General features: G+C 75.3%; 56 protein-coding genes and 1 riboswitch (1 of these 57 only partly in view). Of the genes, 23 read left to right on the top strand and 33 right to left on the bottom strand.

Annotated features, from left to right (window positions below; translation table 11 throughout):
* From argG to ACFVN3_RS12700, 9 genes are all read right to left on the bottom strand, one after another.
* A protein-coding gene (argG, locus tag ACFVN3_RS12740; protein ID WP_378233215.1) for an argininosuccinate synthase crosses the window boundary here: on the bottom strand, positions 1-821 show its 5' portion. Its footprint begins 628 nt before the window's first position; only the first 821 of its 1449 coding nucleotides appear in the window; it begins with the start codon at positions 819-821; the stop codon falls past the left edge of the window.
* Positions 822-1557: 736 nt separating this feature from the next.
* Positions 1558-2046, bottom strand: coding sequence for a VOC family protein (locus ACFVN3_RS12735; protein WP_378233214.1), 489 nt, complete (start codon positions 2044-2046; stop codon positions 1558-1560).
* 178 nt (positions 2047-2224) lie between these two features.
* Positions 2225-2803, bottom strand: coding sequence for a Dps family protein (locus tag ACFVN3_RS12730; protein ID WP_378233213.1), 579 nt, complete (start codon positions 2801-2803; stop codon positions 2225-2227).
* Between the two features lie 103 nt (positions 2804-2906).
* A complete protein-coding gene (locus ACFVN3_RS12725; protein WP_378233212.1) occupies positions 2907-3461 on the bottom strand; it encodes a hypothetical protein in 555 nt (184 codons plus the stop codon).
* Entirely contained in the window at positions 3458-4810 is a 1353-nt protein-coding gene (locus ACFVN3_RS12720; RefSeq protein WP_378233211.1) for a DUF58 domain-containing protein, read from the bottom strand. Before ACFVN3_RS12720 ends, ACFVN3_RS12725 begins: the two co-directional genes overlap by 4 nt.
* Positions 4807-5814 (bottom strand): AAA family ATPase, encoded by a 1008-nt coding sequence (locus ACFVN3_RS12715; protein ID WP_378233210.1) that lies wholly within the window; start codon positions 5812-5814, stop codon positions 4807-4809. The genes ACFVN3_RS12720 and ACFVN3_RS12715 overlap by 4 nt, the downstream gene beginning before the upstream one ends.
* Positions 5811-6365 (bottom strand): hypothetical protein, encoded by a 555-nt coding sequence (locus tag ACFVN3_RS12710; protein ID WP_378233209.1) that lies wholly within the window; start codon positions 6363-6365, stop codon positions 5811-5813. The genes ACFVN3_RS12715 and ACFVN3_RS12710 overlap by 4 nt, the downstream gene beginning before the upstream one ends.
* A complete protein-coding gene (locus ACFVN3_RS12705; RefSeq protein WP_378233207.1) occupies positions 6362-7177 on the bottom strand; it encodes a DUF4129 domain-containing protein in 816 nt (271 codons plus the stop codon). The genes ACFVN3_RS12710 and ACFVN3_RS12705 overlap by 4 nt, the downstream gene beginning before the upstream one ends.
* Entirely contained in the window at positions 7174-8343 is a 1170-nt protein-coding gene (locus ACFVN3_RS12700; RefSeq protein WP_378233206.1) for a DUF3866 family protein, read from the bottom strand. The genes ACFVN3_RS12705 and ACFVN3_RS12700 overlap by 4 nt, the downstream gene beginning before the upstream one ends.
* 35 nt (positions 8344-8378) lie before the next feature.
* Between ACFVN3_RS12700 and ACFVN3_RS12695 the strand changes: the two genes are divergently transcribed.
* The 10 genes from ACFVN3_RS12695 to ACFVN3_RS12650 all read left to right on the top strand — a co-directional run bounded on the left by ACFVN3_RS12695 (position 8379) and on the right by ACFVN3_RS12650 (position 20821).
* Positions 8379-9473: a helix-turn-helix transcriptional regulator gene (locus ACFVN3_RS12695; protein WP_378233205.1), complete on the top strand. Its 1095-nt coding sequence runs from the start codon at positions 8379-8381 to the stop codon at positions 9471-9473.
* Positions 9466-10479 (top strand): helix-turn-helix transcriptional regulator, encoded by a 1014-nt coding sequence (locus tag ACFVN3_RS12690; protein ID WP_378233204.1) that lies wholly within the window; start codon positions 9466-9468, stop codon positions 10477-10479. The genes ACFVN3_RS12695 and ACFVN3_RS12690 overlap by 8 nt, the downstream gene beginning before the upstream one ends.
* Positions 10480-10489: 10 nt before the next feature.
* Positions 10490-10816: a hypothetical protein gene (locus ACFVN3_RS12685; protein WP_253049458.1), complete on the top strand. Its 327-nt coding sequence runs from the start codon at positions 10490-10492 to the stop codon at positions 10814-10816.
* Between the two features lie 57 nt (positions 10817-10873).
* Complete coding sequence (tatA, locus tag ACFVN3_RS12680; RefSeq protein ID WP_378233202.1) at positions 10874-11140, top strand: Sec-independent protein translocase subunit TatA; 267 nt, start codon at positions 10874-10876, stop codon at positions 11138-11140.
* Positions 11141-11176: 36 nt separating this feature from the next.
* A complete protein-coding gene (tatC, locus tag ACFVN3_RS12675; protein ID WP_053370848.1) occupies positions 11177-11920 on the top strand; it encodes a twin-arginine translocase subunit TatC in 744 nt (247 codons plus the stop codon).
* A gap of 43 nt (positions 11921-11963) precedes the next feature.
* Positions 11964-13076 (top strand): diacylglycerol/lipid kinase family protein, encoded by a 1113-nt coding sequence (locus ACFVN3_RS12670; protein ID WP_378233201.1) that lies wholly within the window; start codon positions 11964-11966, stop codon positions 13074-13076.
* A gap of 110 nt (positions 13077-13186) precedes the next feature.
* Positions 13187-16189, top strand: a complete 3003-nt coding sequence (locus tag ACFVN3_RS12665; protein ID WP_378233200.1) for a DEAD/DEAH box helicase — start codon at positions 13187-13189, stop codon at positions 16187-16189.
* 129 nt (positions 16190-16318) lie between these two features.
* Positions 16319-17959: an amidohydrolase gene (locus ACFVN3_RS12660; RefSeq protein ID WP_378233199.1), complete on the top strand. Its 1641-nt coding sequence runs from the start codon at positions 16319-16321 to the stop codon at positions 17957-17959.
* Positions 17960-18266: 307 nt separating this feature from the next.
* On the top strand, positions 18267-20018 hold the full coding sequence (gene lnt / locus ACFVN3_RS12655; RefSeq protein WP_378233198.1) for an apolipoprotein N-acyltransferase: 1752 nt from the start codon (positions 18267-18269) through the stop codon (positions 20016-20018).
* On the top strand, positions 20015-20821 hold the full coding sequence (locus tag ACFVN3_RS12650; protein WP_378233197.1) for a polyprenol monophosphomannose synthase: 807 nt from the start codon (positions 20015-20017) through the stop codon (positions 20819-20821). The genes lnt and ACFVN3_RS12650 overlap by 4 nt, the downstream gene beginning before the upstream one ends.
* A gap of 40 nt (positions 20822-20861) precedes the next feature.
* Here ACFVN3_RS12650 and ACFVN3_RS12645 read toward each other — a convergent pair whose 3' ends face one another.
* The gene (locus tag ACFVN3_RS12645) at positions 20862-21665 is read right to left on the bottom strand and encodes an inositol monophosphatase family protein (protein ID WP_378233196.1); all 804 of its coding nucleotides are present in this window, start codon (positions 21663-21665) and stop codon (positions 20862-20864) included.
* A gap of 112 nt (positions 21666-21777) precedes the next feature.
* Complete coding sequence (locus ACFVN3_RS12640; RefSeq protein WP_021483180.1) at positions 21778-22122, bottom strand: RNA polymerase-binding protein RbpA; 345 nt, start codon at positions 22120-22122, stop codon at positions 21778-21780.
* A gap of 365 nt (positions 22123-22487) precedes the next feature.
* Between ACFVN3_RS12640 and ACFVN3_RS12635 the strand changes: the two genes are divergently transcribed.
* The 3 genes from ACFVN3_RS12635 (at position 22488) to ACFVN3_RS12625 (ending at position 25386) form a co-directional block, all read left to right on the top strand.
* The gene (locus ACFVN3_RS12635) at positions 22488-23675 is read left to right on the top strand and encodes an LLM class flavin-dependent oxidoreductase (protein ID WP_087472056.1); all 1188 of its coding nucleotides are present in this window, start codon (positions 22488-22490) and stop codon (positions 23673-23675) included.
* A 171-nt stretch (positions 23676-23846) separates the two neighbouring features.
* On the top strand, positions 23847-24485 hold the full coding sequence (locus ACFVN3_RS12630) for a CE1759 family FMN reductase (RefSeq protein ID WP_378233195.1): 639 nt from the start codon (positions 23847-23849) through the stop codon (positions 24483-24485).
* Between the two features lie 151 nt (positions 24486-24636).
* Complete coding sequence (locus tag ACFVN3_RS12625) at positions 24637-25386, top strand: hypothetical protein (RefSeq protein ID WP_378233194.1); 750 nt, start codon at positions 24637-24639, stop codon at positions 25384-25386.
* Positions 25387-25413: 27 nt separating this feature from the next.
* Here ACFVN3_RS12625 and ACFVN3_RS12620 read toward each other — a convergent pair whose 3' ends face one another.
* Positions 25414-25854, bottom strand: coding sequence for a pyridoxamine 5'-phosphate oxidase family protein (locus ACFVN3_RS12620; protein ID WP_378233192.1), 441 nt, complete (start codon positions 25852-25854; stop codon positions 25414-25416).
* 99 nt (positions 25855-25953) lie between these two features.
* Between ACFVN3_RS12620 and ACFVN3_RS12615 the strand changes: the two genes are divergently transcribed.
* Both ACFVN3_RS12615 and ACFVN3_RS12610 read left to right on the top strand, forming a co-directional pair.
* Positions 25954-26736: a class I SAM-dependent DNA methyltransferase gene (locus ACFVN3_RS12615; RefSeq protein ID WP_378233190.1), complete on the top strand. Its 783-nt coding sequence runs from the start codon at positions 25954-25956 to the stop codon at positions 26734-26736.
* Between the two features lie 12 nt (positions 26737-26748).
* Positions 26749-27225 (top strand): hypothetical protein, encoded by a 477-nt coding sequence (locus ACFVN3_RS12610; RefSeq protein ID WP_378233189.1) that lies wholly within the window; start codon positions 26749-26751, stop codon positions 27223-27225.
* 24 nt (positions 27226-27249) lie between these two features.
* Here ACFVN3_RS12610 and ACFVN3_RS12605 read toward each other — a convergent pair whose 3' ends face one another.
* Positions 27250-28008, bottom strand: coding sequence for a DinB family protein (locus tag ACFVN3_RS12605; RefSeq protein ID WP_378233188.1), 759 nt, complete (start codon positions 28006-28008; stop codon positions 27250-27252).
* A gap of 266 nt (positions 28009-28274) precedes the next feature.
* On the opposite strand from ACFVN3_RS12605, the gene ACFVN3_RS12600 reads away from it, so the two are divergent.
* Positions 28275-28799 (top strand): putative immunity protein, encoded by a 525-nt coding sequence (locus ACFVN3_RS12600; RefSeq protein WP_378233187.1) that lies wholly within the window; start codon positions 28275-28277, stop codon positions 28797-28799.
* Positions 28800-28849: 50 nt separating this feature from the next.
* Here the strand turns inward: ACFVN3_RS12600 and ACFVN3_RS12595 are convergent, their stop codons facing one another.
* The gene (locus ACFVN3_RS12595; protein ID WP_378233185.1) at positions 28850-29272 is read right to left on the bottom strand and encodes a hypothetical protein; all 423 of its coding nucleotides are present in this window, start codon (positions 29270-29272) and stop codon (positions 28850-28852) included.
* 175 nt (positions 29273-29447) lie between these two features.
* Here ACFVN3_RS12595 and ACFVN3_RS12590 point away from each other — a divergent pair, with 175 nt between their 5' ends.
* From ACFVN3_RS12590 to ACFVN3_RS12565, 6 genes are all read left to right on the top strand, one after another.
* Positions 29448-29921: a hypothetical protein gene (locus ACFVN3_RS12590; protein ID WP_378233184.1), complete on the top strand. Its 474-nt coding sequence runs from the start codon at positions 29448-29450 to the stop codon at positions 29919-29921.
* A 308-nt stretch (positions 29922-30229) separates the two neighbouring features.
* Positions 30230-30847 (top strand): histidine phosphatase family protein, encoded by a 618-nt coding sequence (locus ACFVN3_RS12585; RefSeq protein WP_378233183.1) that lies wholly within the window; start codon positions 30230-30232, stop codon positions 30845-30847.
* Positions 30848-30959: 112 nt separating this feature from the next.
* On the top strand, positions 30960-32021 hold the full coding sequence (locus tag ACFVN3_RS12580; RefSeq protein WP_378233181.1) for a tyrosine-type recombinase/integrase: 1062 nt from the start codon (positions 30960-30962) through the stop codon (positions 32019-32021).
* 33 nt (positions 32022-32054) lie between these two features.
* Positions 32055-33524, top strand: a complete 1470-nt coding sequence (locus ACFVN3_RS12575) for a PQQ-binding-like beta-propeller repeat protein (protein ID WP_378233180.1) — start codon at positions 32055-32057, stop codon at positions 33522-33524.
* Positions 33525-33664: 140 nt separating this feature from the next.
* A complete protein-coding gene (locus tag ACFVN3_RS12570) occupies positions 33665-33934 on the top strand; it encodes a Rho termination factor N-terminal domain-containing protein (RefSeq protein ID WP_378233179.1) in 270 nt (89 codons plus the stop codon).
* A 102-nt stretch (positions 33935-34036) separates the two neighbouring features.
* Positions 34037-35290 (top strand): phosphatidylserine/phosphatidylglycerophosphate/cardiolipin synthase family protein, encoded by a 1254-nt coding sequence (locus tag ACFVN3_RS12565; protein WP_378233178.1) that lies wholly within the window; start codon positions 34037-34039, stop codon positions 35288-35290.
* A gap of 61 nt (positions 35291-35351) precedes the next feature.
* Here ACFVN3_RS12565 and ACFVN3_RS12560 read toward each other — a convergent pair whose 3' ends face one another.
* From ACFVN3_RS12560 to ACFVN3_RS12510, 11 genes are all read right to left on the bottom strand, one after another.
* Positions 35352-35615, bottom strand: a complete 264-nt coding sequence (locus tag ACFVN3_RS12560; protein ID WP_378233177.1) for a DUF2510 domain-containing protein — start codon at positions 35613-35615, stop codon at positions 35352-35354.
* Positions 35612-36454: an MBL fold metallo-hydrolase gene (locus ACFVN3_RS12555; RefSeq protein ID WP_378233176.1), complete on the bottom strand. Its 843-nt coding sequence runs from the start codon at positions 36452-36454 to the stop codon at positions 35612-35614. The genes ACFVN3_RS12560 and ACFVN3_RS12555 overlap by 4 nt, the downstream gene beginning before the upstream one ends.
* 78 nt (positions 36455-36532) lie before the next feature.
* Entirely contained in the window at positions 36533-39931 is a 3399-nt protein-coding gene (locus tag ACFVN3_RS12550) for a pyruvate carboxylase (protein ID WP_378233175.1), read from the bottom strand.
* 201 nt (positions 39932-40132) lie between these two features.
* The gene (locus tag ACFVN3_RS12545) at positions 40133-40723 is read right to left on the bottom strand and encodes a MerR family transcriptional regulator (RefSeq protein ID WP_378233174.1); all 591 of its coding nucleotides are present in this window, start codon (positions 40721-40723) and stop codon (positions 40133-40135) included.
* 217 nt (positions 40724-40940) lie between these two features.
* Positions 40941-41414, bottom strand: coding sequence for a bifunctional nuclease family protein (locus ACFVN3_RS12540; protein ID WP_024839673.1), 474 nt, complete (start codon positions 41412-41414; stop codon positions 40941-40943).
* A gap of 105 nt (positions 41415-41519) precedes the next feature.
* A complete protein-coding gene (locus ACFVN3_RS12535) occupies positions 41520-42281 on the bottom strand; it encodes a MerR family transcriptional regulator (protein ID WP_378233173.1) in 762 nt (253 codons plus the stop codon).
* Positions 42278-42760, bottom strand: a complete 483-nt coding sequence (locus ACFVN3_RS12530) for an FHA domain-containing protein (RefSeq protein WP_047234767.1) — start codon at positions 42758-42760, stop codon at positions 42278-42280. Before ACFVN3_RS12530 ends, ACFVN3_RS12535 begins: the two co-directional genes overlap by 4 nt.
* A gap of 176 nt (positions 42761-42936) precedes the next feature.
* Entirely contained in the window at positions 42937-44289 is a 1353-nt protein-coding gene (locus ACFVN3_RS12525; RefSeq protein WP_378233172.1) for a DUF881 domain-containing protein, read from the bottom strand.
* The gene (locus ACFVN3_RS12520) at positions 44286-44618 is read right to left on the bottom strand and encodes a small basic family protein (RefSeq protein ID WP_021483549.1); all 333 of its coding nucleotides are present in this window, start codon (positions 44616-44618) and stop codon (positions 44286-44288) included. The genes ACFVN3_RS12525 and ACFVN3_RS12520 overlap by 4 nt, the downstream gene beginning before the upstream one ends.
* Complete coding sequence (locus ACFVN3_RS12515; RefSeq protein WP_378233171.1) at positions 44615-45586, bottom strand: DUF881 domain-containing protein; 972 nt, start codon at positions 45584-45586, stop codon at positions 44615-44617. The genes ACFVN3_RS12520 and ACFVN3_RS12515 overlap by 4 nt, the downstream gene beginning before the upstream one ends.
* The gene (locus ACFVN3_RS12510) at positions 45583-46200 is read right to left on the bottom strand and encodes a CDP-alcohol phosphatidyltransferase family protein (RefSeq protein WP_378233331.1); all 618 of its coding nucleotides are present in this window, start codon (positions 46198-46200) and stop codon (positions 45583-45585) included. Before ACFVN3_RS12510 ends, ACFVN3_RS12515 begins: the two co-directional genes overlap by 4 nt.
* A gap of 400 nt (positions 46201-46600) precedes the next feature.
* Here ACFVN3_RS12510 and ACFVN3_RS12505 point away from each other — a divergent pair, with 400 nt between their 5' ends.
* On the top strand, positions 46601-48514 hold the full coding sequence (locus tag ACFVN3_RS12505) for a DEAD/DEAH box helicase (protein WP_378233170.1): 1914 nt from the start codon (positions 46601-46603) through the stop codon (positions 48512-48514).
* A 126-nt stretch (positions 48515-48640) separates the two neighbouring features.
* Here the strand turns inward: ACFVN3_RS12505 and ACFVN3_RS12500 are convergent, their stop codons facing one another.
* The 8 genes from ACFVN3_RS12500 to rpe form a co-directional block, all read right to left on the bottom strand.
* Positions 48641-49135 carry a PH domain-containing protein gene (locus tag ACFVN3_RS12500; protein ID WP_378233169.1) on the bottom strand — a complete coding sequence of 165 codons (495 nt, stop codon included), beginning with the start codon at positions 49133-49135 and terminating at the stop codon, positions 48641-48643.
* Between the two features lie 56 nt (positions 49136-49191).
* Positions 49192-50046 carry an ATP phosphoribosyltransferase gene (gene hisG / locus ACFVN3_RS12495; RefSeq protein WP_378233167.1) on the bottom strand — a complete coding sequence of 285 codons (855 nt, stop codon included), beginning with the start codon at positions 50044-50046 and terminating at the stop codon, positions 49192-49194.
* 107 nt (positions 50047-50153) lie between these two features.
* On the bottom strand, positions 50154-50417 hold the full coding sequence (locus tag ACFVN3_RS12490) for a phosphoribosyl-ATP diphosphatase (RefSeq protein ID WP_024839663.1): 264 nt from the start codon (positions 50415-50417) through the stop codon (positions 50154-50156).
* A gap of 74 nt (positions 50418-50491) precedes the next feature.
* A complete protein-coding gene (ribH, locus tag ACFVN3_RS12485; protein WP_154798725.1) occupies positions 50492-50959 on the bottom strand; it encodes a 6,7-dimethyl-8-ribityllumazine synthase in 468 nt (155 codons plus the stop codon).
* Positions 50956-52383 carry a 3,4-dihydroxy-2-butanone-4-phosphate synthase gene (ribB, locus tag ACFVN3_RS12480; RefSeq protein ID WP_378233166.1) on the bottom strand — a complete coding sequence of 476 codons (1428 nt, stop codon included), beginning with the start codon at positions 52381-52383 and terminating at the stop codon, positions 50956-50958. The genes ribH and ribB overlap by 4 nt, the downstream gene beginning before the upstream one ends.
* Positions 52380-53003 (bottom strand): riboflavin synthase, encoded by a 624-nt coding sequence (locus ACFVN3_RS12475; RefSeq protein WP_378233165.1) that lies wholly within the window; start codon positions 53001-53003, stop codon positions 52380-52382. Before ACFVN3_RS12475 ends, ribB begins: the two co-directional genes overlap by 4 nt.
* A complete protein-coding gene (ribD, locus tag ACFVN3_RS12470; RefSeq protein ID WP_378233164.1) occupies positions 53003-54127 on the bottom strand; it encodes a bifunctional diaminohydroxyphosphoribosylaminopyrimidine deaminase/5-amino-6-(5-phosphoribosylamino)uracil reductase RibD in 1125 nt (374 codons plus the stop codon). The genes ACFVN3_RS12475 and ribD overlap by 1 nt, the downstream gene beginning before the upstream one ends.
* 159 nt (positions 54128-54286) lie before the next feature.
* A riboswitch (FMN riboswitch) is annotated at positions 54287-54412 on the bottom strand.
* Positions 54413-54631: 219 nt separating this feature from the next.
* Positions 54632-55300 carry a ribulose-phosphate 3-epimerase gene (gene rpe, locus ACFVN3_RS12465; protein WP_378233163.1) on the bottom strand — a complete coding sequence of 223 codons (669 nt, stop codon included), beginning with the start codon at positions 55298-55300 and terminating at the stop codon, positions 54632-54634.
* Between the last annotated feature and the right edge of the window lie 104 nt (positions 55301-55404).

Below are 55404 nucleotides of genomic sequence, written 5' to 3'. Positions count from 1 at the left end.
CCGAGGCCGTGGCGTCCGCCGATCGCGTTGGCCTCGTTCACCAGGTCGACGGCGGACTCGAACTCGCGCCCGTCGATCGTCACCGGGCGGCCCTGGACGAAGCCGATCGTCACGTCCTCGGTCGCGATCTCGACCGACGGGTCCCAGAACCGCACGCCCATGATGGGGTCGACGGTCTCGATGCCGGTGTCGAGGTGCTCCAGCGTCTTCGCCTCGTGCGTCGCGCCCCAGATGTTCGCGTCCGTGGAGTACGCCTTCTCGGTGCTGTCGCGGTAGGGGAGGTCGTGGGCGAGCAGCCACTCCGACATCTCCTTGCGGCCCCCGAGCTCGGTGACGAAGTCGGCGTCGAGCCACGGCTTGTAGATGCGCAGGGCCGGGTTCGCGAGCAGACCGTAGCGGTAGAACCGCTCGATGTCGTTGCCCTTGAACGTGGACCCGTCGCCCCAGATCTGCACGTCGTCCTCGTGCATCGCGCGCACCAGCAGGGTGCCGGTGACGGCGCGGCCCAGGGGAGTGGTGTTGAAGTACGCGCGCCCGCCGGAGCGGATGTGGAACGCACCGCACGCCAGGGCGGCGAGGCCCTCCTCGACGAGCGCCGCGCGGCAGTCGACGAGGCGCGCGACCTCGGCGCCGTACGCGGTCGCGCGCCCCGGCACCGACGCGATGTCGGGCTCGTCGTACTGGCCGATGTCGGCGGTGTAGGTGCAGGGCACGGCGCCCTTGTCGCGCATCCAGGCGACGGCGACAGACGTGTCGAGGCCGCCGGAGAACGCGATCCCGACGCGCTCGCCGACGGGGAGGGAGGTGAGAACCTTGGACATGGTCAAAGTATGCGCCAATCTGCATAGGTATTCAATCTCGCGCTGCAGGCCGATTCCTCTGCGAGCCGATCTCGGCGCGCCCGAACCGTAATAGTGTGCCAAGCGCCTAGATTTGCTTCCCGTGACCACCGACGCCACCGTCCCGCTCGACAAAGGCCCCGACGAGGCGGCCGGCCGCCCCGCGGCCTCGCCGTCTCGCTATCCCCGACCGACGGTCTCGCTCGACGAGGCCGAGTGGGTGTGGAGGACGCTCGCCACCGAGGCGATGGTGGAGTCGGCGAAGCCGGAGACGGTGCGACTCGCCGTGATCGCGGGGCTCACGCGCGCGACGGGCGCCCGGTACGGCGACCTCCTGCGCTGCACCGCCGACGCGATCGACCTCGGTCCCGCGACGGCGCGCGCGGGGGAGGGGAGGGTCGTGCTCACGCACGGCAAGCACCGCACGGTCCGCGAGCACGTGCTCAGCGCGAGCGTCGTCGTCGTGCTGCGGCGCTGGATGGCCGTGCGGGAGGTGCTCGCCGCGGACCTCGAGGGGTCGGTGCCGCGTGCGCTGCTGCTCACGGTGCACCACACGCACGACAACGGCGTCACGGTCTCCAGCGGCCTGCCCATCACCAAGCAGGGGCTCGTGCTCTCGTGGCGGCGGTTCGTGCACCGCACCAACGCCCGCTACGGCGCGGTGCGGGCTCCGCTGCCGACCCGCTTCGAGCAGGTCCGGCGGGCGTGGGTCGAGGCGTCAGCGCCCGTCGGGAGCGGGATCGTCGCGGGGCCCGGGCTCGGTGACGACGCCGGGCGGGACGCCCTCCTCGCCGCCGAGCTCCTGGAACAGGGTGACGTGGAGGCCGGCGGGGGCGTCGAGCCGTGAGTTGAGCGAGCCCCACGGGGTGCGGGTCGGGGGAGCGACGAGCTCCGCCCCGGCTTCGACCGCGCGGTCGGTGGCGACCCGGGCGTCGTCGACCTCGAACGCGACCCGCAGGTGGCCCGCGACCTGATGCCCGACCTCCACGTCGTCGATCGCCCGCTTGTGCGCGGGGTTCGCGATCTCGAGCGTCGCGTGCCCGACGTCGAGGATCGCCACCCGGTCGTCCTCGCCGTCGGCGTACGCGATGCGCTCGGGGAGGCCCAGGACGTCGCGGTAGAACGTGAGGGCGGCGTCGTAGTCGTCCGCCTCCACGACGAGGCGGAGCTGGCGGACAGAGGGCTGCGAAGGCGCGTCGTCGCTCATCCGACGACCCTACGTCACCTCGTGCAGAAATAGTGTGCCAAGCACTCCCAGCCACCCCCACCGCCGTACACGGCTCACCACACGGCACGGAAAAGCCGGCCGCACGCCACGTCGGGTAGACCGTGGCGTCCGGCCGGCTCTGTGCTGCGGAGCAGCGGTCCGGCGGAGGGAGCGGGCGTCAGGGCTGGCGAGCGGCCGCCTGCTCGGCCTTGCGCGCGGCACCGGTCTCGGTGCGCGCGCCGTCGGTGGAGAGGTCACCACCGGTCGACTCGAGGTGCGCGCGGACGAACCAGTGGAACAGCTCGAGGTCGTGCAGGTGCCCGATGAGCAGGTCGTTGGTCACGTCGTCGAGCTCCTCGGTCGCGGTCGCGGCCTCGCGGTGCGCCGTGATGACCCCGACGTACACCTCGTCGAGGGCCCCCAGGTGGGCGATGGTCGAGGCGCGGCCGAGCGAGTAGTCCTCCCAGCTCCGCTCGGCGACCAGCGCGCCGGGCGTGCCCTGCGGGGAGACACCCAGCGTCGCGATGCGCTCCGCGACGGCGTCGACCATCGCGCGGACGGCGTCGACCTGCGGGTCGATCATCTCGTGCACCGCGATGAAGTGCGGTCCGACGACGTTCCAGTGGATGTGCTTGAGCGTGAGCTGAAGATCGTTGAGCGCGTGCAGGCGCTCCTGGAGGATCCCGGCGACCTTCGCCCCTTCCTCGGGGGTGAGCGACGGGACGGTGTACTTCGGCAGGTCGGAGCGAGCGGCCATGGGTGCCTCCTCGGGTCGGGTGCGGTCGCCGCGGTGACGGCGGGACGGCGTCGGGCGCCGTCCCGCCATCGTCGGGCGGTCCCCGGCCGCTCGCAGCGCGACGTCAGTCCCGCGGCGAGACGAGCAGCACGAGGCCCAGCACGGCGACCCCGCCGAGTGCGGTGGCGACCGCCGACGCGGCGTCTCCCGCGGTGATCGCCTGCACCGCGAGCGCCACCACGAGGAGCGCGGCCTGGAGAACGACGACCCTGCGGAGGTCGGGCACGACGGCGCGCAGCTCCGCGCGCGCCTCGGGGGGCACGTGGTCCGACCACCAGGCGGTGCGCAGGACGAGGTGACCCAGCGGGAGGAGGGCGAGCACGACGGGGTCGAAGGGCGCGTTCCCGTCCGCGAGCATGACGAGCCCGCCGAGGAGCACGAGCAGGTGGGGCACCGGCGGTGCGGGCAGGTAGGCGGTGACGGCCCCGAGGCCGAGCGCGGCACCCCAGACGAACGACGGCGCGAGCCCGGTCGTCTGGAGCGCGGCTCCGGCGAACGCGGTGGCGAGGGTGAGGAGGAGGACGCGCGGGCACCACCCGGGGAAGGTGCGCGCGGTCTCGACCTGGAGGCGGGGGCGTGGTGCGGCGGTGACGACCTCGCGTCGGGCGGGTCGCCTCATCGGGTGCTCCCGGCAGGGGTCGGGCGGCCGGGTCCTTGCCGGTCGAGCCGTCGTGCCGCGAGCTCGAGCGTCCCGCGCGCGCCGTCGGCGCCGGGCGTGCCGTCGAACCAGCGTGCGACGACGATCCCGCTCTCTAGCAAGTCGTGGACGCGGTCGGCGCGCTCGTGGCGCGTGACGGTCCAGGCGGTCGCGACGTGGTCGTCGACCGCGGCGACGGAGACGAGTGGGAGGACGTCGATGACGACCACGACGTGTCCGGTGTCGTGCCACTGGCGGGCGAGGCGGGGCGCCTCGTCGTCGAGCAGGGTCGAGAAGAGGTAGACGGCGGCGCCGGCGGGGACCTGGGGCGGGCGGTGGCGGGCGGACGGGTCGCCGACGGGTCGGGCGAGGGCGAGGCCGTGGAGGATGCGTCGCAGGTGGCGTCGCCCGCCGCCGGGACGGACGGGTCGGGCGAGGCGGCCGAGGTCGTCGAGGGCGACGCGGTCGCCGTCGGCGAGGACGGCCTGGGCGACGGATGCGGCGGCGTGGCGGGCGAGGTCGAGGGACGTGGCCTCGTCGGGGCGCTGGGCGCCGACGCCGCTCCAGGTGGCGAGGTCGGGGGCGACGTCGTCGCGGGAGTCGACGACGAGGACGACGGTCGCCTCGGCGGTCCCGAAGGTCCGGCGGACGTAGAGGGTGTCGAGGGTGGGGGAGCGGCGGGCGGTCGCGCGCCAGTCGATGCGGCGGAGCCGGTCGCCGGGGCGGAAGGCGTCGACGTCGCGCAGCTCGGTGCCGTCGCCGGGGCGCCGGGAGGTGTGGGGGCCGGAGAGTCCGCGCAGGCGGGAGGAGAGGGGCAGGCGTCCGAGCGGGGTCGGACGGGGCAGGACGAGGCGGCGGGGGCCGCGGGCGACGCGGGCGACCTGCTCCTCGACGCCGTCGGGCCCGTAGGCGGCGTAGTCGACGCGGAGGGTGTCGGTGACGCCGGTGCGGGCGGAGGGTGCGTGCCAGGCGAGCTCGTGGGTCCCGGCCGTGGCGCGGACCAGGCGTTCGGTGACGAGGCCTCCGGGGGCGAGGGCGCGCAGCCGCAGGAGCTCGACGCCGGGTGGGACGTCGGCGACGGTGCGGGCGGCGAGGGTCCCGGCCGGGGCGTCGGTGTCGAGGACGACCCGCACGGTGACGGGTCCATCGGGGCGGTGGGTCCAGCCCCAGACGGCGCCGAGCAGCGGCGCGAGCCCGAGGAGGGCGGCGTCGGGGCGGCGGAAGAGGACGCCGAGGGCGAGGAGGGTGGTGCCGAGGAGGACGCCGGCGGCGAGGTGGACGGTGGTGCGCCAGCGGGGCGGGTCGTCGTGGTCCGCCGTGGGGGTGCTCATCCGCGAGCGCCGACGGTGGCGGGTCCGGGGACGGTCTGGAGGATGCCGGCGACGACGGTCTCGGGCCGAAGGTCGGCGGCCCATGCTCCGGGGGTGAGGGTGAGGCGGTGGGCGAGCACGGGGACGGCGACGCGCTTGACGTCCTCGGGCAGGACGACGTCGCGCCCGTCGAGCACGGCGACGCCGCGGGCGAGGAGGGCGAGGTTCTGGGACCCGCGGGGGGACGCGCCGACCTCGAGGTCGCGGTGGGTGCGGGTGGCGGCGGCGAGGTCGACGCAGTACGCGATGACGTCGGGGTGGACGTCGACCTGCTCGACGGCGGCCTGCATGGCGAGGACGGTGTCGCGGTCGACGACCTGGCGGACGACGGGGCCGTCGTGGCGGCGGGCGATGCGGCGGGTGAGGACCTCGCGCTCCTCGTCGCGCGCGGGGTACCCGACGGACAGGCGCACCATGAAGCGGTCGAGCTGTGCCTCGGGGAGCGGGTAGGTGCCCTCGTGCTCGACGGGGTTGGACGTCGCGACGACGTGGAACGGCTTCGGGAGAACGTGGGTGGTGCCCTCGACGGTGACCTGGCGCTCGGCCATCGACTCGAGCAGGGCCGACTGTGTCTTGGGGGCGGTGCGGTTGATCTCGTCGGCGAGCAGCAGCCCGGTGAAGACGGGCCCGGGCCGGAACTCGAAGGTGCGGGTCGCGGGGTCGTACACGGAGGAGCCGGTGACGTCGGAGGGCAGCAGGTCGGGGGTGCACTGGAGGCGGGTGAAGTCGAGGCCGAGGGCGCGGGCGAGGCTGCGGGCGGCGAGGGTCTTGCCGAGCCCGGGGACGTCTTCGAACAGGACGTGCCCACCGGCGAGCACGGTGGCGAGCGCGAGCGTGAGGGGTTCGCGGGCGCCGACGACCGCGGTCGCGACCTCGTCGAGGACGGCGCGGCCGTGCGCGGCGACGGTGGGCACGTCGAGGGTCGCGGGTTGCGCGGCGGTGCGGGCGGCGGGGTCGGCGGTCATCGGGGTATCCCTCCGTCGGGGCGGTCCGGGGTGGCGTGGGTGGTGGGGGTCTGGTCGAGCCGGTCGAGCGCCGCGAGCCAGGTGTCGAGCTCTGCGGGCGTCGGGAGGCGCCCGTCGGTGACGAGGTCGTGGACGGTGCGGGCGGCACGGGGGCCGAGGAGCCGTGCCAGGTCGGTCGCGGCGCCGGGGTCGGCGAGGTCGTCGATCCCGTGGTGGGCGAGGCGACGCTCCGTGAGGTGCCGCACCCGGCGGGCGGCGGTGACCGTGACGCGACCGTCGCGGCCCAGGACCGACCAGCCGAGGTCGGACACGTCGCGCCGGTTGCCGTCGCGCCGCACGTCGGGGACGCGCGGCCACACGGTGTCCCCGGCGTAGCCGGTGCGGTGCCACAGCAGCACGCCCGCGACACCGAGGGTCGTGAGCATGAAGGCGTGCGCGTGCGAGGAGCCGACCAGCACGAGGAGCGCGCCGAGCCCGACGGCGATCCCGGCGGCGAGCAGGGCGCGCCGGTCCACCGGGCGCAGGCGACCCCAGCGTTCGCGTGCCCTCACGGCCGTGCTCCGCGGTGCAGCGGGCGGTCGTGGGGCGCGGCCGGGTCGGGGGTCCCGTCGGTGGGGCGCCGGGCCCGCGTCGCGAGGTCCGCCGCGATGCGGGCGAGCGCGTCGCGAGCAGTCTTCAGGTCGTGCTCGCCGAGCGGGGTCTCGCCGAACCGGGCCCGGTGGTAGAGGCCGCGGAGCGCCGCGACGGCGTCCGCGTCCACCCGGGTGCTGGCCAGGACGGCGCTCGTGAACTCCGTCGGGGTCTGTGCGGGGTCGCGCCGGGTGCCCGCCCGCTCCGCGGCGCGCTCGAGCGCGACCCAGGCGGCGACGACGGCGTCGTTCGGGTCGGCGTCCGGCGCGCGCAGGTCGTCGTGGGCCCGCTCGACGGCGTCCCGCAGCTCCGGCACGACCGGGTCCTCCGCGGCGTGGACGAAGACGTCGCCGGGTGCCGTGACGAGGATCTCCCGTCGGCGACGTCGCGCGAGCAGGGCCGGGAGGTAGCGGCGCGCGAGCACGACGAGGACGACGAGCGCGACCACGCCCAGGAACACGAGCAGGTACGTGTCGAACGACATGCCGCCGGTGTCGGCCAGGTTCCGGAGGTCGTCCGGCCCGGTGTTCGTGTCGCGGATCGTGGCGGTGTCGGGCGGGGGCGCGACCGGGTCCTGCGCGACGTCGTCGAACCAGCCCGGCGTCTGCCAGCCCCATGGTGCGCCGACGGCCGCGGCGAGCACGGCCGCGAGCGCCAGCGCGGCGACGACGGCGAAGCGTGCCGGTCCGGGCCGGTGGTGGTCTGCGTGGTCTGCCCCCTGCGGTGCGGTCATGCGGGCCGGAGCGACTCGGCGTGGACGCCGGCGACGGCGGCGGCGACGAACGCGGCAGGGTCGGCGTCGAGGCCGCGGCCCATGGTGGAGAGCCGGACGGGGACGTCGTGGAGCGCGTCGAGGAGGGCGGGGTCGGCGGGGACGTCGACGAGGTGGTGGCGCCCGGTGGGGGCGGCGAGGGTGGCGGCCTGCTCGGCGACGCGGCGGGTGAGGTCGGCTCCCCACCCGGTGAGCCGTTCGACGTCGGGTGTGGGGACGGGCACGGGGACGTCGCTCGGGGCGAGGGCGACGCGGCCGTAGGCGGTGAGGGAGTGGTGGGAGACGCCGAGGTGGCGGTCGCGGGCGTCGGCGCCGGAGACGCGCAGGGACGCGACGGGGCGGCCGCCGAGGGCGGCGACGGCGTTGAGGGCCTCGCCGGCGGCGACGCCGGAGTAGCCCCAGCGGGTGCCGGTGCCGAGGTTGCCGGGTCCTTGGGCGACGACGACGAGGTCGGCGCCGGTGACGTGGCGGGCGGCGAGGAGGCCGGTGTGCACGGTGACGGCCTCGAGGTCGCCGCCGAAGGCTTGTCCGACGGTGAGGCAGGTGTCGATCCAGCCGGTGTCGCGGAGGGTGGCGACGGTGCGGGAGAACGCGGCGGGCAGGGCGCCGCCGTCGGTCATGACGTAGGCGACGCGGGGTGCGGGGCGGCCCGCGAGCGCCGCGGCGTGACGGGCGCCGGCGACGACGGCGGGCAGGGCGGAGTGGAGGTCGGCGACGACGACGGGCGTGCCGTCGAGGTCGTCGGCGTCGCGGAGGGTGTCGTGGTGGGGGGACTCCTGCTCGTCGACGCCGAGGACGAGGGCCTGGAGGGGGGTGTACCGGGCCTTGACGAGGTGGCCGGGGCCGGGTGCGGGGTCGGGCGGGAGGGGGGTTCCGGGCCGGGCGGGTCCGACGACGAGGGCGTACCCGCCGGTGCCGAGGCCGCGTGCGAGGGCGGAGACGTTGAGGAGCACGTGGTCGCCGGGGTGGGGGGTGCCGACGAGCTGGGTGTACGCGAGGGCGCGCACGGTCGCGTCGGGGTCGTCGTCGCGCCCGGGGAGGGGGTCGTGGAGCCGCACGAGCAGCTCCTGGGCGCCGGTCCAGGCCTTCGCGTGCGACACCACGGTCGCGGTCCGCCACGTGATCACGCGGCACACCCTATCGACCGACTAGCGTGGTGCCGATGTCCGAGCCCACGCCCCCTTCCGTCGCGCCCGATCCCGCGCCCTCGTCGTCGGGGTCGTCGCCGACGAACCCGGCGGCGCGCCTGCTGAACCTGGTGATCGCGCTGGTGAACACGAACGCGTCGATGACGAAGCAGCAGATCCGCATCAGCGTGGCGGGATACGGCGACGCACCGTCTCCGGACGCGTTCGAACGGATGTTCGAGCGGGACAAGGACACGCTGCGCGACCTGGGGATCCCGATCGTCACGGTGGACGCGGGCGGGCACGCGGACGAGGTGGGGTACCGGATCGACCAGGACGCGTACGCGCTGCCCGCGGTGGACCTCACGCCGGCGGAGCTGGGGGTGCTCGCGCTGGCGACGCAGTTCTGGCAGGACAAGACGCTGCGCACGGACATCTCGCGGGCGTTGACGAAGCTGCGCGCGGCGGGCGCGGGGGAGACCGCGATGGACGTCGTCGCGGGCCTGGCGCCGCAGGTGCGTCCGGTGGGCGACGCGTACGCGACCCTCATGGACGCGATCTCGGCGCGACGCGCGGTGTCGTTCACGTACCGGGCGGCGAGCACGGGGGAGGTGCGGGCGCGGCGCGCGCAGCCGTGGCGGATCGCGGCGCGGCGCGGCGGCTGGTACCTGGTGGGTTTCGACCTGGACCGGGGGGCGCCGCGGTCGTACCGGCTGAGCCGGGTCGAGGGCCGGGTGCGGGCGACGGGCCCGCGCGACGCGTTCGAGGTGCCTGCGCACGTGGACGTGGACGCGGCGCTGGGCACGCGCGACGCGGGCGGCGTCGCGCGCCTGGCGGTCGTGCCGGAGCGGGCGGGCGCGCTGCGGGCGCGCGGCACGGTCGTGGGGTCGGTGCCGGACGCCCGGGCGGGCGACGGCGCGGGTCGTGACGTGCTCGAGGTCGCGTACGACGTGCGGTACGCGCTGGCGGACGAGGTCGTGGGGTACGGGGACGCGGTGCTGGTGCTCGGGCCGCCGGACCTGCGGGCGGCGGTCGTGCGACGGCTGCGGGACGCGGCGGCGCTGGGCTCCGCGCAGGACGCCGGGGCGGGCGCAGGCGAGGGGACGACGGAGGTGGCGGGGCGTGGCTGAGCGCGCGGACGACCGGCTGGTGCGCCTGCTGGGCATCGTCGCGTACCTGGACGGGGCGGGGCCGGTGCCGGTGGGTGAGCTCGCCCGGCACTTCGGCGTGAGCGAGCGCCAGGTCCTGGACGACGTCGACGCCCTGTGGGTGTCCGGCACCCCCGGGTACTGGCCGGACGACCTCATCGACTTCGACGCCGACTCGATCGAGCGCGGCGTCGTGCGGCTCACCGAGGCGCGCGGCATGACCCGGCCCCTGCGCCTCGGCACGCGCGAGGCGGTCGCGCTCATCGCGGCGCTGCGTGCCATGCGGGAGACGGCGGCGGTGCAGGCCGACCCGGAGCGCGCGGGCGTCGTGGAGTCGGTGCTGCGCAAGCTCACCGACGCGACCGGCGAGGCGGCGGCGGCGCTCGACGTGCAGCTCGCCCCCGAGGGCGACCCGCGCGTGGTCGCGGCGATCACGAGCGCGCTCGTCGCGGGCCACCGCCTACGGATCCGGTACGTGACGGCCGCGGACGAGGAGTCCGAGCGCGAGGTCGACCCCGTGTCCCTGCACACGCAGGACGAGCACGCCTACCTGCTCGCGTGGTGCCACCGCGCCCGCGGGCGCCGCACGTTCCGCGTCGACCGCATCCTCGCGGCCACCGAGCTGGACCAGCCCGTGGAGGGGCACGACGTCGACCCTGACGTCGACTTCACCCCCACCGGCGACGCGCCGCTCGCGACGATCACGTTCGCCAGCCCGGCTCGCGCCGTCGCGGAGCAGGTCCCCGTCGAGTCCGTGCGCAACCTGCCCGGCGGCGCGTTCGAGGTGCGCCTGCGCGTCACCAACCCGGTGTGGTTGCGTCAGCTCCTCACCGAGCGGGCGCGGCACGTGCTCGCCGTCGAGCCGGCGTCGGTCGCGCGCGACGTGCGCGACGCCGCGAGCGCCGCCCTGTCCGCGTACGCGCACCTGCCGGGCGAGGCAGCGGGCCCCGGGGGCGACCCGTCGGGCGATGACCGGGCCGCTGGCTAGGGTGGGCGGCATGTGGTTCTGGGTCTGGACGCTGCTCGTCGTGGGCACGCTCGTCGGAGCGTTCTTCCTCGCGCGGCGCCTGTGGCGGTCCGTGAAGGGGCTGGGGCGCGAGCTGTCACGCGCCTCGCAGGTCGCGGCGGACATGAGCGCGCGGGCGGACGAGCTGTCCCGCGCGCTCGAGGAGGCGCAGCCGTCGACCGCGCCGACCCTGTTCGACGACCCCGTCGTGCTGCAGGAACGCGTGGACCTGCTGCGCGCCGAGCGGGCGGAACGGCGCGTGCAGCGGCGGCGGCGCGACGAGCAGGTCTGGTCCCGCTGGCGCCGGTTCAACGCGTAGGGTTCACCGCGTAGACTCGCTCGCGTAGCGCCGTTCGCCTCGAGGAGGAGTTAGCCCATGGGCATGCTCAAGCCCTGGCACATCATCGTGCTGGTCGTCGTCATCCTGCTCCTGTTCGGCGCGCGCCGGCTCCCCGACCTGGCCAAGAGCGTCGGCCAGTCGCTGAAGATCTTCAAGAGCGAGGTCAAGGACCTGCGCGAGGACGACACCACGCCGCCCGCGGCGGGTGGCACGGGCACGACGTCCACGTCGACCGGTACCTCCGCGCCGACCGTGACCGGAGGGACCACGTCGCCCGAACCGGGCGACACCTCGAAGGGATAGTCGGTGTCACGTACCTCCCGTGACCCCGAGGGGCGGATGCCGCTCCGCGAGCACCTCCTGGAGCTGCGCAAGCGCCTCTTCCTCGCCGCGTGCGGCCTCGTGGTCGGCGCGATCGTCGGGTGGTTCCTCTACGAGCCGCTGCTCGAGGCGCTGCAGGCGCCGCTGCTCAAGGCGGCGGAGGAGCAGGGCAAGGTCATCAGCCTGAACTTCTCGGGCCTGGCCTCCGCGCTCGACATGAAGGTCAAGGTCTCCCTCTTCCTCGGCGTCATCGTCACGTGCCCGTGGTGGCTCTACCAGCTGTGGGCGTTCATCACCCCGGGTCTGACGACCCGGGAGAAGCGGTACGCGTTCGCGTTCCTCGGCGGGTCCGTCCCGCTGTTCCTCGGCGGCGCGTACCTCGCGTGGTGGGTCCTGCCGCACGCGGTCGACATCCTCGCCGGGTTCGTGCCCGACGGCGCGACCAACCTCGCCGACGCGCAGGGCTACCTGAGCTTCGTCATGCGCCTCGTGCTGGCTTTCGGTCTCGCGTTCGTGCTGCCCGTGGTGCTCGTCGCGCTCAACGCCGCCGGGCTCCTGCGCGCGTCCGCGATGGCCAAGGGCTGGCGCTGGGCGGTGCTCGTCGCGTTCGTGTTCGCCGCCGTCATGACCCCGACGCCCGACGCTCTGACGATGATCTTCGTGGCGCTGCCCATCTGCGGGCTGTACTTCGCCGCGCTCGGCATCAGCTACCTCCACGACCGGCGCGTCGACAAGCGCGACGCCGCACGGCTCGCCCTGTGAGCGCCACGCCCCGACCGCGCCCCGCCGGGCGCGGGGGCCGCGCATGAGCACGGTCGCGCTCGTCGTCAACCCGACGGCGGGGCGCGGGCGCGGTCGCACCGCGGGCGCGCGCACCGCCGAGGCGCTGCGCGCGGCGGGGCACGACGTCGTCGACCTCAGCGCGCCGAGCCTGCCCCTCGCCCAGGAGTCCGCCGACGCCGCCGTGCGCGGCCCCGGTGGCGACGGCGCGGGCGCGCGGCCCGGGGTTGACGCCCTCGTCGTCGTCGGCGGGGACGGCATGGTGCACCTCGGCGCCAACGCGACCGCCGGGACCGGCGTCCCGCTCGGCATCGTCGCGGTCGGGACGGGCAACGACTTCGCGCACGGCCTCGGGCTGCCCACGACCCGCGCGGACCGGTGCGTGGACGCCCTCCTCGCCGCTCTCGGCACCGCCGCGAGCGCCGTGTCCTCGGCGAGCTCGCTGCCGTCCGTGCGCGCCGTCGACGCCGCCCGCGTCACGGGCGAGCACCTCGCAGCGCCCCGCTGGTACGCGGGCGTGCTGTCCGCGGGGATCGACGCGGCCGTGAACGCCCACGCGAACGCGGCCACATGGCCGCGCGGGCGGTCGCGGTACGCGCGCTCGGCCCTCACGGAGATCACGCGGTACCGCCCGTACGGGTACCGGGTCACGCTGCGCGGCGTGCCCGCGGGCGACGAGCTGCCCGACCTGCTCGCCGGGGCGCCCCTCCTGCTCGACGGCGCCGCCGTCGGGACGAGCCGCGACGTCCCCGACGCGCAGGGCGGTCGGACCGTGGTGTGGGAGTCGCCGGGTGCGCTCGTGTCGGTCGCGAACGGGCCGCGCATCGGCGGCGGCATCCGGATCGCGCCGGGCGCGGCCCTCGACGACGGCCTGCTCGACGTCGTCGTCGCGGGCCCGTTCGGGCGCTGGGGCGCGACGCGCATCTTCCCCGGCATGTACGCGGGTCGGCACCTGGCGAACCCCGGGGTGGGGACGCTGCGCGCGACGTCGGTGACGGTCGCGGCGACCGAGGCGGGCGCGGTCCCGCCGCACGCGTTCGCCGACGGCGAGCACCTGGGACCCCTCCCGCTGCGGGTCGACGTGGTCCCGGGCGCGCTGCACGTCCTGGACGCCGCGGCCGGCCCCGCCGCGCGCTGACCGTCCGCCGACCGTCCGCCGAGGACGCGCCCGATCGCGTGCCGGCGGCTTCCCGCGCCGGACTCCGCGCACCGACCCGCGAGGTCGGTGCCGGACCGTAGGCTGGCACCATGACGGCCGCTGAATCGCCCGCCGCCCGTTACGCCGCGTCCCGGGCCCGCCAGGCGGCGTCCCGCACCCGGCTCGCGGAGTTCCGGCAGGTCCTCGACTTCCCCCTCGACGACTTCCAGGAGCGGGCGTGCGAGGCGCTCGAGGAGGGCCGTGGCGTCCTGGTCGCCGCCCCCACCGGTGCGGGCAAGACGGTCGTGGGCGAGTTCGCCGTCCACCTCGCCCTCGCGGGCGGGCGCAAGGCGTTCTACACCACCCCGATCAAGGCGCTGTCCAACCAGAAGTACGGCGACCTCGTGCGCCGCTACGGCGCCGACTCGGTGGGTCTGCTCACCGGCGACACGACGATCAACGGGGAGGCGCCCGTCGTCGTCATGACGACCGAGGTGCTGCGCAACATGCTGTACGCGGGATCGCGCACGCTCGACGGCCTCGCGTTCGTCGTCATGGACGAGGTGCACTACCTCGCCGACCGGTTCCGCGGGCCGGTGTGGGAGGAGGTCATCATCCACCTGCCCGACGACGTCCAGCTCGTCTCCCTGTCCGCGACGGTGTCCAACGCGGAAGAGTTCGGCGACTGGCTGGAGATGGTGCGCGGCGACACGACCGTCGTCGTCAGCGAGCGCCGGCCCGTTCCGCTGTGGCAGCACGTGCTCGTCGCGTCGGCGAACCCGGCGACCGGGGTCGCGCACGCGGGCGGCGGCCGCGCGCTCGGCGCGGACCTGCTCGACCTGTACGCGGGGCACGTGGACCCGACGGACCCCGGCGTGAACCCCCCGATCAGCCCCGACCTGCTGGCCGCGTTCCGCGCCGCCCCGCGCACGAGCGCGTCGGGCCCCGGCGGGCGACGCGGCCCCGGTGACCGCGGGTACCGGGGGCGGGGCGGGCGCCGCCCCGGTCCCGACCGGTCGGGACACGGCGGTCCGGGGGCACGCCGCACCCCGGCCCGGTTCGCCGTCGTGGACGCCCTGGACGCGGACGGGCTGCTGCCCGCGATCTACTTCATCTTCTCCCGCGCCGGGTGCGAGGGCGCCGTCCAGCAGTGCCTGGCCGCGGGGCTGCGCCTCACCTCGCCTGCGGAGGAGGCCGAGATCCGGCGCGTGGCCGAGGAGCGCACGGAGACCATCCCCGCGGAGGACCTCGAGGTGCTCGGCTACTGGACGTGGACCGAGTCGCTGGCGCGCGGGATCGCGGCGCACCACGCCGGGATGCTGCCCGTGTTCAAGGAGACCGTCGAGGAGCTGTTCAGCCGCGGCCTCGTCAAGGTCGTGTTCGCGACCGAGACGCTCGCGCTCGGCATCAACATGCCCGCCCGGTCCGTCGCGCTGGAGAAGCTCGTCAAGTGGGACGGGACCGCGCACGTGGACGTCACGCCGGGGGAGTACACCCAGCTCACGGGGCGCGCGGGGCGGCGCGGCATCGACGTGGAGGGGCACGCCGTCGTCGTCGACCACGCGGGCCTCGACCCGGTGCACCTCGCGGGCCTGGCGTCCAAGCGCCTGTACCCGCTGCGCTCCAGCTTCCGGCCCACGTACAACATGGCGGTCAACCTCGTCGCGCAGGTGGGCCGGGACCGGGCGCGCGAGGTGCTGGAGACGTCGTTCGCCCAGTTCCAGGCGGACCGCGGCGTCGTCGGGCTCGCGAAGCAGGCGCAGGCGCACGCCGAGGCGCTCGACGGGTACGCCCAGGCCATGACGTGCGACCGCGGCGACTTCGCGCAGTACGCGGCGCTGCGACGGCGCATCACCGCGCGCGAGGGCGACCTGTCGCGCGCCGCGAGCCGGTCCCGCCGCGCGGAGGTCGTGGCCGCGTTCGAGCGATTGCGGCCCGGGGACGTGGTCGAGGTGCCGTCCGGGCGGCGCGCGGGCTACGTCGTCGTGCTCGACCCGGGGGAGGGTGCCGGGTTCGACGGGCCGCGCCCCACCGTGCTCACGCAGGACCGGCAGGTGAAGAGGCTCACCGTCGCCGACGCGCCCGGCGGCATCCGCACCGTCGCCAAGGTCCGGATCCCCAAGGCGTTCAACCCGCGTGTCCCGGCGCAGCGGCGCGACCTCGCGTCCACGCTGCGCAACGCCCTCGGTGCGCTCGACGAGCCCGGCGCGCGCCCCGGGCGCACCACCCGCACCCGGTCGGCCGCCGCGGACGACGCCGAGCTGTCGCGCCTGCGCGCGCAGCTGCGCGCCCACCCGTGCCACGACTGCCCGGACCGGGAGGACCACGCGCGCTGGGCCGAGCGGTGGGCACGGCTCAAGAAGGAGCACGACCAGCTCGTGCGCCGCGTCGAGGGCCGCACCGGGTCCATCGCGCGCGTGTTCGACCGGATCTGCGACGTCCTGCTCACGCTCGGCTACCTCGCCCCCGGGGATGCCGACGACGACCCGGTCGCGCCGCTCGAGGACGCCCTGGACGCGGAGGAACCCGCGGACGAGTCCCGCGGCGACGGGGACGGCCCCGGTGGCGCGGGCGGACAGGCCGCGGGCCGCGCCGGGCTGCGCGTCACGCGCGACGGGCAGTGGCTGCGGCGCCTGTACGCGGAGAACGACCTGCTGCTGGCCGAGTGCCTGCGCCGCGGCGTGTGGGAGGACCTCGATGCTCCCGCCCTCGCGGCGGTGGTGTCCACGTGCGTGTACGCGGGGCGCCGCGAGGACCACGGTGAGCCCGACGTCCCCGGCGGCCCGCACGGCAAGCTCGCCCGCGCGCTGGAGGCGACCACGCGCGTGTGGTCCGAGGTGGACGACCTCGAGGAGGCGCACGACATCGACGCGACCGGCGCGCTCGACGAGGGCCTCGTCACCGCCGTGCACCGGTGGGCCGTGGGCCGCAGCCTCGACGCCGTGCTGCGCGGCTCGGAGATCGCGGCCGGCGACTTCGTGCGCTGGTGCAAGCAGGTGATCGACGTCCTCGACCAGGTCGCGACCGCCGCGCCCACGCCCGCGGTGCGGCGCACCGCGCACCAGGCGATCGAGAAGCTGCGCCGGGGCGTCGTCGCGTACTCCAGCGTCTGAGCCGACGGCGGCGGCCCGACCGCGCCGGGGAGACGGGCGGCGTGACGTGCACGACACCCGGCCCCACCTGCGCCGACGCCGGGCCGGAAGGGTGAGGTTCGGGCGGTTGTGGCGGTATCGTGAAGGATTGTGGCCTCAACCCTGTACCGCGGCGGCGTGATCCACTCTCAGGCCGACCCGTTCGCAGAAGCACTCCTCGTCGACGACGGCGTCATCGCCTGGATCGGCGCCGACGACACGGCAGACGGGCTCGCCGCCCGCGCCGACCGCGTGATCGACCTCGACGGCGCGCTCGTCGCACCCGGGTTCGTCGACGCGCACGTCCACCTGTTCGAGGTCGGGCTCGCCCTCGCGGGCGTCGACCTGTCCGCGAGCGCCGGCGTGACGACCCTCGCGGCCGCTCTCGAGGCGGTCGCGAAGGCCGCCGCGGACGTCGGGGACGACGACGTCGTGCTCGCGTTCGGGTGGGACGAGCGGTCCTGGCCCGAGGGTCGCCCCCCGACGCGCGACGAGCTCGACGCCGCGGCGGGCGGGCGCGCGGTGTATGCGGCGCGGGTCGACGTGCACTCGGCCGTGGTCTCCACGACGCTCGCGCGGCGCTGCGCCCTGGCGGAGCGCCCGGGCTGGGACGAGTCGGGCTGGGTCACGGGAGAGGCGCACCACGTCGCGCGGGACGTGGCGCGCGACGTGTCGCCGGCGCGGCGCACCGACCTGTACCGGGCGGCGCTGCGTGCGGCGGCGGAGCAGGGGATCGTGTCGGTGCACGAGATGAGCGCCCCGCACATCGACACGCGCGCGGGGCTGCGCGAGCTGCTCGCGCTGACGGGCGAGGCGTCCTCGGGGCTGGCGCACGTCGTCGGGTACCGGGGCGAGCTGTGCACCACGGTCGACGACGCGCGCGAGCTCCTCGCGGACGTGCCCGACCTGACGGGCATCGCGGGCGACCTCAACGTGGACGGGTCGATCGGGTCGCGCACCGCGGCGATGCGCCTGCCCTACCAGGACGGGCCGGACCGGGCCGACCGCGGGAACCTCTACCTGAGCGCGGAGCAGATCGCGAACCACCTGTCCGCGGTCGGGGCGGCGGGAACGCAGGGCGGGTTCCACGTCATCGGGGACCGTGCGATGGACGAGCTCGTCCTCGGGCTCAAGGTCGCCGCGGAGGTGCACGGCCAGGGCGCGGTGCGCGCGGCGCGGCACCGGGTGGAGCACGCGCTGTTCGTGGACGCGACGGCGCTGGCTTCCCTGCTGCTGTTCGGCGTGAGCCTGAGCATCCAGCCGGGGTTCGACGCCGCGTGGGGCGGCCCGCAGGGCATGTACGCGGCGCGCGTGGGCGCGACCCGGGCGGAGGGCCTGAGCCCGTTCGCGGACCTCGCGGGGGCGGGCGTGCCGCTCGCGTTCGGGTCCGACGCGCCGGTGACGCGGCTCGACCCGTGGGCGGGCGTGCTCGCGGCGATGTCGCACGTGGACCCGGACCAGCAGATCTCGGCGCGGGCCGCGTTCCGCGCGCACACGCGCGGCGGCTGGCGCATCGCGGGCCTGGACCACACGGGCGCCGGTCAGCTGCGTGTCGGTGCGCCCGCGCACCTCGCGGTGTGGCGGGGCGAGCACCTCGTGGTGCAGGGCGCGCTCGGGCGCACGACGTCGTCGTGGAGCACGGACGCGCGCGCCGGGCAGCCGCTCCTGCCGGAGCTCGGCCCGGACGTGCGGCGGCCGCGGTGCCTGCAGACGGTGCGCGACGGCGTCCCCCTGTTCGACACGTTCGTCTGACCGCTACCGCTTGACAGGGCCGTGAGCCGGAGTAGGTTCGACAGGGTGTTCCGGCCCCCGCGGCCGCAGGGGGATCAGCCACCGACGACGACCCCTCGGCGTGCCGTGCCGGGTATCTGGCCGGGCTCGCGCGCTCAGTAGAAAACGTGCTCCGCCGGTGGCGGCGGCGTACGGGCCGAAGGGCGCGCGAGCCCGCACACGCACCTCTCCGACCGTCGTCCGTCAGCCCTCCGAGCCCCCCGTGTTCACCCGCCGGGCCGCCGACCGGCACCGGCTTCGGTGCAGGCGCGTGGCGTAGGGTGCACCCGTGCACGTCCCTGAGCCCACGGCCGCCGCGGCCGGGCGACCCCGCCCCGCGGTACCGGACACCTCCGCCCCGGACTCCCCGGCATCCACCACGTCCGAGACCGGCCACGGCGAGACCGGTCGCCACGTCCCCGGGACGGCGGACGGCCGCGCGCTGGTGGGGCCCCCGTCGCGGCCGCTCACGCTGCTCCTGGCCCTCGCGGGCGGGCTCGTCACCGACGCGGCGTTCCCCGACCGCGGGTGGTGGCCCCTCGCGTTCGTCGGCGTCGCCGCGCTGTTCTGGGCGCTGCGCCGCGACGGCGCGCGGTGGGGCTTCCTCGTCGGGCTCGTGTGGGGTCTGGCGTTCTTCCTGCCCCATCTGTGGTGGGCCAACTACGCGACCGAGACCGTGCCGTGGGTCGCGCTGTCCGTCATGGAGGCGTGCTTCGTCGCCGTGCTCGGCGCCGCGTGGGTGTGGGCGCGGCGCTGGCCGTGGCTGGCAGGGCGCGCGTGGGCGCAGGCCGTCGGGTTCGCGGTGCTGTTCGTCGGCGTCGAGCAGGCGCGCACCGAGGTGCCGTTCGGCGGCTTCCCGTGGGGTCGGCTCGCGTTCTCCCAGGCCGACTCCCCGCTCGGGCGCGCCGCGTGGCTCGGGGGCGAGGTCCTCGTGTCCCTGCTCGTCGCGCTCGCCGGGTCGCTGCTCGCGGTCGCCGTGCTCGCGCTGGTGCGCCGTCGCGACGTCGTGACGGGCGCCGTCGTCCCGGTCGCCGTGGCCGGGGCTCTCGTCGCGGCGCCCCTGCTCGTGCCGCTCGACACGCGCGCCGAGGCGGGCACGCTCGCCGTCGGGGCCGTGCAGGGCAACGTGGGCGAGCCGGGCCTCGGGTCGTTCGCGAACCGGGCCGAGGTGCTCAACAACCACCTGCAGGGGACCGTCGCGCTGCTGGACCAGGTGGAGCCCGGCGACCTCGACGTCGTGCTGTGGCCCGAGAACGGGTCCGACCTCGACCCGCAGACCGCGCCCGACGTCGCGCGCGCCATCGACGACGCCGCGCGCGAGGTCGGCGCCCCGATCCTCGTCGGCGCCCAGGAGTACCCCGAGACCGGTGGCCGGTACAACGTGTCGCTGCTGTGGGAGCCCGGTACGGGCGTCGTGGACCGGTACGCCAAGCAGCACCCCGCCCCGTTCGGCGAGTACATCCCCCTGCGGTCCCTGCTGCGGATCTTCTCCGACCAGGTCGACCGCGTGAGCATCGACATGATCCCCGGCACCGAGACGGGGGTCGTCGACCTCGCGTCCGAGCGTCTCGGCCGCACCGTGCCGCTCGGCGTCGTCATCTGCTTCGAGGTCGCCTACGACGGCCTGGTGAACGACGCCGTGGACGCGGGCGCCGAGGTGCTCGTCGTGCAGACCAACAACGCCTCCTTCGGGTACACCGCCGAGTCCACGCAGCAGCTCGCCATGTCGCGGCTGCGCGCCGTGTCGACCGGGCGCGCGACCGTGCAGGTCTCGACCGTCGGCGTGAGCGGCGTCATCGCCCCCGACGGCAGCCTCCTGCAGAGCACCGAGCTGTTCACCGCCGACCAGCTGGTCGCCGACCTGCCGCTGCGCACGAGCCTGACCCCGGCCGTGCGGGCGGGGGACTGGCCCGGGCGCGTCGTCGAGCTCCTCGCCCTCGGCCTCCTCGCGGCGGGGGTCGGGAGCGTCGTCCGCGAGCGCCGCGCGGACCGGGCGTCCGCGACGCCCGCCGCGGTCACGACCCGGGACGACGCGCGGTGAGCGAGCGCCCCGGGGAGCCCGCCGCGCCGGGCCGCGTGCTCGTCGTCGTGCCCACGTACGACGAGGCGCTGACCCTGCCGGGCACGCTCGCGCGCCTGCGCGCCGCGGTGCCCGACGCGGACGTGCTCGTCGTGGACGACGCGAGCCCGGACGGGACGGGTGACCTCGCCGACGCCGCGGCCGCCGCGGACCCGGGCGTGCACGTGCTGCACCGGGCGGGCAAGGAGGGCCTGGGCGCCGCGTACGTCGCGGGGTTCGGCTGGGGCCTGGACGCCGGGTACGACGTCCTGGTCGAGATGGACGCCGACGGGTCGCACCAGCCCGAGCAGCTGCCGTCCCTGCTCGCGGCGCTCGCCCCGGCGGGCGAGTCCGGGGACGGTGCGGGCGCGGACCTCGTCATCGGGTCGCGCTGGGTCCCGGGCGGACGGGTGGAGAACTGGCCGTGGCACCGCGAGGTGCTCTCCCGGGCGGGGAACGTGTACGTGCGCGTCGCGCTCGGGCTGGGCCTGGGGGACGCGACGGCGGGCTTCCGCGCGTACCGCGCCGCCGCGCTGCGCACCGTCGACCTCGCGAGCGTGGAGTCGCACGGCTACTGCTTCCAGGTGGACATGGCCTGGCGGGTCGTGCGCACCGGCGGGCGGGTGGTCGAGGTGCCGATCACGTTCGTCGAGCGCACGGCGGGCCGGTCGAAGATGAGCCGCGCGATCGTCACCGAGGCGCTGTGGAAGGTCACGGTGTGGGGTGCGCGGCGGCGCGCCGCCCAGCTCGCCGCCGCGGTGCGGGGCCGGGGGAGCCGGGCCTGAGGCCGGCGCGGTCGCGCACCGTCACGCGCCGCGCCCGGGGTCAGGCCCGCTGGTCGCGGACCGCCCGGAGGAGCGCGGCGTGGGTGGTCGCGTCCGCGGCCGCGACGAGACCGCCCGCACCGGAGTGCACGGGCCGGCCGTCGAGGTCGCTCACCGTGCAGCCCGCGGCGACGCACAGCGCGATGCCGGCGGCGAAGTGCACGCTGCCCTCCAGGTCGCCGTCGGTGACAAAGGCGGCTCGACGCCCGGCGGCGACCCAGGCGAGGGCCAGCGTCGTGGAGCCGACGCGCGGGCGGAACCGTGCCGTGAACGCGGTGCCGGTCAGCAGGCGCGCGGTGCGGAACGCCGGGGCGCGCGGGAAGGGCGGGTCGAGGTTGAGGTCGACCAGGCCCGGCCCCAGGGTCGGCACGAGCGGGCCGTCGCCCTCGGCCGTGCGCCGGCCCGCGCGGTCGCCGTCGCACCACAGCACCTCGTGCGCGAACGGGTCGGCCACGGCGGCGACGGTGGTGCGGCCGCGCACCTGCAGGGCGACGTTCACGGCGACGGCGGTGGTGCCCACGGCGTAGTTCAGCGTGCCGCACAGCGGGTCGACGAGCCAGCGTCGCGGTGCGTCGTGCGCTCCCGACTCTCCCGACTCCTCGCCGGTGACGGCGTCGTGCGGCCGCGCGGCGCGCAGCACGTCGAGCACCGCGCGCTCGGCGGCGAGGTCGGCGCTGGTCGCGAGGTCGCCGTCGGGCTTGGCGAACCGTTCCAGGTCCGTCCCGTGCTGCGCGCGCAGGACGCCGGCCGCGGCCGACGCCGCGGCGACGGCCACCTCGACGTCGAGGGTCGCGGGCGTGAGCACGGGGCGAGCGTAGCGGGGCGCGGTCGGTGCGGCGCTCCGCCGGCGACGCGCGAGAGGCCCGGACCCCACCTGGGGTCCGGGCCTTTCCGGTCGTCGGTCGACCGTGCGGGTGTCAGGCGCTGCGGCGCAGCTTGCCGGCGCGCAGGAGGCCGAGGCGCTCGTCGAGCAGCTCCTCGAGCTCGGAGATCGTGCGGCGCTCGAGGAGCATGTCCCAGTGGGTGCGGGCGGGCTTGCCGGCCTTGGGCTCGGGACGCTCCGCGTCGCGCAGCAGCGCCTCGGCGCCGCAGCGGCACTCCCACACCGGGGGGACCTCGGCGTCGGTCGAGAACGGCAGGATGATGGTGTGCCCGTTGGGGCAGTCATAGTGCGCCTGGAAGCGGGGGGCGAAGTCGACGCCCTCGTCCGACTCCATGCTCTTCGCACCGATGCTCATCCCGCGCAGCGAACGGTCGGCCATGGTGTCCTCCTGAGGGGTCTTCGGGGGTGGGTGGGCGCGCCCGGTGGGGTGCGGGCAGCGGCCCGGTCTACGAGAGGCAACGCCTCACCGTCGGTCGGTGTTCCGACGCGTCGTGAAGGTCCGGTGAACGTCGCGGGGTGTCCGCGGCCTGGCGGCCCCCACGGCGTCGAGCCGGTCCGCCTCGGCGCGTCGCGGTCCCAGGCTCCCGGGTTTCGATGCCCGACGCAACTCGTCACGGCCGCCGCCGCCCGGACGTGCGCACGCTCACACCGGCACCGGAAGTGCCCGGGAACAAACCCGGGGGGTGCCGGGTTGAGCGGCATGTACATGCAAACGCATCGACCTAGGACTCACGGGAGCACACCATGCAGTTCGGCATCTTCACCGTCGGCGACGTCACGACGGACCCCACGACGGGCCGGACCCCCGACGACACCGAGCGTGTGCGCGCGATGCTGACCATCGCCAAGCACGCGGACGAGGCGGGCCTGGACGTCTTCGCCACGGGCGAGCACCACAACCCTCCGTTCGTCCCGTCCTCGCCGACGACCATGCTCGGCTACCTCGCCGGTGTGACGAAGAACATCGTCCTGTCGACGTCCACGACCCTCATCACGACGAACGACCCGGTGCGCCTCGCGGAGGAGTACGCGATGCTCCAGGTCATCTCCGACGGGCGCATGGACCTCATGATGGGGCGCGGCAACACCGGCCCGGTGTACCCGTGGTTCGGGCAGGACATCCGCAACGGCATCCCGCTCGCGATCGAGAACTACGCGCTGCTGCGGCGCCTGTGGACCGAGGACGTCGTGGACTGGGAGGGCAAGTTCCGCACCCCGCTCCAGGGCTTCACCTCCACGCCGCGCCCGCTGGACGGCGTGCCGCCGTTCGTGTGGCACGGGTCGATCCGCAGCCCCGAGATCGCCGAGCAGGCGGCCTACTACGGCGACGGGTTCTTCCACAACAACATCTTCTGGCCCATCAGCCACACGAAGCAGATGGTGCAGTTCTACCGTCAGCGCTGGGAGCACCACGGCCACGGCCCCGCGGACACCGCGATCGTCGGCCTCGGCGGCCAGGTGTTCCTGCGCAAGGACTCCCAGAAGGCGTGGGACGAGTTCCGCCCCTACTTCGACAACGCGCCCGTGTACGGGCACGGCCCGTCGATGGAGGACTTCACGCGCGAGACGCCGCTCACCGTCGGCTCCCCGCAGCAGGTGATCGACCGGTACGCCGCGATGCGCGAGCACGTGGGCGACTACCAGCGTCAGCTGTTCCTCATGGACCACGCCGGCCTGCCGCTCAAGACGGTGCTCGAGCAGATCGACCTCCTCGCGGGCGAGGTCGTGCCCGTGCTCCGCAAGGAGATGGAGGCCGCGCGGCCCGCGCACGTGCCGGCGAACCCGCCGAGCCACGCCGAGCGCGTCGCCGCGGCCCGCGCCGCCGGGACCGAGGGTGCCGCGCACGTCGGCGGCACCGAGGACCGCTGGACCGGGCGCACCGCCGAGGACGACCAGGAGCCGGCGAAGGCCGGCGCCGCGTTCGGGCTGTGACCCGCGCCGTCCCGCGGCCGACGTCACCGGCCGCGGGACCGGCCGCCCGACGGCGTACGGTCGAGGGGTGCCCCGCGCACCCGCTCGACCGGCCGCCGTCGGGCACCCCGCACCACCCGGCCCGGTGACGGGCCGGCCCCCGCACGACACGCCACACCCCAGGAGCACCGCATGACCGCCAGCACCCCCGCCCCGGACCGCCGCCTCGTCGTGGTGTCCGCCGGGCTGTCCAAGCCGTCCTCCACGCGCCTGCTCGCCGACCGGCTCGGCGAGGCCACCGTGCGCGAGCTCCAGGGGCTCGGCGTGAGCGCCGAGGTCGAGACCGTCGAGCTGCGCGACCACGCGCACGCCGTCGTCGATGCCATGCTCACCGGCTTCCCCACGGGCGAGCTCGCGGGGGTCCTCGAGCGCCTCACCGCCGCCGACGGGATCGTCGTGACCACCCCGCTGTTCACCACCACGTACTCCGGGCTGCTCAAGTCGTTCGTCGACATCCTCGACAAGGACTCGCTCACCGGCACGCCCGTGCTGCTCGGTGCGACCGGCGGCACCTCGCGCCACTCGCTCGCGCTCGAGTACTCCCTGCGGCCCCTGTTCACCTACCTGCGGGCCGACGTCGCCACGACGTCCGTGTTCGCCGCGACCGACGACTGGGCGGCCGCCGAGGCCGACGCCGGCGGCGGGCTGCCCGCCCGCATCGCGCGCGCGGGCCGCGAGCTCGCGGAGAAGGTCGCCCTGCGCAAGAACACCGGCCCCGCCGACCCGTTCGCGGCCACGCCCGACTTCACGGCGCTGCTCGGCGGGCTCTGACCCGCGCCCTGACTGCGCGCCCCCGGCCACCGGTGCTCCCGGCCGGGGGCGCGCTCACGTCTCCCTGACCTGCGACGACGCCACCCGAGGGGTTGCCCTCGGCCGGTGTCGCGCGGCAGGATCGGAGGACCGACGACGACGGGGGAGCACCATGAGCACCAGCGCGACCGAGGGCCACACCGAGGTGCACCCGGCAGGACCCGCCCCGGAGCCCGGCGTCGAGCCCGTCGCCCCCGTCACGGTCGCCGTCCCGGTCGTCGAGGCGCTCGCCACGCACGTGGACGACCCCCGCCCCCCGGCCCCGCCCCGTCGGCGGCCCGTCGGCGTCGTGACGGTCCCCGGCAGGGCACCCGACACCTCGCGTTTCGCCGCCGCGCCCCGCTACCCGGCCATGTTCCACGTCGCGGGCGGGCGGCTCGTGTGGGACGGCGCACGGCTGCGCCTCGTCCGCGGCGACGACACCGTGCTCGAGCCCGCCGGGCGACCCGTCGTGACCGTCACCGGGGACGGGCCGACCGTCGTCGTGACCTGGCGCGACGAGCACCCAGGTGCCCGGTCCACCCGCGCCGTCCTGCTCGAGGGGTCCTCCGCCCGCTTCGCCCGGTTCGCGCGCTCGCTCGCGGACACGCGCCCCGGGAGCGTCGTCGTCGACGACAGGACCGTGCCCTCGCCGCGCGTGCCGCGCCTCCAGCCCGACCAGGCGGGCACCGCCCGACGCCCCGGCGTGTTCGCCCGCGCCCTGTGGCGCGTCGTCGGGCGCGGCGCACCCGCCGCGAGCGCCAGCACGGGCGACGGGGGAGCGGCGCTGGTCCCCCGGCTCGAACGGCTCGCCGCCCTGCACCGCGCCGGCGACCTCACCGACACCGAGTTCGTGCGCGCGAAGCAGGCGCTGCTCGGCTGAACGGGTCCGATCGGGGACGGGCTGCCGTCAGTCCCCGCTCGGACCCCACCCGGTCACGTCGACCTCCGTCATGGCGGACCGGCCGTCACGAAAGTCCCCGTACCGCGCCCAGGCGAGCGCGACCCGCAGCAGCACGATGCCGTCGTCGGCCAGCGACCCCGCGAACTGCGGGAACGACGCCACGTACGCCGCGGCGCAGCGCTCCCGGTCCGCACCGGCAGGGACGTCCGCCGTGCCCTCGCACTGGAGCGTCGTCCCGTCCGTGCCGCCCACGGTCACCGCGACGCGCGGGTCCCGGGCCAGGTTCGCCACCTTGCGCGACGTCGCGCGCGCGTCGAACACCAGCTCGCCCGCGCCCGTCGCCGCCACCGCGAGGAACGCGGCCTGGGGTGCGCCGTCGTCGCCGAGGGACGCCACGACGCCCCACCCCTGAGAACGGACATAGCCGACGAACGTCTCACGATCCATGCCGCCACCGTAGCGTCCGGCACCGCCGGACCGGAGCCACCGAGGACGGCGACACGAATTCCCTGGACGGTCACGAATGCCGCCTGACACCGTCGCACGATGACGGACCCCAGCACCGACCTCGCCGGCACCGACCAGGAGAGCCTTTGGGACGCCGGTGCCGCCGCACGGTACGACACCCCGGGCGAGGGCATGTTCGCACCCGACGTCCTCGACCCCGCCGTCGACCGGCTCGCGGCGCTCGCGGGCCGGGGGAGCGCGGTCGAGCTCGCCGTCGGCACCGGCCGGGTCGCGATCCCGCTCGCCGCGCGCGGCGTGCCCGTGACCGGCATCGAGATCTCCCGGCACATGGTCGCCCGGCTCCGCGAGAAGGTCGACGAGACGGTCCTGCCCGTCGTCGTCGGGGACATGGCCACCGCCCGGGTACCCGGGGAGCACACGCTCGTCTACCTGGTGTTCAACACGATCGCGAACCTGCTCACCCAGGACGCCCAGGTCGAGTGCTTCCGCAACGCCGCCCGCCACCTCGCCCCTGGGGGCCGGTTCGTCGTCGAGCTCTGGGTCCCCGAGCTGCGCGCCCTCCCGCCCGGCCGCACCGCGACCGTCTGGTACGACGAGCCCGGCTCCCTCGGCGTCGACACCTACGACGTCCTGCACCAGCGCGTCGTGTCCCACCACGTCCGGTTCGACGACGGCCGCGCCACGGTAGGACGCACGCCCCACCGGTACGTCTGGCCCGCCGAGCTCGACCTCATGGCCCGCCTCGCCGGCCTCGAGCTCGAGACCCGGCACGCCGGATGGGCGGGGGAGCCGTTCACCGCCGAGTCCCGCTCCCACGTGTCCGTGTACCGGCGCCCGCCGCACCCGTCCTCCGCGTCGTGATATCCAACGTCGATGGACCACACCCGTCGTCGTACCGGACCAGTCGTCCTCGCCACCGCCGTGCTCGCCGCCCTCACCGCCTGCTCCGGCGCGGTGACGGCCCAAGACCTCGTGACCCGCCTCGCCGACGCGCCCGTCCCCGACGACGCCCTCCCCGGCACGATGACGCCCGACGAGATGGACCCCGACTCGGCCCGACGCCTGGGCGAGCTCGACGGAGTCACCTTCTACACCGGTACCGGCAGCCGCGACGGGCAGGACGTCGTCTGCCTCGTCACCGTCGTGCCGGGAGACACCCCGCAGGACGACGCGGGAGCCGCCACGTGCTGCCTCGTCACCGACCTCGACGACTCCGACCTCCCGCTCAACCTCGCCGCCCCGGACGGGACACGAGTCACCGCGGTCCTCGTCCCCGACGGCCTCCCCACCGATGCCGACCTCACCCGCGTCACACCCAACCTCGCCGCCGTGGTCTCACGCACCCCCTGAACCCCGGTGCCCAGGCCACCCCGCTCAGCCTCCGGACGACGCCTCGATCGTGCCCAGGTCGCGCACCGCGAAGCGGTGGTGCTCCCACTCCTCCTCGAGGATCACGTGCATGCACGACAACGTCGTCTCCGGGTACTGCGGCGACCACGGGTTGCGCCGCACCACCGCCAGCTCCTCCGACGTCACGCCGGCCAGAAAGTCCCGCACCATCGCCACCCGGCCCGCGCGCGCGTCCAGCACGTCCGCGTACGACGGCGTCCCCGTCATGAACACCGACACGTCCAGCCCGTCCTCCGCCGCCTGGGGTCCCGCCTGCCCCAGCGGGTGGAACGGCTGCTCCACCTCCAGCACCGCCCGCCCCAACCACGCGTCCGTCGCCAGCACCAGGTGCCGCAACGTCTGCGCGAACGACCACTCGCCGTCCACGGACACGTCCACGGCGCTCGCGGGCAGCGCCGCCGCCCGGTCGAGCGTCACCGCCCACGTCGACTCCAGCGCCGCCCACGCCGCACGCAAACCCTCCGGGTCGCCGGCCCGACGCAGCTCCCGCCCCGGGAACCGGCGGTCCAGCTCCGCCTCCACGAAGCCCGTCACGTCGACCCCGTTCACGCGGAAGGTCGCGTCGCCGTCCGCGAGCCAGGGCGCGTCGATGTCGGCCCCCTCCACCTGCACGCCCCGCATGACCACGCCGGACAGGTCGGACTCCACGAACCGTGCCCCGTGCAGGTCAACGCCGTCGAACGTCGCGCCCCGCAGGTCGTCCGAACGGGTGAACCGGGCCATGAGACGCCTCCTCGAGGATGCGACCCGCCCGCGGACCCGACCGGCCCGGGGGAGAGGGGCCGAATCGGCGACAGTGCCACACCAGGGCATCCGGGCGGGGGAGAGGCATGCACCTCGACGAGCGGGGACGACGAACGCACCGTACGCCGCCCCGCCCACACCCACCAGACGACGACGCGACCACGTGCGCATCGACCATGCAGTCCCGACAACGCCGCACCGGCGACAGGCTGGTCCGGGGCACCGGCCTGGGGGAGCATCGGGCCATGCCGATCCTGCCCACCGTACGCGACCCCCGGCTCATCACCGTCCGCCGCGGCGGCACCCTCACCGACGACCACCACCGCCAGCTCGCCCGATGGGCCGTCGAGTGCACCGAGCACGTCCTGCCCCTCTTCGAGGAAGCCCGTCCCGACGACACCCGACCTCGTGACGCCCTCGACGTCGCCCGCGCCTGGATCCGCGGCGAGGTCCCCATGAAGACCGCGCACAGCACCGCCTTCGTCGCCAACGCCGCCGGCCGCGACCAGCCCGCACCCGTCAAGTACGCGGCGCTCGCGGCCGGGCAGGCGGTGGCGGTCGCCCACGTCGCGGCGCACGACCTCGGCGCGGCCGCGTACGCGATCCGGGCGGCGGTCGCGGATGCCGCGGCGCGGGGCGAGGACCCCGAGGCGGCGCGCCTCGCGGAGCGCGACTGGCAGCGCGAGCGCATCCCGGCCGAGCTGCGCGAGCTCGTCCTGGACGACCAGCGCCGCCGCAGCGCGATCTGCTGGGACGTGTTCGACGACTGAGGCCGGGCCGGTCGCCGGAACGCGGACCGGGTGGGCGGACGTCCGGGGCTTCAGCGCAGGAGGTCGTCGTACGCGGCGAGGGGGATACGGCCCTCCGCCGCGGCAGCGACGTCCTGGTCGCCCGCGACGAGGACGTCGGCCTGGAGCACGGCCACCGCCACGTACTCGGCGACTGCCGTGTCGTCCGCGTCGAGCTCGCGGGCGATCCGCCACGCCGTGGCCCGCGAGACGCGGTCGCCGAGCAGCCGGATCTTCAGCGAGGCGATGCCCTCCAGGCGGGCGCGCGCGGTCTTCTCGTCGAGCACGCCACGGCGCACGTCGCGGTAGAGCATCGACAGCGCGTGGCTGCGCAGGACCGTAGGGCCGACGAGCGGGCGACGCGCACCGAGGCCGACGTCGTCCTGCACGAGGCGCAGCGCGGTGACGGCGTCGATCGCGCACCGGGAGGACGGTTCGAGGACGACGGATCCCATGGCAGCCAGTAGACACCCGAGGACCCACGACGGCCCGGGAACCGCCCGTGGGAGGCGGGACGAGAGGCCTGCTGGACCCCTTCCACGCAACGCCGATAATGTGCATTATGTCATTTCGTCGTCGAAGAGGCCGCCCCGGCGCATCACGGAGGGCCGTCGCGCGCTCCCCTTCGTCATGAGCACGACGACGTACGCACCCCGGCTCGACACGCTCCGATCCGCTGCCCGCGCCACGGACCGGAGCGACGGTCCACGGTTGCTCGCGAGCCTGGCGGCGTTCGCGCCGTCCCGGGCGTCGTCAGGAACCGTCTCCGGGACGTTCGCCCAGGCGTCGCCGTTCGCCGAGCTCGCTCCGGACGGACGTCGGCCTCGACGGATCGTCGCGACGATGCTCGCGACACTGGCCTGGGTCCCGGTGCTCGTGCTGACCCTCGTCGCGTTCGTGGTCGTCGGCGTCGCCGCCGGCGCGGCGACCGTCGTCGTGTGGGCCTGGCGCTCGGTGTCCCCCGCGCGGGCGTCGCAGGCCAGGCCTCGTGGCGCCGACGCGCCTCGAGGCGAGCTCGAGCCGTCGGCCCCGCAAGCTACCTCGGCGGTCCGGCCCGGCGGGCGACGCCTGGTGCGGGATCGCACGCTGGGCTACGATGCCTAAAATCGGACAGACAGCGCAAACCATTGTGTTTAGGTCAACAGCGTGGTGACGCACCGTCGCCGCCCCTTGTGACCGCATCATGGCCCACCTGGGTGCGGCGCGTCGGTACCGTCCGCCCGGACCAGCCCGGGCATGTCCCCCGAGCGTCGCTCCCCTACGCTCGCGCCTCACACCCGCGTCCCGGTCTCCCGGCACCCTGCGCGTGTGCCAGTCTGGGGCTCGTGCCCGACGTCGACGGTCCCCGGACGCCCTTCCCTCCCCCGCCGTTGCCCGAGGTCGTCGGCGCGCGCGAGCGCACGGTACACGTCGTGACCCATCCCGAGGCGACGCACCACGTCGAGGGCCTGGTCGGCGGCGTCCACGACTCCGACCTCACCACGCGCGGCGCACGGCAGGCGGCCCAGGTCGCGGCGGCGCTGCGTGCCCGGATCCCGCGCGACGCCGCGGTCGACGTCGTCACGTCAGACCTCCTGCGCACGCGCCGCACCGCGACCGCGATCGGCGAGGCGCTCGGCGTCGCGCCGCGCCTGGACGCCCGGCTGCGCGAGGCGTCCTACGGCGACGCGGGCGGGCGTCCGCAGGCCTGGCTCGACGCGCGGTTCGTCCCGCCGCCGGCGGCGGGCGACCGCCTGCGGCACGACGTGGGCGTCGCCGGCGCGGAGACGAGGCTCGACGTCGCGCTGCGGGTGTACGAGGCGACGACGGACCTGCTCCGCCGCGCCGTGGACCACCAGGTGGTCGTCACGCACGGGTTCGCGGCGACGTTCGTCGTCGCGGCATGGATCGGGATGCCGGTCGAAGCCGCGGGGCACGTCGCGTTCCCGGTCGCCTCCGGGAGCATCACGACCCTGCGCGAGGACGCTTTCTTCCGCAACCGCGGTGTGCTGAGCGTCGGGGACGTCGCGCACCTGGACGAGGGACGCTGAGCCGTCGATCCCGGCTCGCGGCGTCGGTGCAGGTCAGGGCGCCGTCCGGTCGCGTCGTTGTCGGTGGCACGACCTAGGCTGGCGGCGACCGCACCCCGAAGGAGGCCCGCTCATGGTCGCCCCGCCCCGCCTCGAGCGGATCACCGTCGCCGAGGCGGCCAACCGTTACCTCGCGTCCGTCGCCGCGCAGACCCTGCGGGGCGTCCTGTCGCCGACGACGCGCCGCAGCTACGAGCGGGACGTGGCGGAGTTCGCGCGGCTCGCGGGCCCGGCCCGGGTGCTGGACGACGTCGCCGGCGAGGACGTCGACGACGTCCTCCTGCGCTACCAGACCACTCCCGACGGCCGGTACGCGGACGCGTCGCGCAAGGAGGCGGGCGCGGGCCGCTCCGCCGCGACGGTCAACCGTTTCCGCCAGTCGGTCACACGCTTCTTCTCCCACGCGGCCCGCGAGGGCTGGGTCCAGGCCGACCCGATGCAGTGGGCCTCTCCCCCGGCCCGCCTCCGCGACGGGCTGCGCGTCGCCCGCACGGCGCTGTCCGCGGGCTCCGCGGCGTCGCTGCTCGAGGTCTCCGCCGCACGGGCGCAGGGGGACCCGGCCGTGGGGCGGCGCGACCAGGACCTCCAGCTCCGCGACCGGCTCGTCGTCGCGCTCCTGCTCGTCCTCGGCCCCCGCGTCTCCGAGCTCGAGCGCGCGAACCTCGACGACTTCTCCCGCGAGCCCGACCAGACGCGCTGGCGCATCCAGGGCAAGGGCGGACACGTCCGCACGGTGACGCTCTCTCCCCCGCTCGCGGCCGCGCTCGAGGAGTACCTGGAACGCTTGCGCCCTTCGCTCCTCGCCCGGCGCCCCGACGACCCGGACGCGCGGCGCGCGCTCCTGCTGTCCTGGCGCGGCCGACGCATCGACGCGCAGGCGGTGCGCGGCCTCCTGCGGCGCTGCGTCGCGCGCATGCCCCCGCAGTACCGGCGCGAGGCCACGCCCCACGCCCTGCGCCACACGACCGCGACCCTGCTGGCCGCCGAGGGGTGGGATGTGAAGGTCGTGGCCGAGCTCCTCGGGCACGCGTCCATCGCGACCACGGGCGTGTACCTCGACCGGATCGAGGGCGAGCTCGCCGCCGCCATCCGCGCCCACCCGCTCTCCGCGGCGCTCGAGCCGGTCGAGACCTGACGCCTGCCCCGCGAGGCGCGTAGCGTCACCGGTATGGCCTCGCTCCACCGGGTGGAGCTCGTCCCGGAGGACGAGCCCGCACCGGCCGGGCGCGGCGCACCCGCGGAGGGGGCCCACGGGCCCGCGGCACCGGCCCGACGACGTGCGCTGCCCCTGCGCGTCGTCGTGCCCCTCCTGCTGCTCGTCCTCGCCCTCGTCGCCGTCGGGACCTGGCGCACGACCACCGCGGAGCGGGGACGTCTCGCCCGGCCCGGCTCCGTCGTCTCCCTCGCGGTGGCGCCGGAGCCCGGCTGGGAGACGGACGCCGCCGCGCCGCGGCTCGCCGTGGTCGGCGACGGCGTGATCCTCGCCGTGGTCACCGGCGCCGGCGTGGACGGGTACGACGTCGCGTCCGGCGCGCGGCGATGGCAAGCCCTCGACCCGACGGCCTGGTGCGGGCCCGCCGCCGGCGAGACGTCGGCCCCGGCTCCGCGAGCCGCCGTCGTCACGTGCCTGACCGGCCCCGCGCTCGCTCCCGTCGCCCACGTCGTCGGCCCGGGCGGCCCGACGACGGACCCGGTGCCTCTCGGCGACGACCTCGGGCGCGCGGTCCCCGCACCCGACGGCACGGTCCTGCGCTGGTCGCGCACGGGCGGCGTCGTCCACCTCGCGCTCCAGGACGCCCGCACCGCGCAGGTGCGCTGGCAGCAGGACGTCCAGCCCGACGACGCGGAGCGCACCGCGATGTGCCGGCCCCAGGTCGCGGGCCAGGCCGCCGTCACCGTCGAGGACGACCTGCTCGTCGTGCGCGGGTGCCGCCTCAGCGCCGTCCTCACGCTCGGCGGGACCCGTCTGGACGCCCGCGGCGACGCGATCACGACGGCCGTCACGCCCCGAGCGGACGGCACCTTCTGGCGCACGACCGTCCGGCCCCCGGACCGCGCCGAGTCCACGCAGCTCCTCGCCCCGGACGGGACCGTCCACGCCGCCGTCGCCGGACGCCTGCTCGTCCCGCTCGCCGGGCCGGGCCGGGACGCGGCCTCCTGGCTCGTCACGACCCCGGGCGGGGTGCGCGCGCTCGCGTCCGCGCCCGGCCGGACCGCCGACGCACCGCGCGAGCTGTGGCGCGCCGACCTGTCCGTCGTGCAGGCCGTGGCGCTCGCGGACGACCGCGCGGTCCTCGCCACCGGCGGCGCGCTCGTCGCCCTGGACGCCCGCACGGGCGAGCAGGTGTGGTCGTGGCCGCGGTCCGCCCCGGGCACGTCCGCGGACGACGCCGGCGCCGGTGCCGGGCCGGATCTCGCGCGCGGCGTGACGGCCGCGTTCACCGACGGCGCGACGCTCGCCGTGGTCGTGCCCGACCCGGACACCCCGCGGCGCGCGCTCCTCGTCGGGCTGTCGCTCGACGACGGGGTCGTGCGCTGGCAGGCCGGGTACGACGCGGACCCGCGCGGCTTCGCCGCGGTGGCGGGGCGGGTCGTGCACGTGGACCCGAGCACGTCGCGCGTCACGGTGCTCGAATGAGGCGCTCCGCTGAGGTGGCGCAGCGAGGTGCCGAGGTGGGGTGTCGGTTGAGGTCCGCGTGCGAGCGGGCGACGGCGGGGCGAGCCTGGCAGGAGACCGGCCGCGTGCCGTGGTGGCCGGCACGAGACGAGGAGGACGCCGTGCCGAAGCGCGACCCCGGACCGAGCGTGAAGGACCCCGAGCTGTACGAGAAGCTGCGCGACGAGGGCGACTCGAAGGAGAAGGCGGCGCGCATCGCGAACGCCGCCGCGGGGTCGTCCCGCCAGAGCGTCGGACGCAAGGGCGGCAAGGCCGGCGACTACGACGACTGGACGGTCGAGAAGCTGCGCAGGCGTGCCGCGGAGATCGGCATCGAGGGCCGCTCCTCGATGCGCAAGGCCGAGCTGATCAAGGCCCTGCGCTCGCACTGACCCGGGCGTCCGGGGACCCGGACGCGGCGGGGGTGCGGGATCTCACCCGCGGCGCGCCTGTCCTGCGGTCGCGCCCGGAGTCGCGCCCGCTACGGTGAGTCCGTGCACCTGTCCCCCGACTCCGCCCTGCGCACCGCCCGCCGTCTGCTCTCCCGCGCGCTCGTGGTCGCCGTCGCGGCGCCGATCACGGTCGCGGGCGTGCTCGTCACCGCCGACGCGATCCGCAAGCGCCGCAACACGACCGAGGCGTCGTTCCCCCGCTCCTCGCCCGCGGACGTCGAGGTCGCGGGCACCACGACCACGGTCTTCACGTACGGCGAGGACGTCTACCGGGAGATGCTCGGCGCGATCCGCGGGGCGCAGCGCCGCATCCTGCTCGAGACGTACATCTGGAAGGCCGACGCGCTCGGCGAGGAGTTCAAGCAGGCGCTGGTCGAGGCGAGCGCGCGCGGCGTCGAGGTGTTCGTCGTCTACGACGGGTTCGCGAACCTCGTCGTCCCGCAGGCGTTCTTCGACCTGCCGGAGCCGATCCACGTCATCCGCTACCCCGTGTTCCGCCCGGGAGTGCTCATGCTCAACGTGCGCAAGTCGGGTCGCGACCACCGCAAGATCCTCGTGGTCGACGACGAGATCGCGTTCGTGGGCGGGTACAACATCGGTGCCCTGTACGCGACGCAGTGGCGCGACACGCACATCCGCCTCGTGGGCCCGAGCGCGTGGGAGCTGCGCAACGCGTTCGTCGACTTCTGGAACGCCAACCGGAAGCCCGGCCAGCCGCTGCTCGCCGACCCGGGGTCCGTGCACTGGGAGCCGCGACTGCGGGCGGCGCGCAACGCGCCCGCGCACCTCGTCTTCCCGATCCGCGGCATCTATCTCGACGCCATCGACCGCGCGAGCTCGCACGTGTACATCACGCAGGCGTACTTCATCCCCGACCGGGAGATCCTCGCAGCGCTCCTCGCGGCCGCGGCGCGCGGGGTCGACGTGCGCGTCCTGGTGCCCGAGCGCTCCAACCACGTGCTCGCGGACTGGCTGTCGCGCGGCCTCTACACGGCGTTGCTCAAGGGTGGGGTGCGCATCCACCTGTACCGGGACGCGATGGTGCATGCCAAGACCGCGACCATCGACGGCGCGTGGACGACGATCGGGACGGCCAACATCGACCGCTTGTCCCTCACCGGCAACTACGAGGTGAACCTCGAGATCACCGACCCCGGGGTGGCCGCGCAGATGGAGAAGGTGTTCGACGTCGACCTGTCGAACTCGCGCGAGCTCACGCTCGCCGAGTGGGACTCCCGCTCGGTGGCGGCCAAGCTCAGCGAGGTCGTCCTCACGCCCCTGCGGCCCCTGCTGTGACGCGCGGGCCCCGCACGGGGCCCGCAGCGAGAACCGTGTCGGGCGCGGGTGCTGCTCCGCGTCAGTCGCAGTAGTGGGGCGCCTCGCCGCAGATCACGCCCTGCACCATGAGGACGAAGAACCCCACGACGGCCGCGACGACCGCCAGCGCGAGGACCACGCCGAGCACGATCGCGACGATCGCGCCGGGGTGCATCCGGGGCCGGCCGCCGGAGCCCGCAGGACGGTCCCGGCCGTGCGGCGTCCACGCGCGCCCGTCGAACCAGCGCTCCGCCCGCACGCCCCACGGGTCCGGGTACCAGCCCGGCGGCGGGGCGGCGGTCACCGGGCGGCCTCGGAGCGGGCGGCGTCGGCCACCTCCTCCTCGGGGCGCGGGGGCACGGTCTCGTCGGCCTCGAGCAGGGCCACCTCGCCGTACTCCGGGTGCTCGTCCCGCAGCGCGCGGGCCGCGGCGTCACCGACCCCGTCCAGGCTCCCCGCGGCGACGTCGAGCGCCTCGCCGGGCGTGAGCGGCCGGTACGCGTACGTGCCGCCGGTGCGCTGCCCCCCGAGAAGACGGTCGACCATGCCGTGCCCCGCCGCCGAGAGCAGGGCGTCGTGCACGGGGACGACGACGCGCGGGTCGAGCTCGCGCACGAAGTCGATCGTCTCGGCGAGCTTGAGCCAGGGTGCGGCCACCGGCGCGAGGAGCACGTCGAGCCGCTCGCCCCCGAGCGCGTCCCCGTCCGGCGCCTCGAACGAGTCGCCGGGGTGCAGGAGCGTCGCACCGTCCCCGCGGACGAGATAGGTGACGTTCGCGATCCGGGGCACGTCGCGGTGGATCACCGCGTGCTGCCCACCGCCGACCACGACCTCCAGCCCGCCGAGGTCGAGACCGTCGCCCGGCACGACGACGTGCACGCGCGAGGACGTGCCCTCGGGCAGGGCAGGTCGCAGCGCGGCCACCACGGCCTCCGGCGCCCAGACCGTGAGCCCGGGCCGGGCCGCGAGGGCGGCACCGAGCGCGGCCGCGTCGACGTGGTCCGGGTGCTGGTGGGTGACGAGCACCGTGTCGGCGTCGCGCAGCGCACCCGCCGCGTCGCTGAACGTGCCCGGGTCGATCGCGACGACTTGCCCGCCGTGCCGCACCGTGATGCACGCGTGCCCGTGGAACGTGACTCGCATGGCTACTCCTCCGCTCGCCCTGCCCGGCGCGACGGCCGTCGCCTCAGGCTGCCACCCCGACCACGGGGTACCTACCGCTCAGCCCACCACGAGGACGAGGTCGCCGCCCTCGAGCTGCTGCACCGCGCCGATCGCGACGCGCTGGACCGTGCCGGCGACCGGGGTCGTGATCGCGGCCTCCATCTTCATCGCCTCGACCGTGGCGACCGTCTGACCTGCCTCGACGGCGTCCCCGACGACGACGACCGGCGTCACCGCGCCCGCGAACGGCGCCGCGACCTGCCCCGGCTGCGTGGGGTCCGCCTTCTCGGCCGTGCGCGCGTCGACGTCGACCGCACGGTCGCGCACCTGGATCGGGCGCAGCTGGCCGTTGAGGGTGAACATGACCGTGCGCATCCCCCGCTCGTCGGGCGTGCCGATCGCCTCGAGCCCCACGAGCAGGCGCACGCCCTTGCCGAGCGCGACCGCGACCTCCTGACCGGGCTCCAGCCCGTACAGGTACGTCGGGGTGTCGAGCACCGACACGTCCCCGTACGCCTGGCGCACCTGCTCGAACTCCTTGGTCGGCCCCGCGAACAGCAGGTGGTTCAGCCGCCGGCGCCGCACCTCGCCGGGCTGCGCGAGCTCGGCCTCGTCCTCCGGCGAGAGCGGCGTCACGCCGCCGCGTGCCGCGCGACCGGCGAGCGCGCGGGTGCGGAACGGCTCCGGCCAGCCGCCGGGCGGGTCGCCGAGCTCGCCCCCGAGGAACCCGATCACCGAGTCCGGGATGTCGAACGCCTGCGGGTCGGCGGCGAACTCTGTCGGGTCCGCACCCGCCGCCACGAGGTGCAGCGCGAGGTCGCCGACGACCTTCGACGACGGCGTCACCTTCACCAGGCGCCCCAGGATGCGGTCCGCCGCCGCGTACATGGCCTCGATCTGCTCGAACTTGTCTCCCAGGCCCAGCGCGATCGCCTGCTGACGCAGGTTCGACAGCTGCCCGCCCGGGATCTCGTGCTCGTACACCCGCCCCGTCGGCCCGGGCAGCCCCGACTCGAACGGCGCGTAGACGCGGCGGACCGCCTCCCAGTACGGCTCCAGGTCCGCGACCGCGGCCAGCGACAGGCCCGTGTCGCGCTCGGTGTGCTCCAGTCCCGCGACGAGCGCGGACAGCGGCGGCTGGCTCGTCGTGCCCGCCATGGCGGCGCTCGCGGCGTCGACCGCGTCCACGCCCGCGGCCGCCGCGGCGAGCAGCGTCGCCATCTGCCCGCCCGACGTGTCGTGGGTGTGCAGGTGCACCGGCAGGTCGAAGCGCTCGCGCAACGCGGTCACGAGCCGGGTCGCGGCGGCGGGCCGCAGCAGCCCGGCCATGTCCTTGATGGCGAGCACGTGCGCGCCGGCGTCGACGATGCGGTCCGCGAGGCGCAGGTAGTAGTCGAGCGTGTACAGGTCCTCGGCCGGGTCCAGCAGGTTGCCCGTGTAGCACAGCGCGACCTCGGCGACCGTCGTGCCGGTGGCGCGCACGGCCTCGATCGCGGGACGCATCTGGTCGACGTCGTTGAGCGCGTCGAAGACCCGGAACACGTCGATGCCGGTCGCGGCGGCTTCCTCGACGAACGCCTCGGTGACGCGCGTCGGGTACGGCGTGTACCCGACCGTGTTGCGCCCGCGCAGCAGCATCTGGATCGCGAGGTTCGGCATCGCCTCGCGCAGCGTCGCGAGCCGCTCCCACGGGTCCTCGCCGAGGAAGCGCAGCGCGACGTCGTACGTCGCCCCGCCCCACGCCTCGACCGACCAGAGCTGCGGCGTCGCCCGCGCGACGTAGGGGGCGACGGCGGCCAGGTCGTGCGTGCGCACGCGCGTCGCGAGCAGCGACTGGTGGGCGTCGCGGAACGTCGTGTCCGTGACGCGCAGACGCTGCTCGCCGCGCAAGGCGCGTGCGAAACCCTCGGGGCCCAGCTCGAGGAGCTGCTGGCGCGACCCGGGCGGGGGCGCGACCGACAGGTCGAGCGCGGGCAGCTTCGTCGCGGGGTCGGTGGTGCGCCGCGGCTCGCCGTGCGGGCGGTTGACCGTCGTGTCCCCCACGTACGCCAGCAGGCGCGTTCCCCGGTCGGCGCTCTCGCGCGCGGCCAGCAGCTCGGGCCGCTCGTCGATGAACGACGTCGCCACGTTCCCGGCGACGAACTCGGGGTCCGCGAGCACGGCCTGGAGGAACGGGATGTTCGTCCGGATGCCGCGGATGCGGAACTCGGCGAGCGCACGTCGGGCGCGGCGCACCGCCGTCGGGAAGTCGCGGCCGCGGCACGTGAGCTTGACGAGCATCGAGTCGAAGTGGCCCGAGACGACGGAGCCGGCGGTCGCCGTCGCGCCGTCGAGGCGCACGCCCGCCCCGCCCGGCGAGCGGTAGGCGATGATGCGGCCCGTGTCCGGGCGGAACCCGTTCGCCGGGTCCTCGGTCGTGATGCGGGTCTGCAGGGCGGCGCCGTTGACGCGCACATCCTCCTGCCGGATCCCGAGGTCCTCCAGCGTCTCGCCCGACGCGATGCGCATCTGCGCGGACACGAGGTCGACGTCGGTGACCTCCTCCGTCACCGTGTGCTCGACCTGGATGCGCGGGTTCATCTCGATGAACACGTGCTGCCCGGCGCGCTCCCCCACCGTGTCCACCAGGAACTCGACCGTGCCCGCGTTCTGGTACCCGATGTGCCGGGCGAACCGCACCGCGTCCGCGCACAGCGCGTCCCGGATCGCCGGGTCGAGGTTCGGTGCCGGTGCGATCTCGATGACCTTCTGGTGGCGGCGCTGCAACGAGCAGTCGCGCTCGTACAGGTGCACCACGTTCCCCGCGCCGTCCGCGAGGATCTGCACCTCGATGTGCCGCGGACGCAGCACCGCCTGCTCCAGGAACACCGTCGGGTCACCGAACGCGCCGTCGGCCTCGCGCATCGCGGCCGCCAGCGACTCGGGCAGTTCCTCGCGCGTGTCCACACGGCGCATGCCGCGCCCGCCGCCGCCGGCGACCGCCTTGACGAACACCGGGAACCCGATCGCGTCCGCCGCCGCGACGAGCTCGTCGACGTCCGACGACGGCTCGCTCGACGCCAGCACCGGCAGACCGGCCTCTCGGGCGGCCTTCAGCGCGCGCACCTTGTTGCCCGCGAGCTCGAGCACCTCCGGCGGAGGCCCGACGAACGTCAGCCCGGCGTCCGCGCACGCACGCGCCAGGTCGGGGTTCTCCGAGAGGAACCCGTAGCCCGGGTAGACCGCGTCGGCACCCGCCTCGCGCGCCACGCGCACGATCTCCTCGATGTCGAGGTACGCCCGGACCGGGTGACCCGGCTCCCCGATGAGGTACGCCTCGTCGGCCTTGAGCCGGTGCTCGGAGTTGCGGTCCTCCTGCGGGAACACCGCGACGGTGCGGGCCCCCAGCTCGTAGGCGGCGCGGAACGCCCTGACGGCGATCTCCGCGCGGTTGGCGACCAGGACCTTCGAGAACACCGGCACTCCATCCGTCGACCGTGCGGCGCCGCCGGGGAGGGCGTGACGCGCCGCGTACCGGGCGATCCTCCCACGGCCTCGCCGGGCGGGCCGTCGCACCGGCTGTGACGTGCTCCACAGGCCGGCGGGTGCCGAGACGCGTCGTCGGCCCGTCGCCGTGCGGCGCGGCCGCCCGTCCCTCGGGAGGCGGCGCTCGCGGCCTCAGCCGGCGGAGCGGGCCCGACGGCGCTGCGCGAGCTCGTCCTGCGGGCTCGCCGCCGCGCCGTCCTCGTCGTCGAGCGACTCGGTGGGCAGCTCCGCGAGCGTGCCCTCGACCTCGCGCCACACCCGGCCGACCGCGATGCCGAACACGCCCTGGCCGCCCTGGACGAGGTCCACGACCTCGTCGGGCGACGTGCACTCGTACACGCTCGCGCCGTCGCTCATGAGGGTGATCTGCGCGAGGTCGTCGACGCCGCGCTCGCGCAGGTGCTCGACGGCCGTGCGGATCTGCTGGAGCGAGACCCCCGTGTCCAGGAGGCGCTTGACGACCTTGAGGACGAGGATGTCCCGAAAGCTGTACAGCCGGTGCGAGCCCGAGCCCGACGCGGGCCGCACCGTCGGCTCGACCAGCCCGGTGCGGGCCCAGTAGTCGAGCTGCCGGTACGTGATGCCCGCGGCACGGCACGCGGTCGGGCCGCGGTAGCCGGTCGTCGTGTCCTGCTCGGTGATGTCCTCCCCGAAGAGGAGGCCCTGCGCACCGTGCGGAACCGTGGCGCCGGCACCGACGCTCGCCTCACCGCTGCTGTTCACTGTCGCCTCCTGGGGTGATGTCCACGACCACGCTATGGGCGCCGTCGGGGGTCGTCAACGACCGACGACCCGAGCGTGCGGGCGTGTCGCGCCCGTGCGTCCGGCGAGCCTGCCGCCCAACCCTCGACCTGAGGTCGAACGTCCGTGTTGTCTGTTGTGTCCGCAAGCCTCGACCCTCGCTCGACGGTCGGTCGCCCGGCGGTGTGCGGACCCCCCACTACTCGTCCACCGAGAAGTCCTCCGGCTGGACGTGGTCCAGGAAGTCGCGGAACTTCTCGACCTCCTCCTGCTGCGCGACGTCCACGACCTCGACACCCGCCGTCGCGACGACCTCGGCCGAGCACAGCACCGGGCTGCCGGTGCGCACCGCGACCGCGATCGCGTCCGACGCGCGCGAGTCGAGCCGCACCCCGTTGCTCAGGACCAGCTCGGCGAAGAAGATGCCGCCGTCGAGCGCGACGATCTCCGCCCGCTCCAGGCGCACCCCGACCGCGTCGAGCAGGTCCCGGAGCAGGTCGTGGGTCATGGGCCGGGGCGTCGGCAGGCCCGCCTGCGCCATCGCGATCGCGCTCGCCTCCCGCGGTCCGATGACGATCGGCACCACGAGCTCGGACGCGTCGTCGAGCAGCAGCACCACGATCTCCTGGTCGCGCTGCTGCTGACGGACCCCGAGCACCTCGACCGGGACCATCGGGACGTCGTCGCTCACCCCTCCACGGTACGTCTCCCCCCGGCATCCGGCAGGGGGTGGGGCGCAACCGTGCGGGCGCTCGTGGGGGGCGCGCGGACGGGTGCCTCAGCGCGTGAGGTCGTCGATCCCCTGGCGCACGAACACGGTGTGCAGCTGCGCGCACAGCTCCCCGACCTCCGAGGCCACGGTGCCGGCGTGGGCGCGCGCGGACGCGCTCTGCTGCCCCCGCCACGGCGAGACGACCTGGTGCACGAGGCTCACGTGCCGGTCGGCGGCGGTGCGCAGGGAGCGCAGGTGGCGCGGCTCGATGCCGTACTCCGAGAGCCCGGCGGCCAGCACGACCACGTCGAGCGAGCGCGCGTCGAGCTGGCCCCCCGGCGCCTGGCGCAGCACGCCGGCCTCGATGAGCCCCTCGACGAGGTCCCGCTCCACCCCCGCCGCGGACACGAGCGCGTCGAGCGTGTAGCGCTGGCGGACGGCCGCCGAGCCGGGCTCGCCGTCGGTCGTCGCCAGGCGCGGGGCGAGGGCCTCGACGTCGGCGCCCGCGTCGAGCGCGGCGAGGCGCTCCTTGATGACCTTGAGCGGGAGGTAGCGGTCACGCTGCTCGACGAGCACGAACCGCAGCCGTTCGACGTCCGCGGGGCTGTACTGGCGGTAGCCCGACGCGGTGCGCACGGGCTCGATGAGCCCCTGCTCCTCGAGGAAGCGCAGCTTGGAGTGGCTGACGTTCGGGAACTCCGCCCGCAGGGCGCGCAGCACGTCGGAGATGCGCATGGTCGCGCGGCGCGAGATGCCCTGCGGCCACGGCTCCGCGCCGTCGGCGGGCTCGGGGGCCGTGGCGTGCGCGGCGCCCGTCGAGGCGTTCACGACCGGGGGGCCGTGCCGCCCGCCGGTGCCCCCGCGTGCGGGCTGGCGTGGAACGTGAGCCGGTACTTGCCGATCTGCACCTCGTCGCCCGTCGAGAGCGCGACGGCGTCGATCCGGCTGCGGTTCACGTACGTCCCGTTGAGCGAGCCGACGTCGCGCACGAGGAAGTGCTCGCCCTCGCGCACGAACTCGGCGTGCTTGCGCGAGACGGTGACGTCGTCGAGGAAGATGTCCGCGCGCTCCGAGCGGCCGGCGACGGTGCGCTCGGCGTCGAGGAGGAAGCGGGAGCCCTGCCCGGGACCGCGCTGCATGATGAGCAGGGCGGAGTGGCGCGGCAGCGCCGCGACCGCGGCGTGCTCCTCGGGGCTCAGGCCACCGGGCTGCACGCCCTCCTCGATCGGGGCCTCGATCCGGCCGAAGCTGACCGTCGTGTCGCTACCCGCCCGGTTCGGCACCTCAGGACCGCCTGGGACACTCATCTCGCCTCCTCGGGGCTCACGCACGTCGTGCTCGACCTCGGAACACCGCACCGCGGGGCCGTGGCCCCGCCGTGCGGAACAGTGCTCGAAAACTACTACACCCGCAGGTCACGCGGTGCGCGCGACCCACGGTCGTCCCAACCTACCCCGGCCTGCGGGGATGCGGGAAGCCGCAGTCACTCGTCGGCCGGGACCGGGGTCGCGTACTGCGGTGCCCCGGGCTCGACGGTCGCGGTGACCTCGACCCGGTCCTGCTGGGTGATCGTCGTGCGCGCCCCGTCCGCGCGCAGCGACGCCATCGCGCCGCCGGGGATCTCAAGGGCCGTCTCGAGCGTCGACGGGTCGCCGATGACGTTCCACCGGTACGGCGAGGTGATCGTCTGCCCGTCGACCACGACGCCCTCGGCGGAGTCCTCGAAGTAGCTGCTCGCCACGAGGCGGACCCCGTTGACCTCCATCGCCTCCGCGCCCGCGTTGCGGAGCTCCTCGAGCACGTTGAAGAGCGCGAACGCGTCGAGCGCCTCCGTGCCCTCGACGACCTCGATCTCGACGCCCGGGCCCTCGGCGGGGAGCCGGCCGGACAGGATGCCGAGCGTCTCCGCCTGCTGCTCGGCGAGCTCGAGGGCGGCCCGCTCGCGACCGGACCCCGACTGGAGCTCGTCCCGCGTCGACTCGAGCGAGGAGACCTGGTCCTCGAGCTCGCCGGAACGCTGGGTCACGTCATCGAGGAGGCGCACGAGGTCGCTCTGGCGCAGGGAGGAGAGCTGGTCCTCCTGCGTCTGGCTCACCTGGACCACGAGCGCGAAGCCGAGCAGCGCGCACAGGACGCCGACGACGATCTGGGACCGGGACGCGCGGGGGCGCAGCGCGCGGCCGAGCCCGCGCAGCCCGCGCGGCTCCGGTCGCGTCGGGGAGCCGTGGCGGCCCACGGCGCCGATCGTCCCCGTCGTCGCGGGGGGCTCGGTCGTCGCGGAAGGCTCCGCGGGCGCCGAGGCGTCCGTCTCGGTCGCGTCCGCGGTGGCCGCGTCGTCGTCCCCGTGCGGGGCGGCGTGCCGCGGGTCGCCGTCCGGTGCGAGGCCGTCGCCCGCCGGATCGTCCGGGGCGTCCGTGTCCTCGTCGCCGTGGTCGGCGCCGTCGCGCGGACCGGCCCCTGCCGAGTCGGCGTCCGGGTCCTCGTCGACGGAGGTGGTGTCGGCCGCGGGCGGCTCGTCGTCGCCACGGTCGTCATCACGGACGTCGTCGCCGTCGCCTGTGTCCTCCGGCGCCTCGACGCCGCGCTCGGGTGCCGGCTCGACCGCGGGATCGCGGTCGTCGGCGCCGGTCGCGTGCAGAGCGGCGGTCTTCCCCTGGGTCTCGGGCTCGGTCGCGTCCGCGGGGTCCGCGACGTCGGCGGGGTCCGGCAGGGCGGCCTCGACGTCGCCGGTGGTCTCGTCGGTGGTGACGGGGGCGTCGTCCGGGGCGGCGGCGTCCGGCGTCACGTCGTCGGCGCCCGGGTCGCGGGGGTCCTGGGGGTCGCGGGTCACGCTCACGCCTTGAAGATGTGGCGCCGGATCGCGGCGGCGTTGGAGAAGATGCGGATGCCGAGCACGACGACGACGGCCGTGGAGAGCTGGCTCCCGACGCCGAGCTGGTCGCCGAGGAAGACGATGAGGGCGGCGACGACGACGTTCGACAGGAACGACACGAGGAAGACCTTGTCGTCGAACAGCCCGTCGAGGCGGGCCCGCAGGCCCCCGAACAGGGCGTCGAGCGCGGCCACGACGGCGATGGGCAGGTAGGGCTGCAGCGACACCGGCACGGTGGGTTGCAGGACGAGGCCCGCGACGATGCCCACCACCAGTCCGACGACTGCGATCATTCGACGATCTCCTGCCCTGTCTCGTGCGGTTCCGAGCCCGTCCCGGACCCGTCGGTCGTGCCGTCCGTCGTGCCGTCGGTGCTCCCGGCGGGCGTGTCGGAGTCTACGGTCGCCGCCGGGGCCTTCGCGAAGAACAGCGAGGGCGCGGACCGGCCGGGCAGGTCGAGGCGGCTCTGCGTCGTCACGCTCGACCGGATGCCGTACTGGGTCCCGAGGATCTGCAGGTAGTCCGACGTCCCCGAGCGCAGGAGCGAGGTGCGCAGGGCGTCCGGGTCCCCTACCGCCTCGACGCGGTAGGGGCCGACGAGGGGCTGCAGGTCGACGAGCACCGCGTCCCCGGCGGAGCGGATGGCCGACAGCCCGGTGAGGCGCTGGTCGTTGATCGCGACCGCCTCCGCGCCGCCGGCCCAGAGCGCGTTGACGACGCGCTGGAGGTCGGAGTCGTGCACGAGCGAGTTCGCGTCCACGGTGTCGGACGACAGGCCGCCGCTGGTGTCGTCGAGCGTGACGACGACGCCCTGGCCCTCGACCGCCTGCATCCCGGTCAGCGCGCCCTCCTCCTGGAGGCCCTGGAGCACGTCCGCGCTCGCGCCGCTGAGCGCCGCGCCCTGGAGCTGCTCGATCTCCGCGGACAGCTCCGCCCCGCGGGCCGTGAGCTCCTCGGCGGCGCCCTGCCGGTCGAGGATCTCCTGCTCCAGGGTCTCGCGCGCCGCGATGACCCCCGGCTGCGGGGCGCGCAGCTCGACCGCGGCCGCCGTGGTGACGACGCCGAGGACGACCGCGAGGGCGACGAGGGTCACGGTGCCCGTGCGGCCCCGGTGCGGCGACTGCCCCGCGGCGCGCCGCGCCGCGGCGTCCGCGTAGCCCGGGTCGAGCGGGCGGTGCATGACCTCGTTGAGGAGCGTCATCGAGGCGTCGACGGGAGCGCGGCGCGCGGCGCCGGCCGGGTCAGGACGGTTCTCGCTCACGGCGCCTCCTGCGTCGTCGTGCCGGTCTCGTCGGTGGTGGCCCGGTCGCGCACGACGAGCGCGCGCGTCTGGAGCACGTACTGGGCGCCCGCGAGCCAGTACAGGCCGACGCCCCACCAGGTGAACGCCCAGCCCGTGACCGCGGCGACGTCGCCCAGCCACCCCGGCATCTCGGCCAGCAGCAGGAGCGGGAACGCATAGAGCAGCGCGAACGTCCCGGCCTTGCCCGCGAAGCTCACCGGCAGGGGCCCGTACCCGTGGCGCGCCAGCAGGGGCAGCAGCGCGGCGAGCAGCAGGTCGCGCCCGACGATGACCACGACGAGCCACAGCGGCACGACGTCGCGCCACGCGAGACCCAGGAGGGTGACGAGGATGAAGAGCCGGTCCGCGGCCGGGTCGAGCATCTGCCCGAGGCGGCTCACCTGGTCCAGGCGCCGCGCGAGGACTCCGTCGAGCCAGTCCGACGCCCCCGACACCGCGAGCACGACGAGCGCCCACACGTCGTCGCCGCGCACGATGAGGACCGCGAACACCGGCACGAGGAGCAGCCGCAGGAGGCTGATGACGTTCGGGACGGTCAGGACGCGGGAGCTGACCTGCTGCCCTGCTGACACACCCACCGCCCCGTGCTCACGTCGCGCCGTCGCGGCGACCTGCCGCGCGCGGACCATCCTACGTACCGGGCCCCCGCACCCGGACCCTCATTTCGCGGCGCGGCGCCCGCCGCGGGCGGAAATCACCCGTTTCGTCCGCCCTGACCGACCGCGGGACGGGGGGACGCGGTGAGGGACGTCACCGGGTCCGGCCCCCTCACCGACCGCGCTCTCCGGTAGGATGGGCACACCTCTGGAGTTCGTCGCTCGTCCCGCGTGTGTCCGTGAGAGCGGCCGTCCCCTCGATCATCCCTGATCGTCCTGGTGGCCGGCCTGGTGTGTTCGGGAGTGCGACCTGCGAGAACCGTCCTGGTGACCGCACGCCACTCCACACCCCGAAACGAACGGTCCTCACCCCTTCATGACTGCTGACGTCCTCGCGCCCTCGCACGCCCTCGACCAGTCCGCCGACGCCGCCCCCGAGCGCGCGGACCAGACCCGTCCGGAGCCGACCGCTCCGACCGGCCCCGTGTTCGGCGACCTCGGCCTGCCCGCTCCTCTCGAGCGTGCCGTCTCCGACCTCGGCTTCGTCACCCCGTCCGCGATCCAGGCCGAGGCCATCCCGGCGCTCCTCGCCGGCCGCGACATCACCGGCGTCGCGCAGACCGGCACCGGCAAGACCGCCGCGTTCGGCCTCCCGCTGCTCGCCGCGATCGACCCGTCCCTGCGCCGCGTGCAGGCCGTCGTCCTGACCCCGACGCGCGAGCTCGCGATGCAGGTCGCCGACGCGGTCGAGTCGTTCGCGTCCCACCTGCCGAAGGTCGACGTCGTCGCCGTGTACGGCGGCTCCCCCTACCAGCCGCAGCAGCGGGCGCTCGCGGCGGGCGCGCAGGTCGTCGTCGGCACGCCCGGGCGCGTCATCGACCACATCGAGCGCGGCACCCTCGTGCTCGACGACGTGCGCTTCCTCGTGCTGGACGAGGCCGACGAGATGCTGCGCATGGGCTTCGCGGAGGACGTCGACACGATCTTCTCCCGCGCGCCGCGCGAGCGTCAGGTCGCGCTCTTCTCCGCGACGATGCCCGCCCCGATCCGCCGGGTCGCGAACGAGCACCTCACCGACCCGGTCGAGATCGCCGTCGCGCGCCAGTCCTCCACGGTGACGAGCGTGCGCCAGACGTACGCCGTCGTCCCGTTCCGGCACAAGACCGGCTCGCTCGTGCGCGTCCTCGCCACGTCCGACGCCGAGGCCGCGATCGTGTTCACCCGCACGCGCGGCGCCGCGGAGGAGGTCGGGTCCGCGCTCGTCGAGCGCGGCATCTCCGCCGCCACGATCTCCGGCGACGTCGCGCAGAAGGAGCGCGAGCGGATCGTCGAGCGCCTGCGCTCCGGCGCCCTCGACGTCCTCGTCGCGACCGACGTCGCCGCGCGCGGCCTCGACGTGGACCGCATCGGCCTCGTCGTGAACTTCGACCTGCCGGGCGAGCCCGAGGCGTACGTGCACCGCATCGGCCGCACCGGCCGCGCCGGGCGCACCGGCGAGGCGCTGAGCTTCGTCACCCCGCACGAGCGCGGTCGCCTGCGCGCCATCGAGCGCACCACCCGCACCCCGCTCGAGGAGATCGAGATCCCCTCCCCCGCGGACGTGTCCGCGCACAAGGTGCGGGCCCTGCTCGGCCAGGTCCCCGCCCGCCAGGAGGCAGGCCGACTGTCCATGTACGCCGACATGGTGCGCACCTTCCTCGCCGAGCACGACGTCGACCCGGTCGACCTCGCGGCGGCCATGGCGGCGCTCGCGGTCGGCGACGACGGCCCGCGTGCCCGCGAGGAGCAGGAGCGGTTCGAGGCCGAGCGCGCCGCGGCGCGCGAGCAGGCGAAGGCGCGCCGCACCGAGCGCACGGGCGAGCGTCCGCGCGGCGAGCGCGCGTCGGGACGCCGCGAGGGCGACGGCACGCGCGGCATCCGCCGTGACGCCGTCGGAACCCGCTACCGCCTGTCCGTGGGCCACAAGGACGGCGTGATGCCCGGCGGGATCGTCGGCGCGCTGACGAACGAGGCCGGCCTGACCGGGTCGGACGTCGGGAAGATCGACATCTTCCCGTCCTTCTCCCTCGTGGACATCACCGCCCCGCTCGACGCGGAGACGATGGACCGCATCTCCCGCGCCCGGGTCGCTGGCAAGGCGCTGCGCATCCGCCTGGACGAGGGCGCGCCCGCGTCGCGCGGGCCGCGCGGCGGGCACGGCCCGTCCGGTCGTCGCGACGAGCGTCGCGACCGCTTCGACCGTGCCGACGACCGGGGCGAGCGCAAGCCCCGCCACCGCACCGCGTACTGACGCTCCGGCGTCCGCCGCACCGCGACGCGAGCAGACGAACGGCCCCGGATCCGCTGGATCCGGGGCCGTTCGCGTCCCGCCCTGTGCCGTCGCGCGTCGACATGCTGCCCGACCACGGGCGTGTCGTCAGGTGCGCGGCCCCTCGTGCGCCTCGCCGTGCGCCTGGACCAGCGCCGCGAGGCGACGCGCCTCCGCGTCCCCGCGGGCGCCGTCGGCCCGCTGGATCCCCATGACGGCGAGCGTCGACCCGTCCGCGAGGTCCAGGCGCACCCACGCGTCGCCGCTGCCGAACCGGACCGACACGACCTGCGCCCACTCGAGCTCGCGCGTGTAGATGACGTTGCGCACCCGCAGCCCCTCGCGCGACGGCAGCGCGTGCACCCCGCCGAGGCGCCACAGCAGCCACGCCGCGAACAGCGCGAACGCCGCCAGGGACAGCCGGTTCACCCACGACGTGCCGAGCGGGCCCGTCGCGGACAGCCCGACGACGACGCACCCGCCGACCACCACGACACCGGTCGCCCACGCCGACACCAGCCCGAACCGGGGCCGGAACGGCCGGTACGGGTCGTCGTGGCGCTCCCCCGGCAGACCAGGATCAGGGAACGGTTCGGTGCTCATGCCGCCACCGTCTCACACCCGCACGTCGCTCAGGGGCCGCCCGCAGGGGCGAGCGGTCAGAGGCGGGAGGCGTGGATCCGGGTCACGAGGATCGCGCGCGCCCCCACGTCGTACAGGGCGTCCATGACCTGGTTCGTCTGGTCGCGCCGCACCATCGCCCGCACCGCCGCCCAGTCCCGGTCGTGCAGCGGGGACACCGTCGGCGACTCCAGGCCGGGCGTGATCGCGACGGCCCGCTCCACGAGCGACACCGGCACGTCGTAGTCCATGAGGACGTACTGGCGCGCCGTGAGCACGCCCTGCAGGCGCCGGCTCAGCACCTCCACCCCCGCCGGCACGTCCGCCTCCGCGACCGCGCGCGGACGGATCAGCACCGCCTCCGACACGAGGATCGGGTCCCCGAACACCGCCAGGCCCGCGCCCCGCAGCGTCGTACCCGTCGAGACCACGTCCGCGACGACGTCCGCCACCCCGAGCTGCACCGCCGACTCCACCGCGCCGTCCAGGTGCACGACCGTGGCCTCCACGCCGTGCGAGCGCAGGTGCCCCTCGACCAGCACCTCGTACGACGTCGCCACGCGCAGCCCCTGCACCTGCTCCAGCGACGTCACCGCGCCCGCCGGGGCCGCGTACCGGAACGTCGACCCGCCGAAGCCGAGCTGCATGTGCTCCACCGCGTCCGCGCCGGAGTCCAGCAGCAGGTCCCGGCCCGTGATCCCCACGTCCACCGTGCCCGACCCCACGTACACCGCGATGTCACGCGGACGCAGGAAGAAGAACTCGACGTCGTTGTCCGGGTCGGCCAGCACGAGCTCGCGCGAGTCACGACGCTGGCGGTACCCCGCCTCGCGCAGCATCTCGACGGCGGGCTCGGACAGGGACCCCTTGTTGGGGACGGCGATACGCAGCATGACAGGACCTTCGTTCAGGGGATCGGGCAGGGAACCGGGGAACAGGGACGAGCGAGGGGCGAGCGGCGCTCGCGGCCGGGAACAGGGACGCTCACCGGCACGGCCGCTCACAGATGCTCGTACACGTCCTGCAGGCTCAGACCCTTCGCCAGCATGAGGACCTGCAGGTGGTAGAGGAGCTGGGAGATCTCCTCCGCCGTCTTCACGTCGCCCTCGTACTCGGCGGCCATCCACACCTCGGCGGCCTCCTCGACCACCTTCTTCCCGATCGCGTGCACGCCGGCGTCCAGCTCCGCGACCGTGCCGGAACCGGCAGGTCGCGTCGTGGCCTTCTCGGACAGCTCCGCGAACAGGGACTCGAACGTCTTCACGCGCCCCAGGGTATCTGCCGCCCGGACGGGGCCGGGGCGCGGTCCGCCCAGCGGGCACGCCCCGGCCGCCCCCGTCACAGGTCGCGCAGCGCCACCACCGTCGCGACGGCCGCCTCCGCGGCCTCCGCGCCCTTGTCCTCGCGCGACCCCTCCAGACCCGCACGGTCCAGCGCCTGCTGCTCGTCGTCGCACGTCAGCACACCGAACCCCACCGGCACGCCCGTGCGCACGCTCACGTCCGTCAGACCCGACGTCGCCGCCTGGCACACGTACTCGAAGTGCGGCGTCCCCCCACGGATCACCACCCCCAGCGCCACCACCGCGTCCGCGCCGTGCTCGACCGCCCGCGCCGCCGCGACCGGCAGCTCGAACGACCCCGGCACCCGCACCACGCTCACGTGCGACACGTTCGCCGCCGCCAACGCCCGCCGCGCCCCCGCCAGCAACCCGTCCATCACCTGCGTGTGCCAGCTCGCCGCGACCACCGTCACCCGCAGCCCCGACCCGTCCACGCTCAACCTCGGCGCACCTGCCCCGCTCATCCCTCGTCCTCCTTCGTCTCGACACCCGGCCCGTCGCCAGGCTCCACCCGGCCGGTCCCCTCCGGGACCGCCACCGTGTCCAGCAGATGACCCATCGCCACCTTCTTCGTCACCAGGTACGCCCGGTTGTGCTCCCCGTGACCCACCTCGATCCGCTCCGTCCCCACCACGTCGATGCCCGAGGCCACCAGGCCCGTCACCTTCGCCGGGTTGTTCGTCAGCAACCGCACCCGCGACAGTCCCAGGTCCGCCAGGATCGCCGCCGCCGCCCCGTACTCCCGACGGTCCACCGGCCACCCCAGCTCCAGGTTCGCCTGCACGGTGTCCAGGCCCGCGTCCTGCAGCTCGTACGCCCCGATCTTCGCCAGCAGCCCGATGCCGCGCCCCTCGTGCCCCCGCAGGTACACCACCGCGCCACCCTCCGCCGCGACCCGCTCCATCGCCGCCTGCAGCTGCGGACCGCAGTCGCAGCGCAACGACCCGAACGCGTCACCCGTCAGGCACTCCGAGTGCACCCGCACCACCGGCACCACCTCCGGCCCGACGGCGCTCGCGGCCTCCGCGCCGCCCTCGCCACGGTCCGGCATGCGAGCCGGGTCGACGGCAGGAACGAGAGCGACGTGCTCCGCCCCCGTCCGCAGGTCCCGGTACCCCACCACCCGGAACCGGCCGTGCGCCGTCGGGAGGTCCGCCTCGGCAGTCCGGTGCACCCGACGCGCCAGCGCCTCCCGGTCCGGCACCTCCACGGCCGCCGCCGGCGCCGGGTCGTGCACCCGCCGCCACGCCACCAGGTCCGCGATCGTGATCAGCACCAGCCCGTCACGCTCCGCCAGGGCCGCCGCGTCCCCCAGACGCATCATCGTCCCGTCGTCGTGCACCAGCTCCGCGATCCCCCCGACCTCGCCCACGCCCGCCAGGCGCACCAGGTCCACCGCCGCCTCCGTGTGCCCCGCCCGGTGCAGCACACCCCCCGGCACCGCACGCAACGGCAGCACGTGCCCCGGCCGGATCAGGTCCACCGGACCCGACGCCGGGTCCGCCAGCACCCGCAACGTGCGCGCCCGGTCCTCCGCCGAGATCCCCGTCGTCACCCCCGTCGCCGCGTCCACCGTCACCGTGTACGCCGTCCGCCGCGGATCCTGGCTGTGCGGCACCATCAACGGCAGCTCCAGCGCGTCCGCCCTCGCCGCCGGCATCGGCGCGCACAGGTACCCCGACGAGTGCCGGATCGTCCACGCCACCCACTCCGCCGACACCCCCTGCGCCGCGAACACCACGTCCGCCTCGTTCTCCCGGTCCGGCGAGTCCGCCACCAGCACCGGCCGCCCCGCCCGGACCTCCGCCAGCGCCTCCTCGACCGACCCCAGGCGCACGCCCCCCGGCCCCTCCGGCACGGCGGCGCTCGCGGACCCCGCGCCCGTCACGACGCGCTCCCGGGGACCACGCCGGACACGAGCAGGCGCTCGACGTACTTCGCGAGCACGTCCACCTCGAGGTTCACCCGGTCGCCCGGAACCAGGCCACCGAGGACCGTCGCCTCGAGCGTCGTCGGGATGAGGGAGACGCCGAACGTCTCGTCGTCCACGTGCGTCACCGTCAGGGACACCCCGCTCACCGCGATCGAGCCCTTCTCCGCGACGTAGCGCGTCAGCCCCGCCGGAGCGGAGAACACCAGGTCGTCCCAGCGCTCCCCCGGGTCGCGGCTCACGAGCGTCCCGACGCCGTCCACGTGCCCCTGCACCACGTGACCGCCCAGGCGCGCGTCCGCCCGGACGGCCCGCTCCAGGTTCACCGGCGACCCCGCCACGAGGTCAGCCAGCGCGGTGCGACGCAACGACTCCGGCATCACGTCCGCCGTGAACGACCCGTCGCCCCCGAGGCCGGTGACCGTCAGGCACACGCCGTTCACGGCGATCGAGTCGCCCAGCGCCGCGTCCGAGGTGGCGAGCGGCCCCTCGACCGTGAGCACCGCGTCCTCGCCCTCGCCGCCCGGGAACCCGATGTCCCGGACCTTCCCGATCTCCTCCACGATCCCCGTGAACATCAGCCGTCCCGTCCTTCCGTGCTCTTCCTGGACACCACCAGCGCGTCGTCCCCGACGCGCCTCACCTCCACCGTGCGGAACCGGTGCGCGTCGGCGATCGTCGCCACGCCCAACCCGTCCACGGCCCGCCGACCGCTCCCCAGCAGCACCGGGGCCACGTACGCGTGCAGCTCGTCCACCGCGCCCGCCGCGAGGAACGCCGTCGCGAGCGTCGGACCGCCCTCCACGAGCACGTGCCGCACCTCGCGGTCCCCGAGCCGGGCCAGCACCTCACCGACGTCGCGCGTCAGCAGGTGGACCAGCTCGCCACCCTCGCCGCGCACCCGCGCCGACGGCGGGATCCCCCGCAGCCCGACGACGACCCGCAGCGGCTGGTGCTCCGCGAGACGCCCGGCGCTCGCGGCCCGTGGCTCGCGCACCCGTGCCGTGAGCTCCGGGTCGTCGGTCAGGAGCGTGCCCGTGCCGACGAGGATCGCGTCGACCTCGGCGCGCACGCGGTGGGCGTGCTCGCGTGCCGCAGGTCCCGTGATCCAGCGACTCGTCCCGTCCTCGGCGGCGACGTAGCCGTCGAGCGTCGTCGCGGTCTTGAGCGTCACGTACGGCGTGCCGCGGCGCACGGACGTGAGCCACACCCGGAGGAGCTCCTCGCCCTCGGCAGCGCGCAGCCCGCGCACGACCCGCACCCCGCTCGCGCGCAGGCGGTGGGCGCCGCCCGTCGCCACCGGGTTGGGGTCGGCCACGGCGTGCACGACCTCGGCGACCCCGGCGGCGACGAGCGCGTCCGCGCACGGCCCGGTGCGGCCCGTGTGGGCGCACGGCTCGAGCGTGACGACGGCGGTCGCACCGGCGACGTCGACGCCGTGCTCCCGGGCGTCGGCGAGGGCCGCCGCCTCCGCGTGCAGCGTGCCCGCACCCCGGTGGTACCCCTCGGCGAGGACGGGCCGCGGGTACGGGTCCAGAGATTCCGGCGAGGTGCCGTCGGGCACCGGCCGGCCGTCCGGGGCAGGCCCCAGGAGCACGCAGCCGACCCGGGGGTTGGGGCCGTGCGCGGGGCCACGCTCCGCCAGCTCGAGCGCGCGCGCCATCGCGGCGTCGATCGTCAGGGTGCGGGGGTGCTCGCCCATCGTCCTCCTCCCGGGCACGAGCGCTCCGGGGTGAGGGCGGGCGGCGTGGTCAGGCCTGGACCGGCCCGACGGCGTCGCTCACCACGGCGAGGCCGTCGCCGTCGCGAACGGGTGCACCGACGGGTCGCCGGAGCACCACGCCCTGGGCGTGGCCGCGCCGCACGTGCTTCCTCCCATCCGGACTGTCACCGTCGGTCCTGGAGTTCCACCAGGTCAACCGCGCGTGGGCGCGGGTCGCGGACTGTCACCGCCGGCTCGGAATTGCACCGACCCCGGAGCACGTTCGTGCGTACTGCTGCTTTCAACCGAGCATGCTACTCGCGCATTCCTCGGGACCGACGCGTCCACCCGTCGGGCGAACGTGAACCGGGCCACCCCCCCCCCCGCCTTCCGTGCTGCTCGGTGAGCTGTCTCGGGTGGGTGGGGTCGTTATGGGTGCTTGGCACACTATTTTTATCGATACGAGAGAGGAGCCCATCGCTCGGGCTCCTCTCCGGTGGACCGTCAGTGGCCGTGCGCGGACGCCTCCGCCAGCTCGCGCAGCGCCTGGATCTCGCCCGGCACGCTCTCCGCCCCGTACACCGCCGACCCGGCGACGAAGACGTTCGCCCCCGCGTCGGCCGCCCGCTCGATCGTCGAGCGCGACACTCCCCCGTCGACCTGGATCCAGACGTCCAGGCCCGACTCGCTCACGGCCTGGCGCGCCCGCCGGATCTTCGGGAGCGTCCCGTCGATGAACGACTGTCCGCCGAAGCCCGGTTCGACCGTCATGACGAGGATCATGTCGACCTCCGCCAGGAGGTCCAGGAAGGGCTCCACGGGCGTCGCAGGGCGCAGCGCGAGCCCCGCGCGGGACCCGAGGCGCCGGAGCTCACGAGCGAGCCGCACAGGGGCAGCAGCGGCCTCGGCGTGGAACGTCACGGACGCCGCCCCGGCCTCCGCGTACGCCGGCGCCCAGCGGTCCGGGTCCTCGATCATGAGGTGCGCGTCGATCGGCACCGGTGACACCTGCGCCAGACGCTCGAAGACCGGCAGCCCGAGCGTGAGGTTCGGCACGAAGTGGTTGTCCATCACGTCGACGTGCGCGTAGTCCGCGGTCGAGATGGCGTTCAGGTCGCGCTCGAGGTTCGCGAAGTCGGCGGACAGGATGCTCGGTGCGATGAGGGCTGCCATGGGCCCCAGCCTAGGTGTACTGACCCGGGACGTTGTTCACGCGGTCGATGGGGCGTAGGCCGCCGATGCCGGTGTGGGGTCGTTCCAGGTTGTACCGGTCCAGC

Source organism: Cellulosimicrobium sp. NPDC057862 (assembly GCF_042797035.1).
Classification (GTDB): Bacteria; Actinomycetota; Actinomycetes; order Actinomycetales; family Cellulomonadaceae; genus Cellulosimicrobium.
Note: the sequence above shows the minus strand (reverse complement) of the source record. Positions and strands in the feature narration are given on the sequence as shown.

What these genes read in the sequence shown, in the direction of transcription:
- tatA (WP_378233202.1), top strand. Translation starts at nt 10,874, where the DNA reads ATGGGCATGCTCAAGCCCTGGCACATCATCGTGCTGGTCGTCGTCATC.
- ACFVN3_RS12575 (WP_378233180.1), top strand. Translation starts at nt 32,055, where the DNA reads ATGGCCTCGCTCCACCGGGTGGAGCTCGTCCCGGAGGACGAGCCCGCA.
- tatC (WP_053370848.1), top strand. Translation starts at nt 11,177, where the DNA reads ATGCCGCTCCGCGAGCACCTCCTGGAGCTGCGCAAGCGCCTCTTCCTC.
- ACFVN3_RS12730 (WP_378233213.1), bottom strand. Translation starts at nt 2,803, where the DNA reads ATGGCCGCTCGCTCCGACCTGCCGAAGTACACCGTCCCGTCGCTCACC.
- ACFVN3_RS12580 (WP_378233181.1), top strand. Translation starts at nt 30,960, where the DNA reads ATGGTCGCCCCGCCCCGCCTCGAGCGGATCACCGTCGCCGAGGCGGCC.
- ACFVN3_RS12640 (WP_021483180.1), bottom strand. Translation starts at nt 22,122, where the DNA reads ATGGCCGACCGTTCGCTGCGCGGGATGAGCATCGGTGCGAAGAGCATG.
- ACFVN3_RS12725 (WP_378233212.1), bottom strand. Translation starts at nt 3,461, where the DNA reads ATGAGGCGACCCGCCCGACGCGAGGTCGTCACCGCCGCACCACGCCCC.
- ACFVN3_RS12610 (WP_378233189.1), top strand. Translation starts at nt 26,749, where the DNA reads ATGGACCACACCCGTCGTCGTACCGGACCAGTCGTCCTCGCCACCGCC.
- ACFVN3_RS12625 (WP_378233194.1), top strand. Translation starts at nt 24,637, where the DNA reads ATGAGCACCAGCGCGACCGAGGGCCACACCGAGGTGCACCCGGCAGGA.
- ACFVN3_RS12635 (WP_087472056.1), top strand. Translation starts at nt 22,488, where the DNA reads ATGCAGTTCGGCATCTTCACCGTCGGCGACGTCACGACGGACCCCACG.
- ACFVN3_RS12590 (WP_378233184.1), top strand. Translation starts at nt 29,448, where the DNA reads ATGAGCACGACGACGTACGCACCCCGGCTCGACACGCTCCGATCCGCT.
- ACFVN3_RS12735 (WP_378233214.1), bottom strand. Translation starts at nt 2,046, where the DNA reads ATGAGCGACGACGCGCCTTCGCAGCCCTCTGTCCGCCAGCTCCGCCTC.
- ACFVN3_RS12720 (WP_378233211.1), bottom strand. Translation starts at nt 4,810, where the DNA reads ATGAGCACCCCCACGGCGGACCACGACGACCCGCCCCGCTGGCGCACC.
- ACFVN3_RS12500 (WP_378233169.1), bottom strand. Translation starts at nt 49,135, where the DNA reads ATGAGCACCGAACCGTTCCCTGATCCTGGTCTGCCGGGGGAGCGCCAC.
- ribD (WP_378233164.1), bottom strand. Translation starts at nt 54,127, where the DNA reads ATGGGCGAGCACCCCCGCACCCTGACGATCGACGCCGCGATGGCGCGC.
- hisG (WP_378233167.1), bottom strand. Translation starts at nt 50,046, where the DNA reads ATGCTGCGTATCGCCGTCCCCAACAAGGGGTCCCTGTCCGAGCCCGCC.
- ACFVN3_RS12505 (WP_378233170.1), top strand. Translation starts at nt 46,601, where the DNA reads ATGACTGCTGACGTCCTCGCGCCCTCGCACGCCCTCGACCAGTCCGCC.
- ACFVN3_RS12520 (WP_021483549.1), bottom strand. Translation starts at nt 44,618, where the DNA reads ATGATCGCAGTCGTCGGACTGGTGGTGGGCATCGTCGCGGGCCTCGTC.
- ACFVN3_RS12540 (WP_024839673.1), bottom strand. Translation starts at nt 41,414, where the DNA reads ATGGTCCCGGTCGAGGTGCTCGGGGTCCGTCAGCAGCAGCGCGACCAG.
- ACFVN3_RS12715 (WP_378233210.1), bottom strand. Translation starts at nt 5,814, where the DNA reads ATGACCGCCGACCCCGCCGCCCGCACCGCCGCGCAACCCGCGACCCTC.
- ACFVN3_RS12615 (WP_378233190.1), top strand. Translation starts at nt 25,954, where the DNA reads ATGACGGACCCCAGCACCGACCTCGCCGGCACCGACCAGGAGAGCCTT.
- ACFVN3_RS12685 (WP_253049458.1), top strand. Translation starts at nt 10,490, where the DNA reads ATGTGGTTCTGGGTCTGGACGCTGCTCGTCGTGGGCACGCTCGTCGGA.
- ACFVN3_RS12595 (WP_378233185.1), bottom strand. Translation starts at nt 29,272, where the DNA reads ATGGGATCCGTCGTCCTCGAACCGTCCTCCCGGTGCGCGATCGACGCC.
- ribH (WP_154798725.1), bottom strand. Translation starts at nt 50,959, where the DNA reads ATGAGCGGGGCAGGTGCGCCGAGGTTGAGCGTGGACGGGTCGGGGCTG.
- ACFVN3_RS12620 (WP_378233192.1), bottom strand. Translation starts at nt 25,854, where the DNA reads ATGGATCGTGAGACGTTCGTCGGCTATGTCCGTTCTCAGGGGTGGGGC.
- ACFVN3_RS12600 (WP_378233187.1), top strand. Translation starts at nt 28,275, where the DNA reads ATGCCGATCCTGCCCACCGTACGCGACCCCCGGCTCATCACCGTCCGC.
- rpe (WP_378233163.1), bottom strand. Translation starts at nt 55,300, where the DNA reads ATGGCAGCCCTCATCGCACCGAGCATCCTGTCCGCCGACTTCGCGAAC.
- ACFVN3_RS12475 (WP_378233165.1), bottom strand. Translation starts at nt 53,003, where the DNA reads ATGTTCACGGGGATCGTGGAGGAGATCGGGAAGGTCCGGGACATCGGG.
- ACFVN3_RS12665 (WP_378233200.1), top strand. Translation starts at nt 13,187, where the DNA reads ATGACGGCCGCTGAATCGCCCGCCGCCCGTTACGCCGCGTCCCGGGCC.
- ACFVN3_RS12530 (WP_047234767.1), bottom strand. Translation starts at nt 42,760, where the DNA reads ATGAGTGTCCCAGGCGGTCCTGAGGTGCCGAACCGGGCGGGTAGCGAC.
- ACFVN3_RS12670 (WP_378233201.1), top strand. Translation starts at nt 11,964, where the DNA reads ATGAGCACGGTCGCGCTCGTCGTCAACCCGACGGCGGGGCGCGGGCGC.
- ACFVN3_RS12695 (WP_378233205.1), top strand. Translation starts at nt 8,379, where the DNA reads ATGTCCGAGCCCACGCCCCCTTCCGTCGCGCCCGATCCCGCGCCCTCG.
- ACFVN3_RS12630 (WP_378233195.1), top strand. Translation starts at nt 23,847, where the DNA reads ATGACCGCCAGCACCCCCGCCCCGGACCGCCGCCTCGTCGTGGTGTCC.
- ACFVN3_RS12555 (WP_378233176.1), bottom strand. Translation starts at nt 36,454, where the DNA reads ATGCGAGTCACGTTCCACGGGCACGCGTGCATCACGGTGCGGCACGGC.
- ACFVN3_RS12705 (WP_378233207.1), bottom strand. Translation starts at nt 7,177, where the DNA reads ATGACCGCACCGCAGGGGGCAGACCACGCAGACCACCACCGGCCCGGA.
- ACFVN3_RS12605 (WP_378233188.1), bottom strand. Translation starts at nt 28,008, where the DNA reads ATGGCCCGGTTCACCCGTTCGGACGACCTGCGGGGCGCGACGTTCGAC.